This window comes from Bradyrhizobium oropedii (assembly GCF_020889685.1).
Lineage (GTDB): Bacteria > Pseudomonadota > Alphaproteobacteria > Rhizobiales > Xanthobacteraceae > Bradyrhizobium > Bradyrhizobium oropedii.
The window spans coordinates 1-54,765 of record NZ_JACMYO010000026.1; the positions used below are offsets into that span (position 1 = coordinate 1).

60 protein-coding genes, 1 tRNA gene and 2 pseudogenes (1 of these 63 only partly in view) are annotated in these 54,765 nt (G+C 63.2%); 32 read left to right on the plus strand and 31 right to left on the minus strand.

The window, feature by feature from the left end; genetic code table 11:
- The coding region (locus tag H8A95_RS09955; protein WP_229183011.1) for a sigma-70 family RNA polymerase sigma factor at nt 1-441 on the minus strand (441 nt) is incomplete at its 3' end.
- Between the two features lie 110 nt (nt 442-551).
- On the opposite strand from H8A95_RS09955, the gene H8A95_RS09960 reads away from it, so the two are divergent.
- Nucleotides 552-1,007 (plus strand): carboxymuconolactone decarboxylase family protein, encoded by a 456-nt coding sequence (locus tag H8A95_RS09960; RefSeq protein ID WP_229183063.1) that lies wholly within the window; start codon nt 552-554, stop codon nt 1,005-1,007.
- Between the two features lie 191 nt (nt 1,008-1,198).
- Here H8A95_RS09960 and H8A95_RS09965 read toward each other — a convergent pair whose 3' ends face one another.
- Nucleotides 1,199-2,020: an alpha/beta fold hydrolase gene (locus tag H8A95_RS09965; RefSeq protein WP_229183012.1), complete on the minus strand. Its 822-nt coding sequence runs from the start codon at nt 2,018-2,020 to the stop codon at nt 1,199-1,201.
- 146 nt (nt 2,021-2,166) lie between these two features.
- Here H8A95_RS09965 and H8A95_RS09970 point away from each other — a divergent pair, with 146 nt between their 5' ends.
- Nucleotides 2,167-2,709 (plus strand): methylated-DNA--[protein]-cysteine S-methyltransferase, encoded by a 543-nt coding sequence (locus tag H8A95_RS09970; RefSeq protein WP_229183013.1) that lies wholly within the window; start codon nt 2,167-2,169, stop codon nt 2,707-2,709.
- Nucleotides 2,710-2,788: 79 nt separating this feature from the next.
- Here H8A95_RS09970 and H8A95_RS09975 read toward each other — a convergent pair whose 3' ends face one another.
- From H8A95_RS09975 to H8A95_RS10005, 7 genes are all read right to left on the minus strand, one after another.
- The gene (locus tag H8A95_RS09975) at nt 2,789-3,661 is read right to left on the minus strand and encodes an MBL fold metallo-hydrolase (RefSeq protein WP_229183014.1); all 873 of its coding nucleotides are present in this window, start codon (nt 3,659-3,661) and stop codon (nt 2,789-2,791) included.
- 229 nt (nt 3,662-3,890) lie between these two features.
- Nucleotides 3,891-4,505, minus strand: a complete 615-nt coding sequence (locus tag H8A95_RS09980; RefSeq protein ID WP_229183015.1) for a glutathione S-transferase family protein — start codon at nt 4,503-4,505, stop codon at nt 3,891-3,893.
- A 211-nt stretch (nt 4,506-4,716) separates the two neighbouring features.
- Entirely contained in the window at nt 4,717-5,559 is an 843-nt protein-coding gene (locus H8A95_RS09985; RefSeq protein ID WP_229183016.1) for a fumarylacetoacetate hydrolase family protein, read from the minus strand.
- A gap of 140 nt (nt 5,560-5,699) precedes the next feature.
- Nucleotides 5,700-6,548: an MBL fold metallo-hydrolase gene (locus tag H8A95_RS09990; protein WP_229183017.1), complete on the minus strand. Its 849-nt coding sequence runs from the start codon at nt 6,546-6,548 to the stop codon at nt 5,700-5,702.
- A 131-nt stretch (nt 6,549-6,679) separates the two neighbouring features.
- Complete coding sequence (locus H8A95_RS09995; RefSeq protein ID WP_229183018.1) at nt 6,680-7,669, minus strand: NADPH:quinone reductase; 990 nt, start codon at nt 7,667-7,669, stop codon at nt 6,680-6,682.
- Entirely contained in the window at nt 7,666-8,448 is a 783-nt protein-coding gene (locus H8A95_RS10000; protein WP_229183019.1) for an SDR family oxidoreductase, read from the minus strand. Before H8A95_RS10000 ends, H8A95_RS09995 begins: the two co-directional genes overlap by 4 nt.
- 136 nt (nt 8,449-8,584) lie before the next feature.
- On the minus strand, nt 8,585-9,100 hold the full coding sequence (locus tag H8A95_RS10005; protein WP_229183020.1) for a CvpA family protein: 516 nt from the start codon (nt 9,098-9,100) through the stop codon (nt 8,585-8,587).
- 107 nt (nt 9,101-9,207) lie between these two features.
- Between H8A95_RS10005 and H8A95_RS10010 the strand changes: the two genes are divergently transcribed.
- Entirely contained in the window at nt 9,208-9,969 is a 762-nt protein-coding gene (locus tag H8A95_RS10010; protein WP_229183021.1) for an SDR family NAD(P)-dependent oxidoreductase, read from the plus strand.
- On the opposite strand, the pseudogene H8A95_RS10015 reads toward H8A95_RS10010, so the two are convergent.
- Nucleotides 9,966-10,124, minus strand: a pseudogene (locus tag H8A95_RS10015) (transposase); the annotation flags it as partial. The gene H8A95_RS10010 and the pseudogene H8A95_RS10015 overlap by 4 nt on opposite strands.
- Nucleotides 10,125-10,467: 343 nt before the next feature.
- Between H8A95_RS10015 and H8A95_RS10020 the strand changes: the two are divergent.
- The 3 genes from H8A95_RS10020 to acuR all read left to right on the plus strand — a co-directional run bounded on the left by H8A95_RS10020 (nt 10,468) and on the right by acuR (nt 13,491).
- Entirely contained in the window at nt 10,468-10,986 is a 519-nt protein-coding gene (locus tag H8A95_RS10020) for a hypothetical protein (RefSeq protein ID WP_229183022.1), read from the plus strand.
- 49 nt (nt 10,987-11,035) lie between these two features.
- Nucleotides 11,036-12,700 (plus strand): alpha/beta hydrolase domain-containing protein, encoded by a 1,665-nt coding sequence (locus H8A95_RS10025; protein WP_229183023.1) that lies wholly within the window; start codon nt 11,036-11,038, stop codon nt 12,698-12,700.
- 128 nt (nt 12,701-12,828) lie between these two features.
- Complete coding sequence (gene acuR / locus H8A95_RS10030; protein WP_229183024.1) at nt 12,829-13,491, plus strand: acrylate utilization transcriptional regulator AcuR; 663 nt, start codon at nt 12,829-12,831, stop codon at nt 13,489-13,491.
- A 362-nt stretch (nt 13,492-13,853) separates the two neighbouring features.
- On the opposite strand, the gene H8A95_RS10035 is transcribed toward acuR, so the two are convergent.
- Together H8A95_RS10035 and H8A95_RS10040 are read right to left on the minus strand one after the other, a co-directional pair.
- Nucleotides 13,854-15,461 (minus strand): GMC family oxidoreductase, encoded by a 1,608-nt coding sequence (locus tag H8A95_RS10035; protein WP_229183025.1) that lies wholly within the window; start codon nt 15,459-15,461, stop codon nt 13,854-13,856.
- Nucleotides 15,462-15,560: 99 nt separating this feature from the next.
- Nucleotides 15,561-16,994, minus strand: coding sequence for a coniferyl aldehyde dehydrogenase (locus H8A95_RS10040; RefSeq protein ID WP_229183026.1), 1,434 nt, complete (start codon nt 16,992-16,994; stop codon nt 15,561-15,563).
- A gap of 315 nt (nt 16,995-17,309) precedes the next feature.
- On the opposite strand from H8A95_RS10040, the gene H8A95_RS10045 reads away from it, so the two are divergent.
- Both H8A95_RS10045 and H8A95_RS10050 read left to right on the plus strand, forming a co-directional pair.
- Nucleotides 17,310-17,386, plus strand: a tRNA-Met gene (locus H8A95_RS10045).
- A 255-nt stretch (nt 17,387-17,641) separates the two neighbouring features.
- Nucleotides 17,642-17,971 carry a hypothetical protein gene (locus H8A95_RS10050; protein ID WP_229183027.1) on the plus strand — a complete coding sequence of 110 codons (330 nt, stop codon included), beginning with the start codon at nt 17,642-17,644 and terminating at the stop codon, nt 17,969-17,971.
- Nucleotides 17,972-18,292: 321 nt separating this feature from the next.
- Here the strand turns inward: H8A95_RS10050 and H8A95_RS10055 are convergent, their stop codons facing one another.
- Together H8A95_RS10055 and H8A95_RS10060 are read right to left on the minus strand one after the other, a co-directional pair.
- A complete protein-coding gene (locus tag H8A95_RS10055) occupies nt 18,293-18,538 on the minus strand; it encodes a transcriptional regulator (protein WP_229183028.1) in 246 nt (81 codons plus the stop codon).
- Between the two features lie 95 nt (nt 18,539-18,633).
- Nucleotides 18,634-18,843 (minus strand): cold-shock protein, encoded by a 210-nt coding sequence (locus H8A95_RS10060; protein ID WP_229183029.1) that lies wholly within the window; start codon nt 18,841-18,843, stop codon nt 18,634-18,636.
- 419 nt (nt 18,844-19,262) lie between these two features.
- Between H8A95_RS10060 and rpsU the strand changes: the two genes are divergently transcribed.
- The 3 genes from rpsU (at nt 19,263) to H8A95_RS10075 (ending at nt 20,266) form a co-directional block, all read left to right on the plus strand.
- Nucleotides 19,263-19,532 (plus strand): 30S ribosomal protein S21, encoded by a 270-nt coding sequence (rpsU, locus tag H8A95_RS10065; RefSeq protein WP_018269030.1) that lies wholly within the window; start codon nt 19,263-19,265, stop codon nt 19,530-19,532.
- A gap of 174 nt (nt 19,533-19,706) precedes the next feature.
- Complete coding sequence (locus tag H8A95_RS10070; protein WP_229183030.1) at nt 19,707-19,895, plus strand: hypothetical protein; 189 nt, start codon at nt 19,707-19,709, stop codon at nt 19,893-19,895.
- Nucleotides 19,896-20,029: 134 nt separating this feature from the next.
- The gene (locus H8A95_RS10075; RefSeq protein ID WP_229183031.1) at nt 20,030-20,266 is read left to right on the plus strand and encodes a DUF6894 family protein; all 237 of its coding nucleotides are present in this window, start codon (nt 20,030-20,032) and stop codon (nt 20,264-20,266) included.
- 297 nt (nt 20,267-20,563) lie between these two features.
- On the opposite strand, the gene H8A95_RS10080 is transcribed toward H8A95_RS10075, so the two are convergent.
- The 6 genes from H8A95_RS10080 to H8A95_RS44415 all read right to left on the minus strand — a co-directional run bounded on the left by H8A95_RS10080 (nt 20,564) and on the right by H8A95_RS44415 (nt 22,612).
- The gene (locus H8A95_RS10080; RefSeq protein WP_229183032.1) at nt 20,564-20,770 is read right to left on the minus strand and encodes a hypothetical protein; all 207 of its coding nucleotides are present in this window, start codon (nt 20,768-20,770) and stop codon (nt 20,564-20,566) included.
- Nucleotides 20,771-20,951: 181 nt separating this feature from the next.
- Nucleotides 20,952-21,152 carry a hypothetical protein gene (locus H8A95_RS10085; RefSeq protein WP_229183033.1) on the minus strand — a complete coding sequence of 67 codons (201 nt, stop codon included), beginning with the start codon at nt 21,150-21,152 and terminating at the stop codon, nt 20,952-20,954.
- 39 nt (nt 21,153-21,191) lie between these two features.
- Complete coding sequence (locus H8A95_RS10090; protein WP_229183034.1) at nt 21,192-21,473, minus strand: DUF1488 family protein; 282 nt, start codon at nt 21,471-21,473, stop codon at nt 21,192-21,194.
- Nucleotides 21,474-21,512: 39 nt separating this feature from the next.
- Nucleotides 21,513-21,809: a hypothetical protein gene (locus H8A95_RS10095; RefSeq protein ID WP_229183035.1), complete on the minus strand. Its 297-nt coding sequence runs from the start codon at nt 21,807-21,809 to the stop codon at nt 21,513-21,515.
- Nucleotides 21,802-22,068 carry a hypothetical protein gene (locus tag H8A95_RS10100; protein WP_229183064.1) on the minus strand — a complete coding sequence of 89 codons (267 nt, stop codon included), beginning with the start codon at nt 22,066-22,068 and terminating at the stop codon, nt 21,802-21,804. Before H8A95_RS10100 ends, H8A95_RS10095 begins: the two co-directional genes overlap by 8 nt.
- A gap of 382 nt (nt 22,069-22,450) precedes the next feature.
- Entirely contained in the window at nt 22,451-22,612 is a 162-nt protein-coding gene (locus tag H8A95_RS44415) for a hypothetical protein (protein ID WP_420839365.1), read from the minus strand.
- A 267-nt stretch (nt 22,613-22,879) separates the two neighbouring features.
- Between H8A95_RS44415 and H8A95_RS10105 the strand changes: the two genes are divergently transcribed.
- Complete coding sequence (locus H8A95_RS10105; protein WP_229183036.1) at nt 22,880-23,074, plus strand: hypothetical protein; 195 nt, start codon at nt 22,880-22,882, stop codon at nt 23,072-23,074.
- Nucleotides 23,075-23,925: 851 nt separating this feature from the next.
- Here the strand turns inward: H8A95_RS10105 and H8A95_RS10110 are convergent.
- Together H8A95_RS10110 and H8A95_RS10115 are read right to left on the minus strand one after the other, a co-directional pair.
- A complete protein-coding gene (locus H8A95_RS10110) occupies nt 23,926-24,825 on the minus strand; it encodes a complex I NDUFA9 subunit family protein (RefSeq protein ID WP_229183037.1) in 900 nt (299 codons plus the stop codon).
- A gap of 31 nt (nt 24,826-24,856) precedes the next feature.
- Nucleotides 24,857-25,753: a DUF2189 domain-containing protein gene (locus H8A95_RS10115; RefSeq protein WP_229183038.1), complete on the minus strand. Its 897-nt coding sequence runs from the start codon at nt 25,751-25,753 to the stop codon at nt 24,857-24,859.
- A gap of 545 nt (nt 25,754-26,298) precedes the next feature.
- Between H8A95_RS10115 and coxB the strand changes: the two genes are divergently transcribed.
- From coxB to H8A95_RS10145, 6 genes are all read left to right on the plus strand, one after another.
- A complete protein-coding gene (gene coxB / locus H8A95_RS10120; protein WP_229183039.1) occupies nt 26,299-27,132 on the plus strand; it encodes a cytochrome c oxidase subunit II in 834 nt (277 codons plus the stop codon).
- A gap of 74 nt (nt 27,133-27,206) precedes the next feature.
- Nucleotides 27,207-28,982 (plus strand): cytochrome c oxidase subunit I, encoded by a 1,776-nt coding sequence (gene ctaD / locus H8A95_RS10125; protein ID WP_229183040.1) that lies wholly within the window; start codon nt 27,207-27,209, stop codon nt 28,980-28,982.
- Nucleotides 28,979-29,683 (plus strand): cytochrome c oxidase subunit 3, encoded by a 705-nt coding sequence (locus H8A95_RS10130; protein ID WP_229183041.1) that lies wholly within the window; start codon nt 28,979-28,981, stop codon nt 29,681-29,683. The genes ctaD and H8A95_RS10130 overlap by 4 nt, the downstream gene beginning before the upstream one ends.
- Nucleotides 29,684-29,699: 16 nt before the next feature.
- Nucleotides 29,700-30,422 (plus strand): heme-copper oxidase subunit III family protein, encoded by a 723-nt coding sequence (locus H8A95_RS10135; protein WP_229183042.1) that lies wholly within the window; start codon nt 29,700-29,702, stop codon nt 30,420-30,422.
- 9 nt (nt 30,423-30,431) lie between these two features.
- Nucleotides 30,432-30,833, plus strand: coding sequence for a cytochrome C oxidase subunit IV family protein (locus tag H8A95_RS10140; protein WP_229183043.1), 402 nt, complete (start codon nt 30,432-30,434; stop codon nt 30,831-30,833).
- A 24-nt stretch (nt 30,834-30,857) separates the two neighbouring features.
- On the plus strand, nt 30,858-31,052 hold the full coding sequence (locus tag H8A95_RS10145) for a hypothetical protein (protein ID WP_229183044.1): 195 nt from the start codon (nt 30,858-30,860) through the stop codon (nt 31,050-31,052).
- A 186-nt stretch (nt 31,053-31,238) separates the two neighbouring features.
- On the opposite strand, the pseudogene H8A95_RS10150 reads toward H8A95_RS10145, so the two are convergent.
- A pseudogene (locus H8A95_RS10150) lies at nt 31,239-32,752 on the minus strand (helicase HerA domain-containing protein).
- Nucleotides 32,753-32,966: 214 nt separating this feature from the next.
- Between H8A95_RS10150 and H8A95_RS10155 the strand changes: the two are divergent.
- On the plus strand, nt 32,967-34,256 hold the full coding sequence (locus H8A95_RS10155) for an MFS transporter (RefSeq protein WP_229183045.1): 1,290 nt from the start codon (nt 32,967-32,969) through the stop codon (nt 34,254-34,256).
- Between the two features lie 27 nt (nt 34,257-34,283).
- Here H8A95_RS10155 and H8A95_RS10160 read toward each other — a convergent pair whose 3' ends face one another.
- From H8A95_RS10160 to H8A95_RS43765, 4 genes are all read right to left on the minus strand, one after another.
- Entirely contained in the window at nt 34,284-34,994 is a 711-nt protein-coding gene (locus H8A95_RS10160) for an alanyl-tRNA editing protein (protein WP_229183046.1), read from the minus strand.
- 50 nt (nt 34,995-35,044) lie between these two features.
- Nucleotides 35,045-36,217, minus strand: coding sequence for an OpgC domain-containing protein (locus H8A95_RS10165; protein ID WP_229183047.1), 1,173 nt, complete (start codon nt 36,215-36,217; stop codon nt 35,045-35,047).
- A 204-nt stretch (nt 36,218-36,421) separates the two neighbouring features.
- Complete coding sequence (locus H8A95_RS44130; protein WP_229183048.1) at nt 36,422-37,036, minus strand: TetR/AcrR family transcriptional regulator; 615 nt, start codon at nt 37,034-37,036, stop codon at nt 36,422-36,424.
- A gap of 77 nt (nt 37,037-37,113) precedes the next feature.
- The gene (locus H8A95_RS43765) at nt 37,114-37,227 is read right to left on the minus strand and encodes an acyl-CoA dehydrogenase family protein (protein WP_338027818.1); all 114 of its coding nucleotides are present in this window, start codon (nt 37,225-37,227) and stop codon (nt 37,114-37,116) included.
- Nucleotides 37,228-37,419: 192 nt separating this feature from the next.
- On the opposite strand from H8A95_RS43765, the gene H8A95_RS10175 reads away from it, so the two are divergent.
- A complete protein-coding gene (locus H8A95_RS10175) occupies nt 37,420-38,517 on the plus strand; it encodes an asparaginase (protein ID WP_229183049.1) in 1,098 nt (365 codons plus the stop codon).
- Here H8A95_RS10175 and H8A95_RS10180 read toward each other — a convergent pair.
- On the minus strand, nt 38,514-39,068 hold the full coding sequence (locus tag H8A95_RS10180) for a sigma factor-like helix-turn-helix DNA-binding protein (RefSeq protein ID WP_229183050.1): 555 nt from the start codon (nt 39,066-39,068) through the stop codon (nt 38,514-38,516). The genes H8A95_RS10175 and H8A95_RS10180 overlap by 4 nt on opposite strands.
- A gap of 185 nt (nt 39,069-39,253) precedes the next feature.
- On the opposite strand from H8A95_RS10180, the gene H8A95_RS10185 reads away from it, so the two are divergent.
- The 5 genes from H8A95_RS10185 (at nt 39,254) to H8A95_RS10205 (ending at nt 45,858) form a co-directional block, all read left to right on the plus strand.
- Nucleotides 39,254-40,234: an AraC family transcriptional regulator gene (locus H8A95_RS10185; protein WP_229183051.1), complete on the plus strand. Its 981-nt coding sequence runs from the start codon at nt 39,254-39,256 to the stop codon at nt 40,232-40,234.
- Between the two features lie 60 nt (nt 40,235-40,294).
- Nucleotides 40,295-41,101, plus strand: coding sequence for an MBL fold metallo-hydrolase (locus H8A95_RS10190; RefSeq protein WP_229183052.1), 807 nt, complete (start codon nt 40,295-40,297; stop codon nt 41,099-41,101).
- Between the two features lie 85 nt (nt 41,102-41,186).
- The gene (htpG, locus tag H8A95_RS10195; protein WP_229183053.1) at nt 41,187-43,052 is read left to right on the plus strand and encodes a molecular chaperone HtpG; all 1,866 of its coding nucleotides are present in this window, start codon (nt 41,187-41,189) and stop codon (nt 43,050-43,052) included.
- 287 nt (nt 43,053-43,339) lie between these two features.
- Nucleotides 43,340-44,545 carry a zinc metallochaperone GTPase ZigA gene (gene zigA / locus H8A95_RS10200; RefSeq protein ID WP_229183054.1) on the plus strand — a complete coding sequence of 402 codons (1,206 nt, stop codon included), beginning with the start codon at nt 43,340-43,342 and terminating at the stop codon, nt 44,543-44,545.
- 164 nt (nt 44,546-44,709) lie between these two features.
- Entirely contained in the window at nt 44,710-45,858 is a 1,149-nt protein-coding gene (locus H8A95_RS10205; protein ID WP_229183055.1) for a DUF3095 domain-containing protein, read from the plus strand.
- A gap of 35 nt (nt 45,859-45,893) precedes the next feature.
- Here H8A95_RS10205 and H8A95_RS10210 read toward each other — a convergent pair whose 3' ends face one another.
- The 3 genes from H8A95_RS10210 to H8A95_RS10220 all read right to left on the minus strand — a co-directional run bounded on the left by H8A95_RS10210 (nt 45,894) and on the right by H8A95_RS10220 (nt 48,532).
- Entirely contained in the window at nt 45,894-46,337 is a 444-nt protein-coding gene (locus H8A95_RS10210; protein ID WP_229183056.1) for a DUF2147 domain-containing protein, read from the minus strand.
- 142 nt (nt 46,338-46,479) lie between these two features.
- Nucleotides 46,480-47,865, minus strand: a complete 1,386-nt coding sequence (locus H8A95_RS10215) for an MATE family efflux transporter (RefSeq protein ID WP_229183057.1) — start codon at nt 47,863-47,865, stop codon at nt 46,480-46,482.
- Between the two features lie 136 nt (nt 47,866-48,001).
- On the minus strand, nt 48,002-48,532 hold the full coding sequence (locus H8A95_RS10220) for a GNAT family N-acetyltransferase (protein WP_229183058.1): 531 nt from the start codon (nt 48,530-48,532) through the stop codon (nt 48,002-48,004).
- A gap of 138 nt (nt 48,533-48,670) precedes the next feature.
- Here H8A95_RS10220 and H8A95_RS10225 point away from each other — a divergent pair, with 138 nt between their 5' ends.
- From H8A95_RS10225 to H8A95_RS10255, 7 genes are all read left to right on the plus strand, one after another.
- Entirely contained in the window at nt 48,671-49,270 is a 600-nt protein-coding gene (locus tag H8A95_RS10225; RefSeq protein ID WP_163152911.1) for a superoxide dismutase, read from the plus strand.
- Between the two features lie 203 nt (nt 49,271-49,473).
- Entirely contained in the window at nt 49,474-49,860 is a 387-nt protein-coding gene (crcB, locus tag H8A95_RS10230; RefSeq protein ID WP_229183059.1) for a fluoride efflux transporter CrcB, read from the plus strand.
- Between the two features lie 564 nt (nt 49,861-50,424).
- Nucleotides 50,425-51,138 carry a protein TolQ gene (gene tolQ / locus H8A95_RS10235; protein WP_016846954.1) on the plus strand — a complete coding sequence of 238 codons (714 nt, stop codon included), beginning with the start codon at nt 50,425-50,427 and terminating at the stop codon, nt 51,136-51,138.
- 34 nt (nt 51,139-51,172) lie between these two features.
- Nucleotides 51,173-51,640: a biopolymer transporter ExbD gene (locus tag H8A95_RS10240; protein ID WP_028340645.1), complete on the plus strand. Its 468-nt coding sequence runs from the start codon at nt 51,173-51,175 to the stop codon at nt 51,638-51,640.
- Between the two features lie 89 nt (nt 51,641-51,729).
- Nucleotides 51,730-52,650 carry a cell envelope integrity TolA family protein gene (locus H8A95_RS10245; RefSeq protein WP_229183060.1) on the plus strand — a complete coding sequence of 307 codons (921 nt, stop codon included), beginning with the start codon at nt 51,730-51,732 and terminating at the stop codon, nt 52,648-52,650.
- A gap of 72 nt (nt 52,651-52,722) precedes the next feature.
- On the plus strand, nt 52,723-54,066 hold the full coding sequence (tolB, locus tag H8A95_RS10250) for a Tol-Pal system beta propeller repeat protein TolB (protein WP_229183065.1): 1,344 nt from the start codon (nt 52,723-52,725) through the stop codon (nt 54,064-54,066).
- 184 nt (nt 54,067-54,250) lie between these two features.
- Nucleotides 54,251-54,765 carry the start of a putative bifunctional diguanylate cyclase/phosphodiesterase gene (locus H8A95_RS10255; RefSeq protein ID WP_229183061.1) on the plus strand. It continues 1,810 nt past the right edge of the window, so 515 of the gene's 2,325 nt are visible here — the first part of the coding sequence; the start codon lies at nt 54,251-54,253; its stop codon lies off the right edge, out of view.

Here is a 54,765-nt window from a genome sequence, read left to right on the forward strand (position 1 = left end):
CGCGGCGGCCGGCGTGCGCCCGACGATCGGCGCGATCTCCTCGAACGGCACCGCGAACATGTCGTGCAGCACGAATGCCAGCCGCTCGGCCGGCGCCAGCGTCTCCAGCACCACGAGCAGCGCCGCGCCGACCGAATCCGTCATCTCGGTCTCGCGCTCGGAGGGATTGTCCGCGATCGGCTCCGGCACGTGCGGGCCCATCGGCTCCTCGCGGCGCGACTTGCGCGAGCGGAGCATGTCGAGGCAGATCCGCGCGATCACCGTGGTCAGCCATCCTCCGAGATTGTCGACCGCAGCGGCATCGGTGCGGCCAAGCCGCAGCCAGGCCTCCTGCACGGCGTCGTCGACCTCGGCGGTCGAACCCAGCATGCGGTAGGCCACCGCCCGCAAGCGCGGCCGGTTGGCCTCGAACTGTTCGGTGAGAGAATTCTTCTCGTCCATCGGTCACATTCCCTTTGTCCGCTCCGTCATGGCCTTGACGAACGAAAGTCGGCCGATGTGACAGCAGATCGGCACGGCAGCGTCAAAAGGCAAATCAGGAGAGTGACATGATGAAAGCCCGCATGAACCACCCGGTGATGGTTGTTCCCGATGCCATGAAGGCGCTGCAGGCGCTCAGCGAGAGTACCAAGAAGGCGCTGCCGGAAAAGCTGCTCGAGCTGGTCCATCTGCGCGCCAGCCAGATCAATGGCTGCAGCGTCTGTGTCGATATGCACCCAAAGCTCGCCCGGCGCGCCGGCGAGACCGACGAGCGGCTGTTTGCCGTCGGCGCCTGGCGCGACGCGCCGTATTTCACCGAAGCCGAACGCTCCGCGCTGGCGCTGACCGAAGCGGTAACCCGGCTTAGCGACCGCGAGGACCCGGTGACGGATGCGGTGTGGGACGACGCGGCCAAGCATTTCGACGAGCAGCAGCTTGCGTCTCTGGTGCTCGGCATCGCGGCGATCAACGTCTGGAACCGGCTGAACGTGGCCGTGCGCCAGCCGGTCGGTGCGTGGAAGGTGTGATCTCCTCCCTGCTATTTGTGGGGAAAGAGCTTCCACACGCTCACTGCACCTCTCCCCTTGTGGGAGAGGTCGGATCGCATCGACAGATGCGATCCGGGTGAGGGGTCTGTCTCCGCGGAGAGAACCCCTCACCCGGCGCGATGCCGCCGCGCGCCAGCCACCCTCTCCCACAAGGGGAGAGGGTGCACCGCCTATGCCGCCAGAAAATCCAGCACGATCTCGCAGTACCGCTGCGGCGCCTGCTCGAACATCGGATGCGTGGTGCCCGGGATCATCTCGGTGCGCGACCCCTTCACATTGGCGGCGAGCGCGTGCAGCACCTTCGGCAGCGCGCCCTTGGTGTTGGCACCGCCGATGAACAGCGTCGGCGCCTTGATCGCCTCCGCGTCGGCCTTCGAGAATGGCGGGCGCTGGTCGCGGGTCTGGCCGATCAACGTGGTCGCGTTGTCGCGCAAGAGCTGTTTGGAGGTTGCCGGAATCCGCTTCCAGGCGCCGGGGCCTTCGAGCGCGTCCATGAACATCTGCAAGCCGCCGTCGATGTCGCCCTTGGCGATCTCCGCGGCGCATGCCGCGAAGCGTGTTGCCAGCGGCGAGGGGCCCGGCTTGAAGTCGGGATCAAGCGTCTCGTCGAGCTCGCCGCCGGGCTCGGCGAGGATCAGCTTGCGCAGCAGGTCCGGCCGCCGTTGCGCGGCACGGAAGCAGATATGGCCGCCGCGGGAATGCCCCATCAGGTCGACCGGCTTGGTGTCGAAGGCCGCGATGAAGGCGATCACATCGTCGACATGCTGCGCGATCGAATAGGTGTCGCCGACACCGTCCCAATGCGCCGGGAAGAAATGCCGCAGGCTGACCGCAATCACGCGATGCGCCCGCGTCAGCGGGCCGAGCACCGCCGACCAGATCCGGAAGTCGCACAGCGAACCATGCACGCAGACCAGCGGCGGCCCATTGCCGGTATCTTTGCCGATATCGAGATAGGGCATGTCGAAACCGTTGACGTGGAGACTGTGCATTGGGGGCTCGTGAAGGGCGGGGAGATGTTGTTGATTTAACCCAGGTTCCCACGGAATTCGGGTGGATAGCAACATTCTCCAAGCCTAGATTTCAGATCAACACCAGGCTCACGCGTGAGCTATTGAAGGAACATCTGGAGCGAGCCATGACCGGCCAGCATTTTGCAATCTTCGAGACCATCATCGGCGCCTGCGGCGTCGTCTGGGGCGAGCACGGCGTCACCGGCGTGCAGCTGCCGATGGGCACCGAGGAGAAGACCCGCAAGCGGATTGCCCAGCGCAACGGCGACGTCACCGAGGCGGCCCCGCCCGTCGAGGTGCAGCATGCGATCGACGGCATGATCGAGCTGCTCGCCGGCAAGCCGAACGACCTCGCCGACATCGTGCTCGATCTCGACGGCGTCCCGGCGTTCAATCGCGGCGTCTACGACATCGCGCGCAAAATCCCGCCCGGGAAAACCGTGACCTATGGCGACATCGCCAAGCAGCTCGGCGGCGTCGAGCTGTCGCGCGATGTCGGCCAGGCGCTCGGCCGCAACCCGTGCCCGATCGTGGTACCGTGCCACCGTGTGCTGGCGGCCGGCAACAAGCCGGGCGGCTTCTCGGCCAATGGTGGCGTCGTGACCAAGCTGAAGATGCTGCAGATCGAAGGCGCGGTGGTGAACCACACGCCGAGCTTGTTTGATTGAGGACGTGGTCTTCTTATCCTCCCCTGGAGGGGCCCCTCCAGGGGAGGGTGGTAGCAAGGTTGCCGCGAATTCAGTTCGCCTATTTCACCGTCTCGCACACGAACCCGTTGCCCTTCCGTCTGATCTTGCCGACCGTCGGCGAGGGGAAGTGCGCAGGGCAGCACAGCGTGTCGGTGTCGCAATAGCGCTCCAGGAAGCTGCGGCGCGTTTTTGCCGCCAGCGTCGGGTCGACGTCGAACTTCGGCGACAGCTCTGGATAGAGCGTCTGGATCGGCGAGTGCATCAAATCGCCGGCAAACACCGCATCATCCTTGCCGCGGCCGAAGGTGAAGGCGACATGGCCCGGGGTGTGGCCGGGCGTCGGCAGGATACGCATATGGTCGCCGATCGCAAAATCGTTGCCGACCAGTTCGGCCCGCTTGGCTTCCACCACCGGCAGCACGCTGTCCACGAACGGCGGGACCTCGGCCTTGGCGTTGGTCTCGGTCCAGTAGTCGAACTCACTCTTGTCGAACACGTAGCGCGCGTTCGGGAAGGTCGGCACCCAGCGGCCGTTCTCCAACCGCGTGTTCCAGCCGACATGATCGACATGCAGATGCGTGCACATCACATAGTCGATGTCGTCGACCGCGAAGCCGGCTGACGCAAGGCCACGCAGATAATTGTCGTCGGTCTTCATGTTCCAGGTCGGCCGTCCCGGCCGAGGCTTGTGGTTGCCGATACAGCTGTCGATCAGGATGGTGTGGTGCGGCGTCTTCACGATGTAGGACTGGAACGCCAGGATCAATGTGTCGCTGTCGTCGAGCGCGCCGGCCGCTTTCATCCAGGCGCGGTTCTCGGCGAGCACTTCGGGTGTCAATCCGGGCAGCATGTCGTGCGCGGGCAGGAACAGCCCTTCCTCCTCGACGATGCGATGAATGGTGAGATCGCCGGCGGCAAATTTCAGGCTCATGGTGATTCCTTGGATGAGGTCAGTGCGCGTCCCGCACGGCGGGAATGTTGATGTTGGCGAGGATATCCATCGCCGCAAGGTCTTGCTCCGGCGGGGGCTGTACCGGGCTGCCGTCATCATCATCACAAAGTCGAGATCGGAGACGGTCAGCGCGAGCACTGGGCTCGCGCTGAAAATCGAGAGGCGGGGACGCATTCGCGCATCGTCATTCTCCCCGCGCTTTTCTTTGCTACGCCGGCGGCGGCGCCGAGATCTTCACCGACGGCCGCTCCAGCATTTTCTGGTAGAAGGCGTCGAGCTTCGGATAGGCCTTGCGCCACCCGCAATCGGCGAAGCGGAAATCGGCATAGCCGAGCACACAAACGAGGCCGATCTGCGCGATGTCGAACGACGAGCCGTTCAGCACGTCCGGCCGGTTCTCGAACCGTGCCATGCCGGCCCAGGCCCTGTTCCAGTGATCGTCATACCAGGCCTGCCACAGCGAGCCCTGCGGCCGCACCATCTTCTCGTAGCGGCACAGCAGCATCGAATCGAGCATGCCGTTGAGCAGTGAGTGATCGGTCTTCAGCTGCCAGCGCCGCGGGCCATAGCCCGGGATCAGCCGGCCGCCGCCGATCTCGTTGAGATATTCGACGATGACGTAGGAATCCAGGATCACGTCGCCATGGTCGAGGATCAGCACCGGCAGTTTCTTCAGCGGCGAGATCTTGGAATATTCGTCGTTGGCCGTACCGGGCGCAACGGTCGCCGGAACGAACTCGATCTTGTCGATCAGGCCGAGCTCGATTGCCGCGATGCGCACCTTGCGGGCGAACGGGGAGGCGGGAGAGAAGGTGAGTTTCATGGAGATGACCTCTTTCCGAACGTACAGTCGTCATCCTGAGGAGCGCGCCCTTGGGCGCGCGTCTCGAAGGATGGGAAGTGATCGATGCTCGTCCGTCACCATTCCGACGGATGGATGACGGCGTCCTTGGCTCATCCTTCGAGACGCGCGCGTTGCGCGCTCCTCCAGCGACAACGGCGAAGCCGTTGCGCGGGGATGACGATCCCGCAAATTACGCCGCGACGATTTCCTGGCGCTGGTCGCCGAGGCCCTCGATGCCGAGCGTCACGACGTCGCCGACGTTGAGGAAGGTCGGCGGCTTCATGCCGAGACCGACGCCGGGCGGGGTGCCTGTCGTGATGATATCGCCGGGCAGCAGCGTCATGAACTGCGAGACGTAGGAGATGCACTTCGCCATCGTGAAGATCATTGTCTTGGTCGAGCCGGTCTGGCGGCGCTGGCCGTTGACGTCGAGCCACATCGACAGGTTCTGCACGTCGGCGATTTCGTCCTTGGTGACCAGCCACGGGCCGACCGGACCGAACGTGTCGTGCGACTTGCCCTTGGTCCACTGTCCGAGGCGCTCGGTCTGGAAGTTGCGCTCGGAGACGTCGTTACAGACGCAATAACCGGCGACGTGGTTCAGCGCGTCGGCCTCCGAGACGTACTTGGCGCGGGTGCCGATGATCGCGGCGATCTCGACTTCCCAGTCGAGCTTGGTCGAGCCGCGCGGCTTCTCGACCGCATCGTTCGGGCCGGACAGCGAGGTATTCGCCTTCATGAAGATGATCGGTTCAGTCGGGATCGCGGCGCCGGTTTCCTTGGCATGGTCGGAATAGTTCAGGCCGATCGCGACGAACTTCGAGATGGCGGTGACCGGGGCGCCGAAGCGCGGCTTGCCCGAGACGGCGGGCAGGGAGGCGGGATCGAGGGCAGCAAGCTTCTTCAGCTGTTCCGGCGAATAGGCGTCGCCCGTCAGGTCCTTCAGATGCGCCGAGAGGTCGCGGAGCTGGCCGGATTTATCGATCAGGCCGGGCTTTTCCGCACCCTTTTCGCCATAACGAACAAGCTTCATGTTGATCACTCCCTACGATGTCTTGAGGATTGTTACTGGTATACCTCGACACGCTTCATGGAACAGCGCGGGCGGAAATTCAACCGCCATGAGCGCGTTGCATTGCAGCCAAGCCTTTATTCAAGGCCGGTTCGGGCCGATCATGCGAGCGCGACGAACCTGAAGGCGTTGCCGTCGCGCTTGATGTGGCCGGCATTGAAATGCCCGCCGATCACCAGCGTCGGCGTATCGGCAAAGCGCGAGAACAGCTCGCGCCGCGTCGCGGCCGATTGCTTCTGGTCGGAGTCGGCAGTCGACGACCAGTCGAGGTGATACATCTGGCAGGGATGATGCGCGACGTCGCCGGTCAGCAGCCCTTCCTCGCCAGCGGACTTGATGTGGATGCTCATGTGGCCGGGGCTGTGACCCGGCGTCGGGATCAGCGTGATCTCTTCGGTCAGGCGGTAATCGCTCGGCACCAGCTCGGCATTGCCGGCATCCGCGATCGGCTTCACCGAGTCGGCGAACACGGCGGCATGCGCGCTATCGTCGCTGTGGTCGCGCCAGTGCTCGTATTCAGTCCTGCCGAATACGTAACGCGCGTTGGCGAAGGTCGGCACCCATTTGCCGCCGGCGAGTTTCGTGTTCCAGCCGACATGATCGACATGTAGATGCGTGCACAGCACGGTGTCGATGCTGTCAGGGGCAAATCCGGCCGCGGTCAGTTTTTCGAGGAACGGATCGCTGCGGTTGTTCCAGGTCGGCACGTTGCGGCCCTGCTTGTCGTTGCCGAGCCCGGTGTCGACGATGATGCGGTGCTCCGGCGTTTCCACCAGCAGTGAATGGATCGACATTTTCAGCCGGCCGTCTTCATTGGCGAAATGCGGGATCAGCCAAGGCAGGCTCTGGATCTCTTCCCGGCCGGCCAACGGCAGGATGAAGCGTGTGCTGCCGACGGTCTCGAGCTCGACGACTTTTGTGATTTTGACCTTGCCGATCGTCCATTGCATGCGGCGTGCCCTCGGTTTCTTGTTTCTCGCCGGATCATGCGGGCTTCCGCGCGCCGGCGCAATGGATCAAGCAAGCGCCCCACCTCACCTCGCCCCGCCTGCGGGGAGAGGGAGAAGCGAGCGCGTGCCCATCATCGCGCGCAGTCGACGATCACGGTGCCGATCTTGTCGCCCTTCTCGACGGCGAGATGAGCCTCGACGGTCTCCGCCAGCGCGAATTGCCCGGCGATGTTGTGCACGCGGGTGCCCGACTCCAGCCAGTTCGTGATGTCGGCCTGCGCGGCGGCGAGTAGCGGCGGCGGCAGCGCGAACAACACCAGCGAGCGCACCGTGATGCATTTCTCCATCAATTCGCGCACCGGCAGCACAGGCGTGCGGTTGCCGTTGGTGGCATAGACCGCGATCGTCGAGTTCAACGCCATGATCTTCAGCGTGGTCGCGAGGTTGCCGCCGAAATCGACGTCGATCACGCGGTCGACGCCGCGGTTCTCGGTGAAGGCCATCACCTTGGAGACGACGTCCTCGGTCCGGTAATTGACGACCGTATCGGCGCCGGCAAGCCGCGCCTCCACGTCCTTGACCTGCGAGCTCACGGTCGCAATCACGCGCGCGCCGCCCCACTTTGCCAATTGCACCGCGTAGTGACCGACAGCACCGGCGCCGCCGGTGACCAGTACCGTTTGCCCGGAGATCGGGCCGTCGGCAAACAGCGCGCACCACGCCGTCATGCAGGGAATGCCGAGCGTGGCTCCAGCCGCGAACGAGACGTCCTGCGGCAGCGGCGTCACCAGATAATCGGCGAGCGTGATGTACTCGGCCGCGGTGCCGAAGGCGCGCCCGTTGCGCTGGCCATTGAACAGCCAGACGCGATCGCCGACGGCAAAACGCGACACGCCTTCACCGATCTGGTCGATGATCCCCGCGCCGTCGCTGTTCGGGATCACGCGCCGAAACTCCATCGCGCGATAGTTGCCGCTGCGGCGACCGACATCGGCCGGATTGACGCCGGAGGCCTCGAGGCGAACCCGGACTTCGCCGAGCGCAGCCTCGGGCGTCAGCATCTCGCCGACGGTGAGCACCGTCGGCGCCGCGCCGGTTCGTTCGTACCAAACGGCTTTCACAGCGTGCCCGGGAAAGCACCGCCATCGAGCAGGATGTTCTGCCCGGTGATGAAGCCGGCCTTGTCGCCGCACAGGAACGCGCAGGCATAGCCGAACTCGTCGGGACGGCCGAAGCGGCCGGCAGGATTCAGCTTGGCACGCTCGGTCAGGACCTGGTCGGCCGAGATGCCGCGCTTTTCAGCCTCAGGCTTTGCTGTGCCGCGCAGACGGTCGGTGTCGAACGGGCCGGGCAGCAGGCCGTTGATGGTGACGTTGTTGATCACGGTCTTGCGCGACAGGCCGGCGACGAAGCCGGTGAGGCCGGCGCGAGCGCCGTTGGACAGGCCGAGAATTTCGATCGGCGCCTTCACCGCGGCCGAGGTGATGTTGACGATGCGGCCGAACTTGCGCGCCATCATGCCGTCGACGGTCGCCTTGATCAGCTCGATCGGCGTCAGCATGTTGGCGTCGATCGCCTTGATCCAGTCGTCGCGGGTCCAGTTGCGGAAGTCGCCGGGCGGCGGGCCGCCGGCATTGTTGATCAGGATGTCCGGATCGGGGCAGGCCTTGAGCACGGCTTCGCGCCCTGCCGGGGTCGTGATGTCACCGACGATCTCGGTGACGGTGACGCCGGGATGGCCTTTACGGATCTCGTCGGCGGTCTGCTTCAGCGCCTCGGCGCCGCGCGCCGTCAGCGTGACATGCACACCCTCGTTGGCGAGCGCGATCGCGCAGGCGCGGCCCAGTCCCTTGCTCGATGCGCAGACGATGGCGCGGCGGCCTTTGATTCCAAGATCCACGAGTTCGCTCCCTGTGATGTCGGATAGGTTTGTAAAGGTTCGATGGCGGCAGTCTAGCCAAGCTCGGCGGCGCCGGTAAGGGACGTGCAATGCATAAGTGCATGCCGGGTCGGAACAGGCGGGTGAGCCCGATCGGCTAGATTCGCTGCTCGCGCCGCAATCGCTCGATCGCCATGGTGGCTTCGGGCGGCAACGACCGGAATCCGGCTTGTCCAGCCGCGGAGAACAACGGCCGCAATTGCGATCCGTTGAGGAATTGCGGCTGCCTGGCCAGCGGCACCAGCTGATCGAACACCAGCACCAGCGTGGTCACGACGAGGCCGACCCTGATGGCGCCGAGCAGCGCACCGCCGAGGCGGTCGCCGATCCCGATCTCCGAGCCGATGGTGTCATCCAGCATCGTCCGTGCCATTTTTCCGAGGATGACGCCGATCAGAAGGAAGAGGCCGAACAGCAGCACCCCGTTGGGTGGAAACGGCGAGGACGGCAGCGTCGCGATGTGAGGTCCGATCATCGCCAGCACCGCGACCGCGAGCGGCATGGCGACGAGATAGGCCAGGATGGTGACCGCGCTGCGCAACAGGCCGGTCGTGAAGCCGGTCACGACCGCGAACAGCAACCCGATGGTCACGGCAAGGTCGAAGAGGTTCATGGAAGGAGGTCCTGCCCAATCTCCTGCGGTGCCCTGGTTGATCAAACCTGCTTACATCAGGGACAATTGTAGCTATCAATCGTCCGCTTCAATCCGGGAACCTGTCGATGTCCGACCTATTCGATGTCAGTAAAGAAATCATCCTCATCACCGGCGCCTCGCAAGGGCTCGGGCGGCAATTCGCCCGTGTGCTGGCGGCGCATGGCGCTGCGGTGGTGCTGGCAGCGCGCCAGACCGCGAAGCTGAAAAGCCTCGCGGACGAGATCAAGGCCAAGGGCGGCCGCGCCGCCGCGGTGCAGATGGACGTCGCGGATATTTCCGGCATTGCGAAAGCGCTCGACGTGGCGGAAGCCGCGCTCGGTCTGGTCTCGGTCCTGATCAACAATGCCGGCATCGCGATCGAGAAGCTCTCGACCGAGCAGACCGAGGCGGACTGGGACGCCGTCGTCAACGCCAACCTGAAGGGCGCCTACTTCCTCGCCACCGAGCTTTCGCGGCGCATGATCCTGCGCAAGCAGCCGGGCAACATCATCAATGTCGCCTCCGTGCTCGGGCAGGGTGTGCTCAAGGCGGTTTCGCCCTATGCGATCTCCAAGGCCGGCATGATCCAGGGCACCAAGGCGATGGCGCTGGAGCTCGCCGGCAACAACATCCGCGTCAACGCGCTGGCACCGGGCTACATCGACACCGAGATGAACCACGATTTCTGGTCGACGCCAGCGGGCGAGCGCCTCGCAAAGCGGATTCCGCAGCGCCGCGTCGGCGCCGAATCCGATCTCGACGGCGCGATCATGCTGCTGGCGTCGAACGCCTCGCGCTACATGACCGGCACCGTGGTGACGGTCGATGGCGGGTTCCTGTTGAATTAGGACGCGTCCTCATTAAGGCGCAGCCATAGTCGGATTGATGCGAGCTGAACGAAGGCAAGGTAGTTGGCGGCGAGCCTGTCGTAGCGCGTCGCCACCCGACGACATTGTTTGATCCTGTTGAAGAACCGCTCGACCTGGTTGCGAGGGCGGTAGAGACCGTTGAGCCGTCAAACTACAAGGGTACGCCCGCCAATCGATTATGTCCCTTCTTGGCCGGTAGCTGACCTCCGCGTTGGGCACCGCAATGACCGGCTTAGCGGGCAGAAGCCTTGTCCGACAAAGCGCTGTCAAAAAAGATTGATGGGCGAAATCGCTTGCAGCCAAGCCGAATACTAGACGATCGGTCTAATTTATGGCACCTCGGAAAAGCGCGGTGAAATCAGCTTTGGCTAGGGCTCGGTCGCTACCGAGCGCTGACCGGTTGATGAGGGAATCTTCAACAAGCAACGTCCGCCCATACCTTCACGGTTGGATGGATTCGAGCATGAGAGGTCACGCATGTTTCGCAATATCGCGCTTGGAATGCCGATCACTCTCGCAATGGCTCTAACCGCGCCGGTGGCCATTGCGCAGCAAAAGCACCACGTCAGCTATGATACGCCGGCAACTCAGACGGTATACACCCAACAACACGTCATCGACGTTGGCGACATTCCGGGACATCAAGCTCGGCTCTTCGAAATTCGGCGGACCTATGGGGGCGATGCCCCCATGATCAACGGGTCGAAGTTGAAGGAGCAGTGGACGCGCGGCATGTCGGACTACATCGATAACAATGGTCCGGCCCTCATCTACAACGTCTGGATACTGGAGAATGGCGACAAGTTTTTTGTCAGGACATCTCTGGTCGCCCAAAGCAGTGGAGACGGGAAGCTTACAAACATGACATCGGGCGTCATTACTGGAGGCACAGGTAGCCTCGCCAGGATTCATGGCATCATTAGTAGCCATGGGCCGTCCGAGCCGAAGGCCGGCGTCAATGCCAATCAGACCGACATCGACTATTGGATGGAGTGAGAAGGTCTTCGCGACAGGCGATGGACCGGTGAGAAATTGCCGATCCATGATGTCCGCTTCTGATACGGCGTATCGTGATCAAAAAATGCTCGGAACCATCCGCTATCGACTATGGAGAATTCCCATGCCGCACCGTCGAAACGGGCCGATTGGGATGTTCTTGTTTTGCTTGTTCACCCTCATGTCGACGGCACGGCCCGTGAGCGCGGAAGTCACACGGATCGAGTTCACGTCGAAGCAGCCTTACGGCACATTTCGTGCCGGCGATTATGTGATCTGGCAGGGCAAGATCCACGGCGACCTATCGCCGCAAGAGGTCATTCCGGGGATCGACAAGGCGTCGCGCAATGAACGCGGGCGCGTCGACTACGCCGCGAAGATTATTCTCATGATGCCGGCGGCTCCCCGCGGGGGAAACGGCGCATTGCTGGTGGACGTACCCAACCGCGGGCAAGTCTGGGCCGAGGCGATCTACAACTCGCCACGCGATGTGCGATTCCTCCCGGGCACGCTGGAGCAGGGCACCGGCTTTCTCCAGGACCACGGTTTCGCGGTTGCGGAGGTTTTTTGGGAGCTTGGACAGGGTGCGGACCTGCCTTCGTTCGCCGACGCCGACGGCAAGACACGCTTCGTCGAGGGAGTGGGCTTTGCGATCGTCCGCGACGCCGCAGATTTCCTCGCGCATGCAGCCTCCGACAAGGGTGGAACGCCCAACCCGCTCAAGGGAGCGATCAACCGCGTGCTCGCGAGCGGCAGGTCCCAGGATGGACGATTCCTGAAGACGTTTCTCCTGAACGGCTTCAACATGATGGGCAACCGGCGCGTCTTCGACGGCATGCATGTGTTCGTCTCGGCCGCCGGCCTTCTTCCGATCCTGCAGACGGGCCTTGGACCAATGTCGAGCGCCGAGGGGGCTCCCACATTCGACAATCCGGATTTTCCCGGCGTGAATGACGGACCTCTCACGATCGGCGAGATCACGGCCAAGGTCGAGGCGCGGGGCGAGGTGCCTCCGAAGATGATACTCGTGAGCTCCACCACGGACTACTATTCGCTGCGCGCTTCGCTTGGCCGCACGGGCGCGTCCGGAACCGCGGATCAGCCACTGCCTGCCAATGTGCGGATGTACGATATCGCGGGAGGCCCGCATGTACCCGCCCCCAAGGCACCGGCCTGCACACTGACGCCGGGCCGCCTCGATTGGTCGCCGCTGTCGCGGGCCCTCCTGCTGCACCTTGATGCCTGGGTAAGCCGCGGCACCAAGCCGCCCGCCAGCGAACTGATGTCGCTTGAAGCCTCGGGCGGCGAGCCACCTGCGCTGCGCGCCCCGACTCGGCTTTCCGCCGCAGTGATACAAGTGCCGAAGCGCGATCAGGACGGCAACGCGCTCGGCGGCGTGCGGCTGCCGGATGTCGCGGTGCCGACCGGCACCAATGGCGCCCAGAACCAGCCGCAGACCTTCACCTGCATGCTGATCGGGTCCTTCTCGCCATTCGCAGCGACGAAAGCGGAACGAGAGCGTACCGGTGACGCCCGCCCGTCGATCGAAGAGCGCTATCACGGCCGCGACGATTACGTGAACCGGATCCGGATCGCCGCCCAGGATCTGCTGGCGCGTGGGTTTCTGCTGCCGGAAGACGCGGCAGTGATCGTTCAGGAAGCCGCGTCGACTAACCTGTTCGCGCCCGCACCAACGAATGCCGAGCCACGTTGAGTTAGCCAAGCCGGAGCCTAGGCCTGCCACCGAAACTAGTGGATGGAGTGAGAGGGTCTCCGCCACTTGCAGAACGCCGCATCACGGCCAGTTTGCTTCTCCTAGACGATCGGTCTATTACGATCTGCATGAGCAAGACGCTGCCTCGCCGCCGTCGCGGGCGACCTCCTAAGGAAATTGCCGGCACCAGCGCGACCCGTGACGCGCTGGTCCGTGCAGGTGTCGTTATGCTGACGGAGAAGGGCTATTCCGCGACGGGGATCGAGGAAGTCTTGCGGAGCGTCGACGTGCCAAAGGGGTCGTTCTACCACTACTTTCCGAGCAAAGAGGCATTTGGAGCGGAGCTGATCGACAGCTACGCTGACTACTTTTCGCGGAAGCTCGACAGCTTCTTCCTGAACAAGCAGCATCCTCCGCTCGAAAGACTCAGAGGTTTTACCGACGATGCCACGTCCGCCATGAAGCGCTTCCGTTATGCGCGAGGCTGTTTGGTGGGCAATCTTGGGCAGGAGATGAGCGTACTTCCACAATCATTTCGCCAGCAGCTGTTCGATGTGTTCATCGACTGGCAGCAGCGCACTGCCAAGTGCTTGAGAGCTGCCCAGGCTACTGGTGCAATCTCTTCCAACCAAGATTGCGACTGGCTTGCCGAGTTCTTCTGGATCGGTTGGGAGGGCGCGGTTCTTCGCGCCAAACTCGAACGCCGTTCCGAACCGCTTCATTCCTTCTCGAAGGGCTTTTTCAAGCTCCTCGGTGCAAGCTCCTCGGTGAATGAGTCGTTTTTCGTGTAGATGGCCAAAGGCCCAATCCACCACACTATCTCCGCGCCATCGGGTGAAGCGCAGCGAAATCCGGAGGCGCATGCGTCAAGGTCCCGGGCTACGGGCGAGGGGCGTCTGCACGATTTCTGGATAATCGAAGAATGCCGCTGATTTGCCCGACGAGTCAAGTTGCCGTGTCCGCCGGCAGCCGCTGGCTACTTTGCATGGGGTTGTTTTCGATATTTTGGCGGTGCGCCCCTGCGGCGGCAGGCTATCGCGTCGGGCTATCAGCAGTTTCGTAGGGGGCAAAGGCGCTCTTGCGCCGCGCCCACCATCACGAGCCGTGCAGGAAGAGGTGGGCACGCTTTGCTTTGCCCACCCTGCGCATTTGATTACCCCGCCCGCAGCTCCGCTCTGATCATGTCGGCGGCCTTCTCGCCGATCATGATGGTCGGCGCATTGGTGTTGCCGCCGATCAGCGTCGGCATGATCGAGGCATCGACCACGCGCAAGCCCTCGAGCCCGTGCGCGCGCAGCTTCGGATCGACCACCGCGAGCGGATCATCGGTGCCCATCCTGCAGGTGCCGACCGGGTGATAGACGGTGTCGGAGCGCGCCCGCAGGATGTTGCGGATGTCGTCGTCGGTGCGGACATCTGATGTGAACATGTCCTTCTGCTGCAGCGCGCGCAGCGCCGGCGTGTCGAGCAGCCGCTTCGTCATCTTGAAGCCCGCGACCATGGTCTCGACGTCGCTGTCCTCGCCGAAGAAGTTCGGATCGATCGCGGGGGCTGCCATGGGGTCTGCGCTGTTCAGCCACACGCTGCCGCGGCTTGCCGGGCGCAGCAGGCAGACATGGCAGGAGAAGCCGGTGCCCCAGCGCGGCTTGCGGCCGTGGTCTTCCACCATGGCCATACAGAAGTGCAGCTGGATGTCGGGGACGTCGAGCTCAGGCCGCGTCTTCAGGAAGCCGCCGCATTCGGCGACGTTCGAGGTCATCGGGCCGCGCCGCTCGCGCCGGTATTGCCCGATGCCCTTGATGATCCGCCCGATGCCGCTCCACGACAGTCCCGAGAAATAAGGTGCGTCGGAGGCGAAGCCGAACACGAAATCGGGGTGATCCTGCAGGTTCTGTCCGACGCCCGGCAGATGATGCACGCTGGCGATGCCGTGCTTGCCGAGCGCCGCAGCGTCGCCGATACCCGACAGCATCATCAATTGCGGCGACTGGAACGCACCGGCCGAGAGGATGACTTCGCGCCGCGCGCGCAGCACCTTCTTCTCCTTGCCCTGCACGTATTCGACGCCGACGGCGCGCTTTCCCTCGAAGATGATGCGGGTCGCCTGCGCCTGCGTCTCGATGCGCAAATTAGGTCGGCGGCCCATGTGGGGATGGATATAGCCGCGCGCTGCGCTCCAACGCTCGCCGTTCCGCTGGGTCACCTGGTAGATGCCGAGGCCTTCCTGTTCGGCGCCGTTGAAATCGTCGCGGATCCGGAACTGGGCCTCGCGCGCGCCCTGCAAGAACGTCTCCTTGACCGGATTGTCGGACTGCAGGCCCGTAACGTTGAGCGGCCCGCCTTTGCCGTGATATTCGCCGTCGAGCTCGGTGTTGTTCTCCGAACGCTTGAAGTAGGGCAGGACGTCGGCGTAGCTCCAGCCGGTATTGCCGAGCGCAGCCCAGTGGTCGTAATCGGCGCGATGACCGCGGATATAGACCATGGCATTGATGGCGCTGGAGCCGCCGAGGCCCTTGCCGCGCGGCTGATAGCCGATGCGGCCGTTCAAGCCCTTCTGCGGCACCGTGTCGAACGCCCAGTTGTTGAGCTTGCTCGAGAGCATCAGAATGATGGCGCCGGGCGTGGTCACCACCCAATTGTCGTTCTTGCCGCCGGCGTCGAGCATCGCCACCGAGGTCGCCGGATCCTCCGACAACCGCCCCGCCACCGCGCAGCCGCCGGAGCCTGCGCCCACCACCACGAAATCGAATGTGTCAGTCACGTTTCCCCCTTTTTATTGTCATTCCGGGGCGATACGTCAGCATCGAACCCGGAATCTCGAGGTTCCGGGTTCGCTTCGCGCCCCGGAACGACAACCCTTCTACGACAGCAGCCGCATCAGCTTCTCCAGCCGCGCGACCTTCGCGCCGTAGGGCGGATAGAGATCGGCGAGCCGGTTGAAGCGCGAGCGGTAGAAAATCGGCTTCAGCTTGGTCAGTGTCTTGAACCCCCATTCGCCGTGATAGGCGCCGGTGCCCGACGCGCCGACGCCGCCCATCGGCTGGTAGGCCTGCGCGAAATGGAACAGGCAGTCGTTGACGGTGACACCGCCGGACACCGTGCGCGCCAGCACCTCGTCGCGGGCCGCATTGTCGGTGCCGAACCAGTACAGCGCCAGCGGGCGGTCGCGCTTGTTGATGAAGGCGATCGCCTCCGAGGCGTCGCGCGTGCCCATCACCGGCAGCAGCGGCCCGAAGATCTCCTCCTGCATCACGGTCATCTCGGGCGTCGCATCGACGATCACGGTCGGCGGGAATTTGCGTCGGTCCTTCCACTCTGCATCGTTCGGCGCCGCCGGCTGCATGATGGTCGCGCCCTTCGCGGCGGCATCGGCGACCAGGCCCTCGAGCCGTGTGTAGTGCCGGTCCGAGACGATCGAGGTGTAGTCCGGATTCCTGGGATCGGTGCCGAACATCTGCTGCATGTGGCCCTGCAGCCGCATCGCAATCGGCTGCACCGAGCCCTGCGGCACCAGCACGTAATCGGGCGCGATGCAGGTCTGGCCGGCATTGAGCAGCTTGCCGTAGGCGATGCGCTGCGCGGCCTCATCGATGTCGGCGGAGCTGTCGACGATCACGGGAGATTTGCCGCCGAGCTCGAGCGTCACCGGCGTCAAATTGCGGCCACAGGCTTCGGCGACCAGCCGGCCGACGCGAGTCGAGCCGGTGAAGATCAGATGATCGAACGGCAGGGCGGCGAAGGCTCTTGCGATGTCGTCGTCGATATCGGTGACCGCGAGCTCGGTGGTGTCGAACTTCTTCTCGATCACCTCGGCCAGCAGTTCGGAGAACCGCGGCACCAGCTCGCTCGGCTTGATGATGGCGCGGTTGCCGGCCGCGATCGCGGCGACGGCGGGCGCCAGCGTCAACTGCAACGGATAATTCCAGGGCGAGATGATCCCGACCACGCCGAGCGGCTGCGGCATCAGCCGGTTCCTGGCCGGCGCGAACTGCACGGTGGTCGGGATCCTCTCGGGTGCCATCCAGCCTTTGAGGTGCTTGGCGGCGTGCTTGATCTCGCCGAGCACCAGCATGGTCTCGGCGATCGCGGTCTCGACGGTTGAGCGGTGGCCGAAATCGGCCGAGATCGCCGCCTCGAATCGCGGCTCGTTCTCGGTCAGTGCGGCGCGCAGGCGGCGCAGTCGGTCGAGCCGCGCCTGCAATGTCGGCGCCGGCTCGCTGCGCGACAACTCGAACTGGCGCTGAAAGGCCTCCTCAAGCGCATATAGCCCCGGGCTCTTCAATGGCCGGTCCATGGCGTTTCCCCTCGGATGACATTTCCTTGTCGGATTTTGTTGGGCGCCAAGCTCTGCTTTTGCGCACGATCTGGCAAGACCCGGTTCCCGGCGGTAAATTTGCTAAGGAAACCGGTGATTTCGACGTCACAAAATCCTCAAAAACCCACATCCGGGGCTTTCCAAACCGACCACACATTGATACATACGCCCCGCACCCGACGGCTTCGGCCCGGGTCGCCTTCTCAGGAAGCCCTCCGGACGGATCGATCGGCGCCGTGTCAGCGTTGGCCGGCAGGTTCGGGCACTCTTTCTGCAAGGCACGCAACGGTTTAACGCGGGGTGGAGCAGCCCGGTAGCTCGTCAGGCTCATAACCTGAAGGTCATAGGTTCAAATCCTATCCCCGCAACCAAAATCGGCACTAAAAGCCCAGCAATCCCAATGGATTGTTGGGTTTTTGCATTTTTGCGTCGAACCGCTGCCCAAGTAATGTCAATGACGTAGTTTCGTAGGTTCAAATCCCTCGCAACCAATTGCGGTCGGCATGACTAGACCGAGCGAACAACCGGGGCCGACCTTCCCTGGCCATTCTGTGCGGCTTGATTGAAGTCTTGCGCGGCTTTGCGTGCGAGTATCCTGACCAACGCGCAAATCCGGTTTCGATGAGGTGGACAACGTCAGCTCGTTGGGCCCTTCGAATCCCATATCGATTGGTTCGGCTCCTGCTTTTATGGATCTTTTGATCGCGTGCCCGAACGCTGCGCGTATGATTGCTTCCTCCGTGCCTTTAACGCTCGAACTGATGAACCGTAGCAGCTTGCGTCGAGTGACTGGCTTGCCAGTTCGGCGAAATGCAGCCGCTGTCGATATTGGCCAAGCAAGAGCCGCCGGAGCATTGATTGATCGCTCGCGATGGGCTGGTTATTCAAAATACGGACAGCGCCGAAAAATCGCGGCCGCGCCAAAAGCAAAACGTTTGGAGCGCGAGGTTGCTTGAGGATGCTTCAAATAGCGTGGCGTCGCGGTCCGGCCAAAACTAGAGCATCGAGAGCACGACGATCCCGTCTTCGATCTCCCCCGAGGCGAGGCGCGTCCGCGCCATCTGCTCCAGCTCCGTCCGGTACTTATGAAGATAACTAAGGGCTTGCTTGTCCGTCTGAAATGTCGTTGTGAGCCGGCACATCTGTCGAGCTGCGCCGAGCGCAAGAGAGAACGTTATTGTTCCGTCGCCGTGTGACTTGGCTCTCCGCACGATCTGCATTCTCCGGCTTGATGAGGCTTGGTCCTCGGCGCAATCATCGACCGCTGCCGAAGTTGACTATCGCGGCAACTTCCTGGTGCGCTTCTTTGGCGGAGGCGCCGGCAATGGTGCCAGACCCGTTGCAGCAGCGGCGGCTTCCCTGGTCTCGCGGAGCTCTCGAAGTCGCGCCATGTTCTTGCGAGCCTCGACGGCCCGCCTTCCGACATCTGCCATCGCGCGCGCTCCTTCTTCAGCAGCCAATCGCTTTCGGTTGGCACGCGCCATGCTTTCGGGTGATAATTCTGCCGGCCTCTTGACGCTCATGCTCACCACCGCTCAACAGGCAAAACCCGCTCAATCCGGAGATCGAGCGGGCAGCATGGTCGTTTCAGTACATCCGTGAAACGACACAACGAAACTCACGCCAGCGAGAGGCTTTCGGCGCTGACCTTGCCCCGCATCTTGTCGGTCTTGACCTCGTAGTGGACCTTTTGACCCTCCGCGAGACTCGAAAGGCCGGCCCGTTCGACTGCGCTGATGTGCACGAACACATCGCTACTGCCGTCTTCCGGCTGGATAAAACCGAAGCCCTTTTGGCTATTGAACCACTTAACAGTACCTGTCGTCATCTTGATCTCCAAAGCGCACGAGCACGAACCGCGTGACAATCACGCGATGATTTCAACTTCGTCGATGTCTTTGGAAAAGGGGCCCGCGGGCGCGTTCAACAAGGCACACGGCTAATCGAATAGTTTCCACATATACACACTATGTGCAGGACCTACAAGGGAAAGGGCTGATTTGTTCCAGTGCGGGGCCGCTGCTGATCGAGGGCATCGAACGGGCTCGCCGAGGGAGCTAATCAATTGACACGGCCGTGCGGTGGTGATCCCGTCATTCTACCGGCCGTATCGGCATGGCGAGCAGACCGGCTTGTTCGAAGCCGGCGAAGAATTACGCCGTTACTCTCATCCTCACATTCGTGAACCTCCCCTGCGCGAAGGCTGGGTGCAGGACCGTTCCAGTTCGCAGCTACCGAGGAGTTTTGATGCACGTCCTTGTTCGCGACAACAACATCGACCAGGCACTTCGAGTCCTGAAGAAGAAGATGCAGCGCGAAGGCGTCTTCCGGGAGATGAAGCAACGCCGCGCCTATGAGAAGCCTTCGGAAAGAAAGACGCGAGAAAGATCGGAGGCCATTCGCCGGGCCCGCAAGCTCGCTCGCAAGCAGGCGATCCGCGAAGGGTTGCTACCGGCGCCTCCGAAAAAGAAGCTTCCAGAGCGCAAGCCGCCTTTGCCGCAGGTCACTGTCACCTAGCAAGGATATCGGCCGGTTTGATTTGGCTGAGGTCAAACGACGGGTCCGAATGTCGCGTGAGACTTATCGAAGCCGGATGGTCTCATCGAGAGGCAGAGCTCCCAATTCGCTCAGTTGGATTGTGGCAACTGGATATGCCTAGGAATCGGATGGGTTAGGGCGCATATTGAGGAAATGAAAACCTATTTCACGCCCCGTTTGCTGGAGGTCACCGTGACGCCTCAGCAGCCCACGCGCTGGAAATGGCACGTTTCCGAAGCAAATGTTGAGCTGGCCTGCGGGTACGCGACCAGCCGAGAAACGGCGCAGATTGAGGGTGATGACGCTCTATTCGCTATGCTCTCTGTAGGCGCCCTCAAATGACTCCTGGGCGTCCAGGACCGCAACCTCGCCAGGTCGATTGAAAAGGCAGGCATTGCGAGGGAGCAGAAGTCTGACCGCGTCAATACGAGGAACGAAATCCGCATACCATCTGTTGCCGCCGAAAGGAAATGCGGATGACCCGCTACTACTTCGACATCAGAGACGACAACGGGATTTATCCCGATGAGGAAGGGATGGAGCTTGCAACGCAGCGTGAAGCTGAAGTCGAGGCAGCGGAATCGCTGGCGGGCCTAGCGCGTGACCTTGCCACCCTGGACGATCGACCGGACCTCTCGGTTGAGGTGAGAACCGTCGTTGGACGCCTATTCCAAGCCGCTCTCATTTTCGACAGAAACGAGACGAAACGGTGAGGGCGCAGCAATGGCCGTCTCGCTCTTGGTCTCTCAGCCTCGTCGCGATCGCCTTCTCGTGTGAAGTGTACCGCTAGTTTGATATCCGCCGCTCCGCCATGAGCCATCGATGGACAATCTGCCATTTGTCCTCGGCGCCTGACCGAAAGTCTAGCAATGTCGGCTCGCGCCTGGCTTTGATCTCGAGGAAAAATCGCCGCGCGTCGCGTGCGCAGACTCGTCCATCAAACGGCTGCGTCTTGACCCAGTGGTCCCATTCGCGAACGATCGCCTGCCTGGCTTCGCGATGATGCGACGTCATCCAGCGGGCCTTGTTGGCGGTTTGACGGGACTCTGGGATTCTCGCGCCAATCGCTCGGCTTTGAGACGCTCGCGGTTGGCTTGGAACGCCTTGTCGGCTTTGGCTTGCTCGCTCGGAGCGACTTCCACTTTTCGGAACAGCTTGTTGGCCTCTCGCGCCGCGGCGGTTGTATTCTGGCGGCCGAAGGTTCGGTCTTTGATCATCCCTGGCACTCGATCCTCCCTAAGCTATGAGATGGGTCTCGGGAGACGCGACTTCGGCTTAGACCCCGGTGTGTTCGTCCGTCACCGGCGGCGGCCTCACGATTCATATTCTCGCTTCGCCTTCGTTAAACGTTCCGGCGTCGCTCCGGTTCCTGGCGACAACGCTTCCGTGCTGAAGTTGCTAGAACAGGTTCTCCGTCGCCTTGTCGAGCCGTCTTAAGGAGCCGCCGGTTTCGTTGAGGTGACCCACCAGTTCACCGGAGAGCCGATAAATCCTGCTGCCCTTCAGATCGTAAAGCTTCCGACCCTTGAGGTCGAAAATGGCGGAATCGATCACCACGGCGACGTGTACGCCATCACTGTTGACTACGTCGCCTTTCAAGCGTGATCTCCCTTGTTTTCGCGACCGTGGCCGGCTCCCTCACTGCTTCCTGAAGTCGATGCTTCTCAGGATGATCCCGGCGGGCACACCTTCGAACTCGCCCGCCATGTATTTGACGGTGGCGCGGGCTTCAATGCGCGCTCGGAGTCGCATGAACTGTGCTTCGCGCTCGCTCGATGGTGCGCGTCCCGCACCTTCCAGCTCATCCATCGCGGAGGTCGAGATCGCGCAGGGGACGACCTTTTCGCCGTCGCGCATCGAGAACTGGACGATCATGCGGTCGTACTCGAAACTGGTGAAACAGGCTTGTTCAAGTGCCATGCGACTAATCCGTTGCCGTTGGCCGAAGCCGGCACAGCTTCAGCCCTGCCCATCGAGCCGGGCAAAATCCGCCAGAATCGCCGCGACGAGATCGCGATGCCTTGTGTCGTCAGGCAACAGGCTCGCGGCGTAGATGTTCAGCACGTAGCGTGCCTTGGCGGCCGCTTCCGGCCATGAGGTCGCGGCGACCGACAGCAGTTCGCTTTCCAGCACGCTTTGCCGTTCGCGCAGCTCCCGCGCACGGCTCTCGACATCCGTCATTGCGCGGCGGATTTCCGTCGCTTTCTGCGCTGCAATCCCGCGATGTTTATCCAGATCGAGCGGTTCGTCACTCATCTGGCGTGCTCGCGTCGATCCGTTGTGCATCCGCCAGGTCGACCGGACCGATGGAAAACATCTCCATCCTGGCGCCGTGCGAGGCTGCCGGCACGATCATCATGGTCGCAACGCGGCGATAGGACGCGAAGGAAAGCCCTTCGATCATCTCCTCGTCAGTGATGACCTCGTAGCGTCCGGCAGGCAGAGGGTGATCGATGCCTCTGATTTGGAACGAATGCTTGAAGGTGACGACTTCCCGTCGTGAGCGAGTTTTCATGTGCACCCGCCCTTTGCCAATGCTCGGGCGCCGATGCCGGCTCACCCATAAGCCACCATGCGCTCTTTCGGCGGCACTAGCTACCGCTTTCTCGTGGCCCGATGTCGCGGCCGGAACGCCTCAAAACACTCGCTATTCCGCTGGCGGACGCGTAATGTGCGCCATCACCGTCCATTCTCGGCATCCATCGGTGACTGAGAGTTAAGTGCGCTCCCGCCAAAGACGAGGAGCGTCCATTGTCACGGTTTCGCCTGGTCGACTGGATTGTGCCGCCGGTGGTCATCCACTGGCTCTCCTGCTTTTGATCGCTGTGATAGCTCTATTGTAAGTGTATCGTGCGGTGGTCGACCTCTTGCGCCGAGCGAGAGGCGGATATGGGGTCTCACTGGAAACGTCTAATCTCAAAGGTGAACGTTGCCCGTAACACCGGTCCATCTTCGTCGCGAACGTTGATTGCAACACGGCGTGCTGGACCGCCGACAGTACAGCGTCGAACTCCATCCTTGGCCAAGAGTGCCAGCGCCAAGGTTGCTTCGTGCTGCATAGCCTCCAGCGAAACGAGATCTATCCCCTGTTCGTCGGGATCATCTCATCACCTTCGCGCTGATCGAAAAAGTACCTACGCATGCAATTGCTCCCGATTAAGGCGGGAGCGCTGTAGCGTCTCTCTGTCACCGCAAAATGCCCAGACCGGATCGGTGATGGTGCCAAGCTAGCCGACTTCCAAACGCTCCTCAATCTTACACCATGGGTCAGTTCGATTGTGAGGTTTGGGCTGGTATGTTGACCGGCCACGGCGCACACTCGATGGATGAAAAACCGCATCGGTTGGACGACTTGCCTCTCCATTGGCGGCGCATACGCAGTGGCCGAACGCCTTGAGGGTGGCATAGTCGGCAATGGACTCATCACCTTCGCCACCAAGACGGAGGCGCAGGAATTCATTGATTCTGGTCAGGCCGATGAGCTGGGGTCACGTGGTTCTGTCCCGAAAAGCCGAGAATGACCCTGCGCGACAAATGGACCGTAGACCTTGAGTGTCCCCGTTGTGGGAGGCTCGACGTGGCGCGACTCTCACAAGCGGATGGCTACGCCTATGTGAGGGGAGACACCGCTACCCGCGCCGATCATGTGCCGGTCGGCTTTGCCTGCATTGATCCGGAGACCAGCAGCTTTCAGTGTTCGAAATGTCAGGTGCTAATACCGTGATGCTGCTCCCGCGAATGAGCGAAAGTGGGGCATGACTATTCTTCGCGAATTGCACACTGCGGAGGAGGGTTTCGTCGGGATCGCCGTCGCGCTGACCGGCGGTGACGGGGCATGCCAAATCGTGCTTCGCACAGGGCCAATCGTCGAGGACTTTATCCGATAAGCAGTGGAAGTAGCCAACCGTCGCAATCCCTCTCGGGCAGTTCGTCCCAGAATTCCGCAACGTTCGACTAACGCTAGCGCAGTTTCAAGTCACACCGGTCTGCAAACGGAAGCGCCGTGTGAAGACCACCCTCCGGAAACCATGGGCGCGCTGACCCTGCGAAAGGCGACCAGTTGAAGGCGGGTTCGCCAATTGTGTGCCGGAGCGAGGAAAGTGCGCGTCGAACTGCCCAAAGGCTTGCCATGAGCAAGGCAGGCTTCTCGACAAGCTCGGATACCGAGACGGGCGACTACGACGACCAGCCGACTGTGTTCTTTCGAGCGGGTAGACGTTTGGCCTTTGCCTTCGGAGGCAACTCTAAGCGACCGCCTGAAATAGCAATTTGAGATGGTTGCACGTCCCCGCAACCAAAATTGGTAGCAAGCCCCGGCAATCTCGATTGATTGCCGGGGCTTGCTTTTTGCGGCCAGGTCGCCCCAACGGCATCACCCCACCGTCCGACGCGACAACATGTCCTGGAGGATTTCCTCGATCGAACGTGGCGACATGTCCAGCTGGGCAAATCCAGGCATGTCTGGTGACGACACGGTGTCGATCTGCATCAGCTCCACCTGGTTACGAGCAAGTGGTGGGTCGGGGAGCATCTCGGAGACCCATGCCAGCGCGTGCCAGACGACAAACGGTATAGGAATCAGGCGAGGTGTGAGGCCAGCTTGACGCGCAATCGCTCTGAGCAGTTCCTCGTAGGAGTACGGCGTCGGGCCGCCGAACTCAAAGACCGTCGGGTGGGGCTCGGCTCGCTCTACGATCCGGGCAACCGCTTCCGCAACGTCTTCCACATAGACCGGTCGCAATCTGGTCCGGCCGCGGCCGAACATCGGATAGATCGGAAGCCGACGAAGGAGCGTGAGGACGGTGCTGAGAAACGCGTCGTTCGGTCCGAACATCACGGCCGGGCGGACGAGACATGCATCGGCGAATTCAGCGCGGACTGCCCGTTCGCCTTCGCCGCGCTTTCGGACGTAGCGGGATGGCGAGGCGGCATCGGCGCCGATCCCCGAAACATGAACAAGTCGTTTGACTCCGGCCCGGCGGGCCTGAGCCGCGACCCGTCGAGCCGCCTCGACGTGAACGGAATGAAAAGTCTCCGGTCCGCGCTCGCGATAGAGGCTGACGGCGTTGACAACGCCGTAGGCGCCGGCCAGCGCATCCGCGACGGATTGCTCGTCATGAATGTCGGCCCTGACGGATTGAAGATGCGGATCCTCGGGACCTGACGGCCCGTGTGCCCTGTCCGGATGCCTGGATGCGATCCGGACGGGAAATTCGCGATGGCGCAGATGGCGAACGATGCGGTTGCCGAGAAAGCCGGTTCCGCCGAACACCGTGATGGTGCGACCCTTCGTGGCTGCTCCGCTAACGCTCGCGACTCCACGGGAAGAGAGAGGCCGGGAAATCTGCCGCGTAGCGGTGACCGATCGGCGGGCGAGGCTCCTCCTGCGGAGGATTTTGGTCTGGCTCCACCACTTTCCGGTAGAGATGCCAGCTAGCGTGACCGAGCACCGGGAGAACGACGCAGAGACCGATGAAGAACGGCAGTGAGCCGACCGCAAGCAGTACCGCAACGATCAAGCCCCATGAAGCCATCTCAATTGGATTCATCTTCACTGCCCGTATCGAGGTGCGGATCGCATCGATCGCTGTCGCATGCTGGTCCAGCATCAGCGGGAACGAGACAACGCTGATGCACAGGGCTACCACCGCGAACAGGAATCCGACGCCGCATCCGACGATGATGAGGGTCCAGCCCTCGGGCGCCGTCAGCACGCGCTCCGCGAAATCGGGGATGCTCGCAGCCGGCGCATAGCCGAAGGTTGCGGTGTAGATAGCGTCCGCGGCGGCGATCCAGACCCCGAACAGAACGAACAGCAGAACGCCAAGTTCGAGCATGGCGCCGAACGACGGCGCGCGCAGCACCTGGATTGCATCCCAGGCGCCCGGGTCCTCTCCGCGCTCGCGGCGGCGGCTCAGTTCATAGAGGCCGAGCGCAGCGAAGGGACCGATCAGGGTAAAGCCGGCCGCGAGCGGAAAGAGCAGCGGCAGCACCGAGTAGCCAATGACAAGTCTGAACAGGAGAAGTCCAAGGACCGGATACATCACGCACAGGACGATTGCGTGGGTCGGGATGGCCTTGAAGTCTTCCCAGCCGAGGCGCAGCGCGTTGCCCAAGTCGGAAAGGCTGATCTTGCGAACGACAAAGACGGTAGAGACGCCAAACAATTGCAGTTTGGGTCTTGCGAAGACTGTGGTCATGGTTCCGGTCTCCTTGCTCCTGGCCGCGGAGCGGAGCGCCCTCAAAACGCACGCATCCGCCTCATGCGCGAAAATCGCGACTGAGTCCGGCAAATCAGGTTCAACGAGAAGGAGCTTGCCGGACGACATCTGCCGCAACCGGTACGGTCAAGTTAGTCCGATGCGCGGGAGAAGCAAGAGAACGATGCGGTCCGCGAAATTCGTACCCTTGCATCGGCGATTTTGCAACGCACCATCGCAGGGTCGTGCCGAATGGCGTTCGCCGACGCGCCAACGCATGCGCCCCAACACGCGCCGGACAAGGGGTGCAATCTACTCCTCTATTGACGCCGCGCCCGACGGGGACCATGTTTAAACCACTGAACGCCCCCAGCTCCGATGAGACTGCGGTCGTGATGCTGGTTCTATGTCATGTCCCAGCGACGCGACCGGCAGAATGGGCGAGGCAAGAGGCGCGGTGATGGTGAACGTGACGCCATCCCTTTGACGTGAGCTCCGCCCTTTCGTTCGTCTCCGTAGCCTTCAATGGCAAGGAGGGATGAGGGATGGCTGTAGCAATCATACTGCTCCTCGTTGCGATCGCCTCGGTGCTGTTTCACCTCTTCAGCCCGTGGTGGTGGACGCCGCTCGCCTCGAACTGGAGCTACATCGACGACACCATCACTCTGACATTCTGGATCACCGGGGCGGTCTTCGTCGCGGTCGTCGCGTTCATGGCCTATTGCGTCCTCCGCTTTCACCACAAGGAGGGGCGGCGGGCCGCCTACAATCCCGAAAACAAGCGGCTCGAATGGTGGCTCAGCGTCGGGACCGCGATCGGCGTCGCGGCGATGCTGGCACCCGGACTGGTCGTGTGGCACCAGTTCGTTACCGTTCCCGCCGATGCGACCGATGTCGAGGTCATGGGGCAGCAGTGGCAATGGAGCTACCGGCTCCCCGGCAAGGACGGCCGCCTTGGGATCTCCGATGCCCGCCTGGTCAGTCCCGACAATCCGATGGGGTTGAACCCCGACGATCCGAACGGAAAAGACGATATCGTTATTCAGAACGACGACCTGCATCTTCCGGTCGGCAAACCGGTGAAGATCCTGCTCCGCTCGATCGACGTCCTGCATGATTTCTATGTGCCCGAGTTCCGGGCGAAGATGGACATGATCCCGGGCTCGGTCACCTATTACTGGTTCACGCCGACCCGCACCGGAACGTTCGAGGTTCTGTGTGCAGAACTCTGCGGCGCGGCGCACGCGCAAATGCGTAGCAAGGTCATCGTCGAGGAAGACAAGGAATATCACGCCTGGCTGGAGAGGCAGCGGACGTTCGCCGAGCTGTCGAGCCAGCGCGGCGTCGCGAAGGTGAACTACAAGACAGGCAGCGAATGACAATACCGACGAGGAGGTGCCATCCGACGTGAGGCGAACTCCTCGCCGAGCAAAGGACCAAGGAGGGTATTCCGATGGTCGATGTCCCGTTTGACACAGTCGCAGGCGTCCCGCCCGCCGAAGTGGGCGAGGTCGATCTCTATCATCCGAAGAGCTGGTGGACGAGGTACGTCTTTTCGCAGGACGCCAAGGTTATCGCCATCCAGTACTCGATCACGGCGATGTCGATCGGAATGGTCGCGCTGGTGCTGTCTTGGCTGATGCGGCTGCAACTGGGATTTCCCGGCACGTTCTCCTTCATCGATCCCAACCAATATCTCCAGTTCATCACCATGCACGGCATGATCATGGTGATCTACCTGCTTACCGCATTGTTCCTTGGCGGCTTCGGCAACTACCTGATCCCGCTCATGGTCGGCGCGAGGGACATGGTGTTCCCCTATGTGAACATGCTGAGCTACTGGGTCTACCTGCTCGCGGTCGTGGTGCTGGTCTCGACCTTCTTCGTGCCCGGCGGACCGACCGGCGCCGGCTGGACGCTGTACCCGCCGCAAGCGATTCTCTCCGGCACGCCGGGGCAGGATTGGGGCATCATTCTCATGCTGGCCTCCCTGATCCTGTTCATCATCGGCTTCACCATGGGCGGGCTCAACTATGTGGTGACGGTGCTGCAGGCGCGCACGCGCGGCATGACGTTGATGCGGCTGCCCCTGACGGTGTGGGGCATCTTCACGGCGACGGTCATGGCGCTGCTGGCCTTCCCGGCGCTGCTCGTCGCCTCGGTGATGCTGCTGCTCGACCGGCTCCTGGGGACCAGCTTCTTCATGCCCACGTTGGTCGAGATGGGCCAGCTGACGAAGTATGGCGGCGGCAGCCCGATCCTGTTCCAGCATCTGTTCTGGTTCTTCGGCCACCCCGAAGTCTATATCGTCGCCTTGCCGGCCTTCGGCATTATCTCCGATCTGATCAGCGTCCACGCGCGGAAGAACATCTTCGGCTATCGCATGATGGTCTGGGCCATCGTGGCGATCGGCGCTCTCAGCTTCGTCGTTTGGGCGCACCACATGTATGTGAGCGGCATGCACCCGTATTTCGGGTTCTTCTTCGCCACCACCACGCTCATCATTGCGATTCCGACCGCGATCAAGGTTTACAACTGGGTGCTGACCCTGTGGCGCGGCGACATTCATCTTACGATCCCGATGCTGTTCGCGCTTGCGTTCATCGTCACGTTCGTGAACGGCGGACTGACCGGACTATTCCTCGGCAACGTGGTCGTGGACGTTCCGCTGTCCGATACGATGTTCGTGGTCGCCCACTTTCACATGGTGATGGGCATTGCGCCGATCATGGCCGTGTTTGGCGGGATCTATCATTGGTATCCGAAGATCACCGGACGAATGCTCAATGAGGTGCTTGGACGATTCCACTTCTGGGTTTCGTTCCTCGGGGCCTACGCGATCTTCTTTCCCATGCATTATCTGGGGCTCTTGGGCATGCCTCGCCGCTATCACGATATCGGCGAAACGGCCTTCGTCCCGGCATCCGCCCATGACCTCAATGCGTTCATGAGCGTGGCGGCCCTGATTGTCGGCTTCGCTCAACTGGTGTTCCTGTTCAACCTGGTCTGGAGCCTGTTCAAGGGCAAGGAGGCCGGCGGCAATCCGTGGGGCGCCGCGTCGCTGGAATGGCAAACACCAGAAACCCCGCCCGGGCATGGTAACTGGGGCAAGGATCTCCCGATCGTCTATCGCTGGGCCTACGACTACAGCGTACCCGGCGCCGCCAGGGATTTCGTCCCGCAGAATGAGCCGCCGGCCGGGTTGCTGGCGCAGGGGGCCGGTCCATGAGCGCCATTATCCTGTTCATGGCTGGAATAGCAGCAATTGCGGGATGGTGGCTCTCGCAACAGCGGCTGGCGGCCAAGCCGTGGCTGGAGGAGGGCGTGCTCGTCGATCTTCGCGAGCAGAGCGGTTCGTCGCCACCGACGGCGAAGATCGGACTAGGCGTGTTTCTCGCGGTCGTCGGCTCGCTGTTCGCACTCTTCATCAGTGCTTACTCCATGCGCATGACTATGGTCGACTGGCGGGCGCTGCCGGTGCCGGCGCTGCTGTGGTTCAACACAGGCGTGCTGGTGTTGAGCAGCGTTGCGCTGCAATGGGCGTACACGGCCGCGCGGCGCGACGACATCGACGGTGTGATTCTTGGTCTGCTCAGCGGGGGGGCGTCCGCCGTTACGTTCCTGATCGGCCAGCTTCTGGCGTGGCGACAGTTGGCCGGCGCCGGCTATTTCGTGGCGTCCAACCCGGCCAATTCCTTTTTCTACCTGATCACCGCGGTGCACGGGCTGCATCTGATGGGCGGTTTGGTGGCCTTGGGCAGAACGACCTCCAAGGTGTGGCTTAGCGCCGAGGTGATCAGGGTGCGGCTGAGCGTGGAACTCTGCGCCATCTACTGGCATTTCCTGCTGTTGGTCTGGCTGGTTTTGCTTGGTCTTCTGACCGGCTGGACTGACGGCTTCGTCGACATCTGTCGCCAATTGCTCACCTAGGAAGGGGCAGAACAAGATGGCAGAGACGGCGCTGACAAACACGATAGAACCGCCTGCACGCCCCGGAGGCTGGCGCGGCATCGCCGCTGACTGGTCCTCGGATCAGCGCGCCTTCAAGAACGTTTCCTGGGGGAAGGCCATGATGTGGATCTTCCTCCTCAGCGACACCTTCATCTTCAGCTGCTTCCTGCTGTCGTACATGACCGCGCGAATGTCCACGACCGTGCCGTGGCCCAATCCCAGCGAGGTCTTCGCCCTCACGATCGGGGATAAGAGGATCCCGCTTATCCTGATCGCTATCATGACCTTCATCCTGATCAGCAGCAGCGGGACGATGGCGATGGCCGTCAACTTCGGTTATCGCCGCGATCGCGTTAAAACTGCAGCCTTGATGCTGGCCACAGCGGCATTCGGCGCAACGTTCGTCGGAATGCAGGCCTTCGAATGGACCAAGCTGATCCTGGAGGGCGTCCGGCCCTGGGGCAATCCCTGGGGGGCGGCGCAGTTTGGTGCAAGCTTCTTCATGATCACCGGCTTCCATGGCACCCACGTGACGATCGGCGTGATTTTCCTGATCGCCATTGCGCGAAAGGTCTTGCGGGGAGACTTCGATGTCGAACGGCGCGGCTTCTTCACAAGCCGGAAAGGGCATTACGAGATCGTCGAGATCACCGGCCTGTACTGGCACTTCGTCGATCTCGTATGGGTGTTCATCTTTGCGCTTTTTTATCTCTGGTGAGGTCGCAGCATGACAAACGTCGCGGTACATCTGGAAGCGCAGCAACACTCGCTGCAAGCTCACGTGCATGACGCGCTCGCATCAGGAACCGTGCACACAACGGGCCAGCAGCATCCGATCAAGCTTTATCTCGTGGTCTGGGGATGGTTGTTCGTTCTCAGCACCTGCTCCTATCTCGTCGACTACTTTGGCCTCCATGGTCATCTCCGATGGTCGCTGATCCTGCTGTTCATGGTGTTGAAGGCTGGCCTAATCGTCGCTGTCTTCATGCATATGGCCTGGGAGCGGCTGGCTCTGGCCTACGCGATCCTGCTTCCGCCGGTGTTGGTGCTGGTATTCGTGGCGATCATGATGTTCGAATCCGACTACACGCATCTGCTCCGGGTCATATTCTTCGCTCCGGCGACGTAGCTACGTAAGCGTGGAGGTTTTTGGATGCAGTTTGCCGTTGGGTTCAAACTGAACGGGAAGGGAGACCACGTCGTCCTGGACGGACAAGACGCGCTCGCCGCGGCGCTGAAGGTGAAGGCAGAGCTTCCGGAAGCCGTCATTATGTATGTGCGCCCACAAAACCGGCGTGGCGACGCCCGTCATCCGTCACATGGGCTCGCCGACGACGTTGTTCGATGAGAGGCCGAAGAGCGGAGTTCTTTCGCCCGGTTAGCCGCGCCTAATCGCGCCAGATCGGAACAATCAGCGAATGTCGGTATCGGTGGTTGCGCCTCCCCGCAACCAAATCTCTCGACCGGCAGAGATGAAAAAGCCCGCTTTACGGCGGGCTTTTTCATGCTCGGATTCTTGCTGCTCAATCCCGGATCACAGTGACGAGGCGTTGCCGGCTGCTTCCGCCGACACATCGTCGGCATTCGGGTCGGCGGCGGCCGTGGCCCAGGCGAGCTCGACGAGAGTAACGGTTCGGCGGCCGGTGCCGTCGAGCTGGCAGACGATCAGGCCTTGTTCCTCGATGTAGGTCAAAAGATGCCGCGCGCGCGCAGCGAGTGCGTGCCATAGGCGCGGGCGATCGCCGCATCGCTCGGGCAGGGCCAGCCTTCCTTCGCCGCGCGGGCGATCATCATGAAGACGCCTTGCATGTCCTCGGGCAGCAGGGCGGCACGCGGCGAGACATCCTGCCACACGTCGTCCACGGCCATGTCGGTGCCGAGCCCGGCGCGGGCGCGCGTCAGCATGCGGCGGAAATCGGTCAGCTCGGGCACCACGGCGCCGAGACCCTCGATGCGGCAGCGGACCACGAACTCCTGATAGAGCACGCCGATGGCGCGGAAGCCCGCGTCGGGCTCGGCGAGGATGGCGCGCAGGATGCGATCCAGCCGCTCACGCCGCTCGGCCAATTGCTCGGCGCTTGGCGGCGGCTCCGCGGTTTCAGGCTCCGGCTCCGGTGCTGGTGACTTGGCGGCCATCAATTGGCTGAGCAGGTCCGGCGCCGGCGCGCGGCGCGGCGGCCGCACGGTTTCGGGCGGCGGAGCTGCGAGGATGATGGCGCGTGCGTCCTCCAGGGCCGCTTCGGGCAGCGGCATCAGCCGCGGCGCCGCGTTGCGCGGTTGGGTGTCCGTTGGACCGATGCGCAAGCCCAGCGGGCGGCGCGAGAGCGCGGGCCCCAGCGCCATGAATTGCCCGCGCTCGAGGTCGCGGAAGGCTTCCGCCTGGCGCCGCTCCATGCCGAGCAGGTCGGCGGCGCGCGCCATGTCGATATCGAGGAAGGTCCGGCCCATCAGGAAGTTCGACGCTTCGGCCGCGACATTCTTGGCGAGCTTCGCCAGCCGCTGGGTCGCGATGATCCCGGCAAGGCCGCGCTTGCGGCCGCGGCACATCAGATTGGTCATCGCGCCGAGCGAGAGCTTGCGCGCTTCGTCGGTGACCTCGCCTGCAACCGCCGGTGCGAACAGCTGCGCCTCGTCCACCACCACCAGCATCGGGTACCAGTGATCGCGCGGGACCTCGAACATTCCGCCGAGGAAAGCCGCCGCCCGCCGCATCTGGTTCTCGGCGTCGAGCCCTTCGAGATTGAGCACCGTGGAAACGCGGTGGATGCGCACGCGCTCGCCGGCGACCTGCAAACTGCGCTCGGTATGGTCCTCGGCATCGATCACGAGGTGGCCGAATCGCTCGGCCAGGGTGACGAAGTCACCCTCGGGATCGAGGATGGTCTGCTGCACCCACGGGGCGCTCTGTTCCAAGAGCCGGCGCAGCAGATGCGATTTGCCGGAACCCGAATTGCCCTGCACCAGGAGGCGCGTGGCCAATAGCTCCTCGAGGTCGATGGCCGCCGAAGTGCCGGCCGTCGTCTGTCCCATCTCGATCGCTACGGTCATGTCCCGACTCAAATTGTCCTTGCGGAGACGCGGCTTAACAAGCCGATCGCGCCCCGTCGAGCGAACCGCGGCATCATCCCCAGGCAGGCCGCAGTGACAGGGATGTGAATGGCGCCGCCATTCTCATGCCGGATACCTCCATCCCGTTTGCCGGAGATGTCTCCTCGCGCAAACCTCGTCATAGTCCGCGCACAAAAGAAACATGCGAGGAAACATGACTGAGAGCATCGTTGATGCCGTTGCGCCGTCGGTCGCGGCGCCTGGTGCGGTGTCGCCGCGAAAAGTGTTTTGGGCGACCTGGTTCGGCTGGATGCTCGATGGCTTCGATTCCTCGATGTACGCCTACATCCTGGTCAGCGCGCTGAGCGAGCTGTTGCCCGCCAGCGGCATCGAGCCGAGCAAGGCCAATATCGGCATCTATGGCGGCCTGCTGTTCTCGATCTTCATGCTCGGCTGGGCCTGCTCGATGGTCTGGGGCTGGGCCGCGGACCGTTATGGGCGGGTCCGGATCATGTGCTGGACGGTGCTGGTCTACTCGCTGTTCACCGCGTTGTGCGGGCTTGCAACCGGAATCGTGATGTTTGCCTTGTTTCGCTTCATTGCCGGCTTCGGCATTGGTGGCGAATGGGCCGCAGGCACGCCGCTGCTGCAGGAATCCGTGCCCGAGAATACCCGAGTGCGGCTCGCGGGATGGCTGCACACGGCAACGCCGACCGGGCTGTTCCTCGCCGCCGCCGTCACGCTCGCGATCGGCAGCACGCTCGGCTGGCGCGGCATGTTCCTGCTCGGCATTCTGCCGGCGCTCCTGATTGCGTATCTGCGCAGCAACATTCCCGAGCCCGAGAGCAGCGCGCGGCGCGAGCCGCCTTCGGTCTCGGCGCTGTTTGCCGGCGATCAGGCGCGCACCACCTGGGCCGCCGCGCTGATGATGGCCTGCATCATCTTCGGCCTGTGGTCGTCGAACTTCTGGGCGCCCACCGTGATTGCAACCAAATTGGTTGCAGCGGGCGCGACGCCGGCGCATGCGCAGGAGATGGGCGCGGTGGCCGGCCTGATCACCAACGTCGGCACGCTGATCGGCTGCCTCCTTGTACCATCGCTCACCACTTGGCTCGGCAGCCGGCGCCGCACCGCGGTGCTGTTCTTCATCGGCGGGCTGATCTCCGTCGTGGTCTGCTACGAAGTCGCGATCGAATGGCTCGATAATCTGACGCTGTTCATGGTGCTGCTGCCGGTGCTCGGCTTCTTCACCAACGGCGTGTTCGGCCTGTTCACGATCTGGCTGCCGGAGATGTTTCCGTCCACGCTGCGCGGAACTGGCTCCGGCTTCGCTTTCAGCATGGGCCGCGTGCTCGGCGCGGCCGGCCCGTCGCTGATCGGTGCGCTCGCCGCCCGCACCGGGAGCTTTCCGCTGGCGATCTCGATGCTGTCGCTGATCTATGTGATCGGCCTGCCGCTGATCAAGCTGGCGCCGGAGACCGCAGGAAAGCCGCTCGCGAAATAGCGAACGCACACGACTTGCGTGGGCCGGTCAGATCGCGACCTTGATCCTGCGGTTCTGGCGGCCCTTGTTGTCGATCTTGACGATCCGCGCGGGGCGGGACTGCCCGGTCGACGCCAGATGGGTGCCGCCGCAGGCCTGCCGGTCGAGACCGAGGATCTCGACGATCCGGACGAGGCCATCCTCGCCGACCGGCGGAGCGACGGCCTTGCTGCGAAACAAACCGGGAATAGCTTGCGCCTCGGCGTGCGGCATGAAGGCGGCACTCACCGCAAGGTCCTGCCGGATGATGTCGTTCAGCGGCGCCTCGAGCGCCCGCAGTGCCTCATTGTCGGCGCCGGGCAGATCGAAATCGACGCGGAATGTGCCGTCGGCATTGAGTTGCGCGCCGGTCAGCAGCGCGCCGCCGAACTGCGTATAGACCAGCGCGTTGATGACATGGGCGAGCGTGTGCAGTTCGCACATCATCGCACGAAATGTCGGCTCGACTTCGAGCATGACCTTGCCGGAGATCAGGCTCTCGCCCGGGACCATGTGCCAGAGGCCGCGTTCGTCACGCTCAAGCCCGGTCACCGGCAGCTCGCCGCCGGACCATTTCAGAGTGCCACGATCGGCAAGCTGGCCGCCGCCGCCCGGAAAGAACGGCGAGTGTTCGAGCAGAATTGCTCCGGGCCGCGCGTCGATCGCGTCGGTTTCGAGCTGAAGGATGTCGGGATGGTCATGAGTGAAGGCGCGGGACATCCCAACACTCTAGCGCATGCGCATCACCGTTGACCATCTACGCCGGCCGGCTATTCCGCCGGCTTTGCGGCCACCGGCGCATCCGCAGCTACCGGTTTCTTTGCGGGCGCCTTGTCGACCTTCTTCGACCAGGAGCGGTAATAGGCGAGCAGGGTCATCAGCACGATGCCGACGAAACTGACCACGATCTGCATCCAGAGACTGCCGGAGACCTCGACCAGCACCACATGGGCGACCACGGCGAGGAAGACGCCCGAGCAGAACACCTCGAGCGACTGCTGGCCGCATTTGATGATCGGCTGGAACACCGGCCATTCATATCCGGGCCATTCGCGCGGCAGGAAGCGTGTGACGAAGAAGGCGAGGACCACGAAGTGCAGCACGCGATAGGGCGCGAGGTTGGTCTTGTCGTTCGGATTGAAGGCGTCATAGAGCCAGGGCGGCATCGCCTGACCCAGCTCCGGGAAGCGACCCGCCAGCGTCATCACCAGCGCGAACAACAGATAGGCGCCGCCGAGCCAAAGGAAGGTGCGCGAGCGGATGAAGTTGATCGACTCGCCTGCACCGCCGAGCGCGAACCAGCCGCCGAACACGAACAGGAACTGCCAGCAGAACGGATTGAAGTACCATGTGCCGGACGGATAGGCCGGCAGGTTCCAGCCGAAATGGCGTGCTGCCAGATACAGCAGGAACGAGGCCAGCAGCGTCAGATTGAGCTTCCGCAGCATCGCCCACAGCACCAGCGGATAGACCAGCATCAGCGCGATGTAGAGCGGGAGCACGTCCATGTTGACCGGCTTGAACGCCAGGATCAGGCCCTGATAGAGCGTCTCCGCCGGGTTCTGCATGAAGCCCGCGACGTTGAACTCGTTCTGCAGGTTTGGGTCGTGATAGCGCTGGGAGAGGTAGCCGATCTCGGCGATGTAGATCACGAACAGCAGGACATGCGCGACATAGATCTGCCAGGCCCGCTTGATCAGGCGGGTGGCGCCGATCACGGTGCCGCGCTCGAGCATCATGCGCGCATAGACGAAGGATGCGGTGTAGCCGGAGATGAACACGAACAGATCGGCCGCGTCGCTGAAGCCGAAATTCTTCTGCGTGATCCAGTTCACCGCGTTGTTCGGGATGTGGTCGAGATAGATCGCCCAGTTGGCGAAGCCGCGCAGCAGGTCGAGCCGATAGTCGCGGCCACGCGGCGGCAGAACAGCCTTGACGTCCATCGGTTCGCTCCCATCCCCAGTGCCCGCGACTTCGGCCGCGGGGCGCCCACCACGTCATACTAGAACATGATTTCGACGGCTGTGTATCGGTTTCTGGGAAAGGATCACCTGAACCGCAGGGCACGCAACGACGATTTGGATCAAATCGTTCCGGCCGCGGACCATGCTCATTGTGGTCGGCCATAACGCATACGTGGAGGCGGGTTAACGCTGAACGAACCCGTTGTGCAGCGTGGTGAACAGCGTCTTGCCCTTCTTCACCAGATCGTATTTGCGGCCGTAGAGCAACCAGACCGCGGTCAAGTGGCACATCCCGCCCATCATCAGCGACATCGCGGTGTAGGGATCGAGATTGCGGCGATAGGTGCCGGCGCGGCTTGCCTGCCTGATCAGTTGCACATAGCGCAGCGCGTATTTGTCGACGGCCTTCTTGATCCGCGGCTCGGCGGCAAGCACGCTCGGCCATATCTCCAGGAAGAACACACGGCCCCAGCTCGGGTTTTCCTTGATGTATTGGAAGTTGGTCAGGAAGATGATGCGCAGCTGTGCGACGGGGTCGCCGCCCCTGACGAGCAGCGGCTCGGTCTTCTGATACAGCGCTTCGAAATTGCCTTCGGGCACGTCGAGCACCAGCGCGCGCTTGTCCTCGAAATAATCATAGATGCTGGAGAGCGGTATCTTCGCCGCAGCGGCGACCTCGGTGAGCGAGGTGCCGTCGATGCCTCTCTCGCCAAACAGCTTGGTGGCCGCCGTGAGGATCTGCTCGCGCCGGTCGCGGCTGCGTTGTTGCTTGAGCTTGAGCGTCGTCCCCGAAGCCACTTGCTACTCCCATCCCGCAAAAACAGTAAGGCAGCGCGATCGGAACACAAGCGCTATTGCAGCGAGATACAGCGCCGTCAGGCCGGCGCGTTCCGCCGTTCATGGTTGCGGAACGCGTTGCGAGCGATGATCTGGCGCATGATCTCGGATGTGCCATCCAGAATGCGGACCACCCGCGTTTCGCGCCAGATGCGGCGCCCTCATCCGGGAGATGTCAAGAATTCGGGCCCGCGCCGAAAAACCAGGCGGCGCCGGCCGTATGACGCAACGCGCGCGAGATCGGCAGGGAGACCTTGCCAGCGGCGTTTCCGCCGCAAGTTTGTCCATTTCCTGCGCGATAAAACCACCAGTTGTGAGTAGATGGTTTGTCACTGGGGGAAGAAATGGCGCTGCACTCGCTTCGATCCACCCGTTCCGCACGCACGATCGTCGGGCTCGCCGCAGCCCTCACGATCGGGCTGGCCTCACCGGTATCGGCACAACAGGCCTCCGGAACCGCGCTGGCCAAGGTGCTCCTGCTCGGCACCGGCGGCACCATCGCCGGTCAGGCTAACGCGCGCGCGGGCAATGCCTATGATTCAGGCAAGGTCAGCGCGGCGAACCTGATCGCGGCCATTCCGGGCATCGACAAGCTCGCCCAGATCTCGGCCGAGCAGATTTCGTCGATCGGCTCGCAGGACATGAACGACAAGGTCTGGTTCGACCTCGTCAAGCGCATCCGCGCGGCTATCGACAACAAGGAGGTCGACGGCGTCGTCATCACGCACGGCACCGACACGATGGAGGAGACCGCGTTCTTCCTGCAGAACGTGCTGGATACCGACATGCCGGTCGTGCTGGTCGGATCGATGCGGCCCTCGACCGCGATCGGCGCCGATGGTCCGGCCAATCTTTACGATGCGATGCGGGTCGCCTCGGCGCCGGAATCCCGCGGCCGCGGTGTGCTTGTGGTGCTCAACGACACCATCCATGCGGCGCGCTGGGTGCAGAAGACCAATACCACCAGCGTCCAGACGTTCCGCTCGCCCGATGCCGGGCCGATCGGTTACGTCGACACCGGTTCGCTGCGCTTCCTGCAGCCGGCGGCACCGGTGAAAGCCGCCAAGCTGAAGCTGCCGGATGCGCCGCCCTTGCCGCGGGTCGACATCATCTATTCGCACGCCAACATGGACGCCGCCGAGGTCGAGGATGCGGTCAAGCGCGGCGCCAAGGGCATCGTGCTGGCCGGCGTCGGCGACGGCAATTCATCTAAGGGCGCGATCGATGCGCTGGCGGCCGCGGCGAAACAGGGCGTCGTGGTGCTGCGCTCGACCCGCGTCGGCTCGGGTTATGTGAACCGCAACGTCGAGGTCGAGGACGACAAGCTCGGCTTTGCGGTCTCGCTCGATCTCAATCCGCAGAAGGCCCGCGTGCTGCTCGAGCTCCTGATCGCCAACGGCGTGACCGAGTCCTCGGCGGTTCAACAGGCGTTCGCGCGTTAGACCGTGAGTTCCGACGGGCCGCCCGCGGGTCTCGCCGCCGCTGGTTCCGCGGACGCTTGCGTTGTTCGCCGCGCCGCGAGCAGCAGGCCGCGGGCTTCCGCGATGCGCGACATCACGGTGGTGACGGGAACGCCGGTGACCTCGGCGATCTCCTTGTAGGACAGATCGATCATTTCGCGCAGCGCGATGACCTCACCGAGCGGCGCGGGCAGGTCGTCGACGAGTTGCCGGATTGTAGGCAGAGCGCGCCGGCCGGACTTTTCCTTGGTCCCGGCCTCGTCCGTCGGCGGGCCGCGGCGGCCGAGCATATCGCCAAGTTTTTCTTGGCAGACGGTTTTGAGGATCGCGAGCAGCCAAGGCCTGACGGCCGGACCGCGAACGCCGTCGAATTGGCGCAGCGCGCGCAAATAGCAGTCCTGCACGGCCTGTTCGGCGTCCACCTCGGTTCGCATCAGGATTTGGGCGAACGCATAGGCATCGTCGAGCCACGGTAGGGCCGCGTCACGAAACTGCTGCGCCGCTTTATTCCCGGCTTTCGCGCTTCGCATCATAGGGTTGCATCTCGTGAATAGCTTTACCGTCAATCGGCGGAGTGGTATCAGGCTCCCCGCCGGAGTCGTGGACCGTCGCGCCAAGCGTAGGGACAGGAACGACACGCGCACGACACATGCGCATATCGGGCAGCAGGTGATCGATCGTGCCAGCGTTGTGGTCGATCGGGCGTTCGGAGCGGATCATGTCCGAGACACAGGTGCCCAACCGTTTCTCGATCTTCCATCGCGGGCTGGCGAAAGGGCCGGCCTATGAGGCGTGGCGCGAAGGCATTTGCCGCGGCTTCTGCCGGCTCGACGTCGGACCGACCGACGACAACCGCATCGATTGCCACAACGAATTCACGCTGCTGCACACGGTCGCGATCGCGACGCCGCGTGGCGGCTCTGCCCGCTTCGCCCGCACCCGCCCCCTTCTGAACGACGGCTGCGACGATCTGGTCCTGGTCTTCGCGACCCGCGGCACAGTGCAGGTCACGCAAGGCAGCAAGGCGATCGAGATTACGCGCGGCCAGATGTGTCTCACCGAGATGAACATCGTCGGCACTGCCGACCTCACCCAGTCCGGCAGCTTTACGACCACGCGGTTTCCGCGACGCCTCCTGCTTCAGGTCGCACCATCAGCGGAGACGCAACTGGCGCGCACGCTCGGCCGCGACCTTGCCTTGAGTGCGATGATCGAGCGCTATTCGGCGCTCTGCACCGATCTCGCCGGTGACCTGGACCTGCCGGGCCAGCAGGCGGCGGCGCATCACCTCGCCGATCTGGTCGGTCTCGTGCTCGGCAGCAGTGCCGAGCAGAAGGAGTTGGTTGCATGGGATGGCATCGCGAAGGCGCGGCTCGAGCTGATGAAGGCCGATGTCCTGAAGAATCTCGACAACGGCAAGCTGACGATCGAGGCCATCGCAAAGGCCAATGCGCTGAGCACGCGCCAGGCGCAACGCCTGTTCGCGTCCGAAGGCACCACGTTCTCGGAGTTCGTGCTGGAGCAGCGCCTGCTGATGGCGCGCCGGCTGCTGCTGCACGAGCAGGGCAGCGGCCGCAAGGTCAGCGACATCGCCTATACGGTAGGCTTCAACGACCTGTCCTATTTTCACCGCTCGTTCCGCCGGAGGTTCGGTATCGCGCCGGCGGAGATGCAGATGGAACTACGCCGCCGGCATTGAACGCGTCCTGCTGCTGACGTAGAGCAGGGGTCTGGCTCCATCTTAAACACGTGTGTCTCCATGCCTCTCTGGACCTGCGAACAATGCGGCGCGCAATTTCCTGAAACTGCGGCGCCGCCGCCGGCTTGCCCGATCTGCGAGGACGAGCGGCAATATGTGAACTGGAAGGGGCAGGCCTGGCTGACGCGCGAGGAGCTCGCGCAACGTCACCAACTGGTCTGGCGCGACGATCTCGGCCTGGTCGGGATCGCGCTCGAGCCGCCATTCGCGATCGGGCAACGCGCGCTGCTGGTGCCGGATCGCGGCGGCTGCGTGATGTGGGACTGCGTGCCGCTCGCAACAGTGGAGGCGATCGCGCATGTCAGATCGCTCGGCGGGCTGAAGGCGATCGCGATCTCGCATCCGCATTACTATGGCGCGGTCGCAGACTGGAGCGCGGCGTTCGACGACGCGCCGGTCTATCTGCACGGCGACGACGCGCAATGGGTGACGCGGCCCTGTCCGTCGATCGTGCCGTGGCAGGGTGACAGCCACCGCATCTCCGACGACGTCCTGCTGGTGCGCGGCGGCGGACATTTCGCCGGCGCTACCATGCTGCATTGGCGCAGGGGCGCCGACGGGCGCGGTGCGCTCTTGACCGGGGACATCGCGATGGTGGCGATGGATCGCCGCTCGGTCAGCTTCATGTACTCCTATCCGAACTATATCCCGCTCAATGCTGCTGCGGTCCGTCGCGTCGCGCGGGCGGTCGCGCCGTTGGCTTTCGAGCGGATCTATGGCGCCTGGTGGGGCAAGAACATCGCCTCCGATGCCAAGGCGGCGTTCGATCGTTCGGTGCAGCGCTACATCACGGCGATCTCGGACTGACGGTTCCCCCGCTTGTCTTGCCACATGGCGCGATCGCGCTATATCAGGGTTTTCCTGCCCCTTACCGTTTGTCCCGAGTTTCCGCATGACCACAATCACCGCCGCCGAATCCCAGCCGTTCCAGGCCGAGGTTGCCGAATTGCTGCACCTGATGGTGCATTCGGTCTATTCCGAGACCGATATCTTCCTGCGCGAGCTGATCTCGAACGCGTCGGATGCCTGCGACAAGTTGCGTTATGAGGCGATCGCCAACCCCGGCCTGATCACCGACGGCACGCCGCCGGAAATCACGATCGTGCCGAACAAGGCGGCCAACACGCTTGCCGTGGTCGACACCGGCATCGGCATGGAGCGTGCCGAGCTGATCGACAATCTCGGCACCATCGCGCGCTCCGGCACCAAATCGTTCCTGTCGAAGCTGACGGAAGCCAAGGACGGCGCCAATCTGATCGGCCAGTTCGGTGTCGGCTTCTATGCCGCGTTCATGGTCGCCGAGAAGATCGTCGTCACCAGCCGCCGTGCCGGCTCGGACGAGGTGTGGGTGTGGACGTCTGAAGGCGGCAGCGGTTTCGAGATCGCGCCGGCCAGCGAGGAGGCAGCGAGTCGCGTCGCGCGCGGCACCGAGATCGTGCTGCACCTGAAGAAGGACGCCGCCAAATATCTCGAGGCTTACGAGATCGAGCGCATCGTCCGCGAATATTCCGACAACATCCAGTTTCCGATTCTGTTGGTGCCGGAGGAAGGCGAGCCGCGCCAGATCAATTCGGCCAGCGCGCTGTGGCAGCGTTCGAAATCCGAGCTCAAGCCGGAAGACTATGCCCAGGCCTACAAGCAGATCGCGGGCGCGTTCGACGAGCCGGCGATGACGCTGCACTACCGCGCCGAGGGCCGGCAGTCCTACGCCGTGCTGCTGTTCGCGCCGTCGCAAAAGCCGTTCGACCTGTTCCAGGTCGAGCGCAAGGGCAAGGTCAAGCTCTATGTCCGCCGCGTCTTCATCGCTGACGACGCCGAGCTGCTGCCGGCCTACTTGCGCTTCATCCGCGGCGTGATCGACAGCGAGGACCTGCCGCTCAACATCTCGCGCGAGATGCTGCAGAACAATCCGCAACTCGCCCAGATCCGCAAGGCCGTCACCAGCCGCGTCGTCAGCGAGTTGGAAACGCTCGGGGAGAAGGAGCCGGAGACCTTTGCAAAGATCTGGGACGCGTTCGGCCCGGTCATCAAGGAGGGCTTGTGGGAAGACTTCGAGCGCCGCGAGAAGCTCTTGGCGTTGGCGCGTTTCACCACGACGTCGGGCGAGAACCGCTCGCTGAAGCAATATGTCGACGACTTCAAGCCGAACCAGACCGAGATCTATTATCTGGTCGGTGACAGCGTCGAGCGGCTGAAGTCGAACCCCAAGCTGGAATCGGCGCGCGCCCGCGGCATCGAGGTGCTGCTCTTGACCGATCCCGTCGATGCGTTCTGGACCTCGGCGCCAATTGATTTCGGCGGCAAGCCGCTGAAGTCGCTGAGCCAGGGCGATATCGATTTCGGCCTGATCCCGCTCGTCGACGACAAGGCCGAGGACAAGGCGGACAAGCCCGAGGCCGATGCCGCGACCACGATCGCCGTGATCAAGGATGCGCTCGGCGAGCGCGTTTCCGATGTCCGCGCCTCGCAGCGGCTGACGTCGAGTGCGTCCTGCCTGGTTGCCGGCGGCGACGCGCGCGACCGCGCGCTGGAGCGGCTGCTCGCCCAGCAGAACCGCGGCGAGATCACCAGGCCGATCCTCGAGATCAATCTGCGCCACCCGCTGGTCGCCGCACTCGCGACCGACACCGCGCAGGGCAAGGACCTCTCGCTGCTGCTGTTTGAGCAGGCGCAGATCCTCGACGGCGAGATGCCCGACGACCCCGCCGCATTCGCGAGCCGCTTGAACCAGCTCGTGCTGCGCGGATTGGGGAAGTAGGCGAGGCACACTGGTCGCCGTCCATCCCCGTCATCCTGGGAGCGAGCTCTCGCGAGCCTCGAAGGATGCACGGCCGAGCTGTGGCAGCAGGGCCGTCGTGCTTCGAGACGGCCGCTGCGCGGGCTCCTCAGCATGACGGGACTAAGAGCCAGACCGTAGACGAGCAGTTCATCTCGCATTCTCGCGCTTGACATGCTGCGGCTCATTGACGTTATGTTATAACATAACAGCAAACGAATGCCGCATGTCCCGCCGCCGCCCATCCCTCCAGCAACTGTTTGATCTCGATGCAAAAACTCCCCGTCACCATCTTGTCCGGCTTCCTAGGGGCTGGAAAGACCACTTTGCTGAACCACGTCCTGAACAACCGCCACGGCCTGAAGGTTGCGGTGATTGTGAACGACATGAGCGAGGTGAACATCGACGCCGACCTCGTTCGCGATGGCGGTGCGAACCTGTCCCGGACTAACGAAAAACTGGTCGAGATGAGCAATGGCTGCATCTGCTGCACCTTGCGCGACGATCTCCTGAAGGAGGTGCGCGCGCTCGCCGAGAGCGGTCGCTTCGATTATCTCCTGATCGAATCCACCGGGATTTCCGAGCCGCTTCCGGTCGCCGCGACCTTCGAGTTTCGCGATGAAGATGGCGAAAGCCTTTCCGATGTCGCGCGCCTCGACACCATGGTCACGGTGGTCGATGCCGCCAATCTGCTGAAGGATTACGCCTCGACCGATTTCCTCAGCCAGCGCGGCGAGGCGCTCGACGGCGACAAGCGCACGCTGGTCGATCTCCTGGTCGAGCAGATCGAGTTCGCCGATGTCGTCGTGCTGAACAAGGTCGATGCGGCGACACCGGCCGAGCGCGAAGCCGCGGCGACCATCGTGCGCGCGCTCAATCCCGATGCCGACCTCGTCGAGGCGAATTTCGCGAAAGTGCCATTCGACCGCGTGCTCGACACCGGCCGCTTCGCCTATGAGCGGGCGCAGCAGCATCCGCTGTGGCACAAGGAGCTCTACGGTTTTGCCGAGCATGTGCCGGAGACCGAGGAATACGGCATCAAGAGCTTCGTCTATCGCGCGCGGCGCCCGTTCGATCCGGTGCGCTTCCACGCCTTCCTGCGCGAGAGTTGGAGCGGTGTGATCCGCGCCAAGGGCCACTTCTGGATCGCGACGCGCCCGGATTGGTGCGGCGAGATGAGCCAGGCCGGCGCAATCGTTCGCACCGAAGGCCTCGGCTCGTGGTGGGCGGCAATCCCGCGCGAGCGCTGGCCGGATCATCCCGATTGGCGGCTGATGATGCAGCGGAGCTGGAACGATCTCTATGGCGATCGCCGGCAGGAGCTGGTCTTCATCGGCTCCGGGATGAACGAGGACGACATTCGCCGTCGTCTCGATGCCTGCCTGATCGCGGGCAGGCCGGGCATGGACCCGCAAGCCTGGGCAGGGTTGCACGATCCGTTTCCGCCGTGGCGAAGGGCAGGCGAGGCGGCGTGAGGCGGTCGCCGTAGTTTTCCATCTCCGTCATCCCCGCGCAAAGGCGAAGCCTTTGCGCGGGGGGTAACGGTGAACAGAGGCCACATGCTCCGGGGAAAACCCGTCCCAACCCGAGCCGTATCTGCTAGATAGATTCACAGCAGGGCGGAAACGGCGGCGTTGCGATGGCTGGCGGCAGCGAGATCTTCTACGGCGGCATTCCGGTGTTTCGCGGCTTCGCGCGGCTGATGGATCCCGCGCTGTATGCGCCGTTGCCCGATGACTGGACCGTCGGCGTCGCCGATATCGTGGAATCGACCAAGGCGATTGCGGCGCAGCGCTACAAGGCGGTCAACATGGCCGGCGCCGCGGTGGTCGCCTCGGTCACCAACGCGCTGGATGGCCGTGAATTCCCCTTCGTGTTCGGCGGCGATGGCGCGAGCTTCGCTGTCTCCCCCGCCGATCTCGACAAAGCGCGCGAGGCGCTGGCTGCGACCGCGCGCTGGGTGCGCGACGATCTCGATCTCGTGCTGCGCGTAGCCTTGATGCCGGTGTCGGCGATCCGCGCGGCGGGCGCCGACGTTCGCGTCGCGCGGTTCGGGCCGTCGGCCAATCTCTCTTACGCGATGTTCTCCGGTGGTGGTCTCGCTTACGCCGATGCCGCGATGAAGCGCGGCGAATTCGCGGTCGATCCGGCGCCGCCGGGCACCCAGCCCGATCTGTCCGGCCTCTCCTGCCGCTTCGAGGTGATGCCGTCCGCGCGTGGCGTCATCCTCTCGGTGCTGGTGCTGCCGGCAAAGGACGCCGATCCCGCTTCCTTCCGCAAGGTGATCGAGGACATTGTCGTCCGCATCGAGAAAAGCCCCGATGCCGGACGGCCGGTGCCTGCAGACGGCCCGCCGCTGCGTTGGCCGCCGCAGGGGATGGAGTACGAGGCGCGGGCGCGACGCGGCGGCTCGCTCGCGCTGCGCCGTGCTACGGTGCTCGCGTTCACGCTATGGGCCTACACGTTGATGCGGTTCAATATCCCGGTCGGCAAGTTCGTGCCGAAAAATTATGTGCGGCAGCTGGTCGAGAACTCCGACTTCCGCAAGTTCGACGACGGCCTGCGCATGATCCTGGACTGCACGCTGGAGCTCGCAGCCGAGCTCGAGCAGCGCCTGGTCGCTGCAGCCGCGCAAGGCGTCGTGCGCTACGGCCTGCATGAACAGGACGCTGCGATGATGACCTGCTTCACCCCGTCGGTGATGCGCGCCGACCACGTCCACTTCATCGACGGCGCCAGCGGCGGTTACGCCTCGGCCGCCACCGTGCTGAAGACGCGCGCGGCGTAGATTCGGGGCGAGGGAGCACGCAGTCCCCCTGCGGCTTACCTTCCGACGCGCGTCCAGGTTTCGCCGCCGCACAGGGCGCCGACGCAGCCTTCGACGCGCAGCGTGCTCTCGCCGGTCACCGAGATGCTGCTCGCATAGGTGCCGCCGTCGTCGGCATTGTAGATCTGGCCCGACCATTTGCCAGCGGCGACCGGCTGCATGCCGGAGAACAGCGGCAGCCCGATGATCGGCCGGTTGGCCAGCGACGGATTGGAATTCTTGTTGTCGACCTGCGGTTTGCCGGTCATCGGATCGATCGGGTCGCGCAGGCTCACCACCACGCCGCAGATGCCGCCACCGCATTTGCTGATCTTGACGCGGGCATCGCCTGCCTGGGTCTGCCAGACGCCGAAAGGCTCAGGCGCGCCCTCCGCATGCGCGGCAGGCGCGGCGAGCGCCGTCGCGATGATTGCGATCACGAATCCGAATTTGCAGGCCATGGCTGTTCCCCAAAAGGTCGGCCTGCATAACAAGTCGAAAGATTTCTGCAATGTCATATTCGCCCGGCCAGGCGCGTGTGGCCCGGAAAATTTTGTTGTGTATTCCGGCGATGGTCATACTCAGGCAAGGCTTGCGGCGATGCTATCCCCAGCGGGTCAGCCCAATCGATATGATGGTGGCGAGGCCGAATGCGACCATCGCAGCCCCGACCAGTGCAAACAGCGTCCAGGCCGGGGCGCTCACGGTAGCGAGCCACCAGCCGCCGATGCCGACCAGCAGCAGGCGGATGGTGCCGGCCAGCACCGGTCCACCGACCTTGGCCGCGCCTTGCGAAGAGAAATAAAGGCAGACGCCGACGCCGAAGAAGCCGAAGGCCGGACCCGCCAGCGCGAAATAGGACGAGGCGGCCGCGGTCACGCCGGGATCGCTGGTGAACAGTGCAATCCACAGCGTCGGCTTCAGTGCGACCACAAGTCCGACCAGCCCGACGACAAGTCCGGCGACTGTGCCGGCCGTCCACGCCACCTTGCGGGCCCGCGTGACAAGTCCGGCGCCGATGGCCATGCCGACCATCGGCACCGAGGCGACGCCGACCGCGAACGCGATCGGGATCAGCAGGAATTCCAGCCGCGAGCCCATGCCGTATCCGGCCAGCGTCTCGGTGCCGAAGCCTGCCAGGATCTTGGTGAAGATCAGGATGGTCAGCACGCTCTGCAACGGCGACAGGCAGGAGATCGCGCCGACCTTGAGGATGTCCAAAAACATCGCGCGCTGGAAGCTGAAGGCTTTGAAGTCGAGCTTCAACCGGCTGCGGCCAGAGGCGAGATACCAGGCGAGGAAGATCGCACCACACGTGAAGGCCGTGAGCTGGCCCGCGGCGACGCCGCGCATGCCAAGGCTTGGCACGCCGAACAGCCCGAGACCCAGCACGCCGCCGACCGCGATCTGGATCATTGAAACGGTGATCAGCGTCATCGAGGGGATTCGCATATCGCCGGTGCCACGCACGACGGAGGCAAGCGTGTTGACCAGCCAGATGGAGATCGCGCCGGAGAACAGCACCTGTGAATAATGCATCGATTGCTCCAGCACACCGCCGCGGCCGCCGAGCAGCGCATAGAAGTTGCGGCCGAAGCCGAGCATCATCACGGTGAAGAACAATCCGGCGCAGGCCCCGATGATCGCCGCATGCAGCGCGAGATCCGCGGCGCGGTCGCGGTCGCCGGCGCCGATCGCGCGGCTGATCGCCGACGAGACGCCGCCGCCCATCGCGCCTGCCGACATCATCTGCGTCAGCATCGCGAACGGAAACACCAGCGCGATGCCCGCCAGCGGCTCGGTGCCGAGCCGGCCGATATAGGAGGTCTCGGCGACCGCAACCAACGTCGAGCCGAACATGGCGATGGTGTTGGGGACTGCGAGCTTGAGCAGCGTCGGCAGGATCGGTGCCGTCAACAGATGATCGACAGGTACCGCGGGTGCGACCGTAGCGGGGCTAATGTCGTCGATCGAGGCCTCAACAGTCATGCGTCACGGCTCACTTCGCAAGCGGGAGAGGGGCGCACTGCAATTCGACGCCAGTGGACCGGGCTCGCAATCAATAAATGATAAGCGACATGTTACGGTGCGCGGCTTGTTCAGGCCACCGCCGCCGATGCAGGGGTCACCACGGCAGGCCGCATAGGTCGATCTTGCCCTGGCGCGGCGCGCGGACGATGTCGTTGACGAATGGCGCCATCGCCTCGAAGCGGATCTGCCCCGAGGGCTGTTCGCAAACGACTTCGCCGGTGAAGGGATGCCAGCCGCGCGCCTGGTAGAACGCGAAATTATGCGGCTCGCAGAATAAGATTGCAAATTTCACCGCATCGTTGGCACGAATGGTGTGCACGGCGGCGTCGAGCGCGAGCGACGCATAGCCGCGCCCCCGGCAGTCCTCGCGGGTCGAGACCCCGCCGATGCCGCCGACATGTACCTTGTGGCCATTCCAGGTGATGGTCCGGAAATAGATACCGACATGGCAGGCCAGCCCGCTGTCGTCGGGCGCGTCGAGCAGCACGCGCAAATCCGCGTGAGCCCATTTGATATCGGCCCAGCTCTTGTTCTGCATGACATCCGGGCTCCAGACCGCCCGAAGCATCGGCTCGGCGCGCTGCCATGACGCGTCTCCGTTGAGAATGTCGATTTCGATGCTCATCGTCGCCGTCCTGGGTCTGCTTTGGGCTGTGCCGATCCGTCATGCACGATCTGAAAATGCGGTGTTTCTCCGCCGTGGAACCTTCTATAAGGGGGACCCGTTAAGTGTAGTCTCCCACCCTCTGTTGGACATTACCCCATGACCTTCACGCTACCTGATCTGCCCTACGCCCACGACGCCCTTGCGCCCTACATGTCCAAGGAAACGCTGGAGTTTCACCACGACAAGCATCACCAGGCCTACGTCACCAACGGCAACAACGCGATCAAGGGGACCGAATTCGAAGGCAAGTCCCTCGAAGAGATCGTGAAGGGTTCGTTCGGCAAGAACGCGGCCGTCTTCAACAATGCCGGTCAGCACTACAACCACATCCACTTCTGGAAGTGGATGAAGCCGAATGGCGGTGGCAGCAAGCTGCCCGGTCGCCTGGAGAAGAAGATCAACGAGGACCTCGGCGGCTTCGAGAAGTTCAAGGCAGACTTCGCCGCCGCCGGCGTTGGCCAGTTCGGCTCCGGCTGGGCCTGGCTTCAGGTCAAGGGCGGCAAGCTCGAGATCGCCAAGACCCCGAACGGCGAGAACCCGCTGGTCCACGGCGCGGTGCCGATCCTCGGCGTCGACGTCTGGGAGCACTCCTACTACATCGACTACCGCAACCGCCGTCCGGACTATCTGAAGGCGTTCGTCGACAGCCTCGTCAACTGGGACTATGTCGACGAACTGTTCGGCAAGGCCGGCTAAGCGCACGCGATGTCATTCCGGGGCGATGCGAAGCATCGAACCCGGAATCCATCGGGCCGCACGCTTGATGGATGAATGGATTCCGGGTTCGGTCCTGCGGACCGCCCCGGAATGACGACGAGAGTTTTTTGGAAGGGCGGCAGCATCGATTGCCGCCCTTTTTGTTTCTTGCGACATCGTCCGCCATGCGGCACAAAGCCCCCATGGGGCAACTGCCAAGCTATCTCCTCGTCTTCTTCGGCGGCGGTCTCGGTGCGACGCTGCGTCACCTGATCAATGTCACCTGCGCACGCTGCATCGGCATCGCGTTTCCCTGGGGCACCTTCATCATCAACATCACGGGCTCGACCGTGATGGGCCTGATCGCCGGCTATCTCGCCTTCAAGGGCGAGGCCTCGCAGCCTTGGCGACTGTTCCTGATGACCGGCATCCTCGGCGGCTACACCACCTTCTCCGCGTTCTCGCTCGACACTGCGCTGCTCTATGAGCGCGGCGAGCTCGGGCTCGCGGTGCTGTATGTCGCGGGTTCTGTGGCGTTGTCGATCATGGGGCTGTTTGCCGGATTGGCGATCGTGCGGCATTTGACGTGAGTCGACGTTAGCGAGGCGATCACTCTCCGTCGTCATTCCGGGGCTCGCGAAGCGAGAGCCCGAATCCATCAGGCCGCGCATCGGAAGGATGAATGGATTCCGGGCTCAGCCCTGCGGGCTGCCCCGAAATGACGACGCGCAAGCGTGCGGGGGTGATGACACCGCGTGTTCGACGCCTTGGATCGCGAACCATCTCCACCGACGTCCCGGCTTTCGCCAGGACGTCGGTGGAGAGGACGCCCGTCACCCCGCCAACCGGCCGCAGTCCGTTCATCCCGGGAACCCGCCAACCGGCTCCGCCCGCGGCATTTCCCGCCCCCAAATTTCCCTTTGGTAACCTCGCCTTAACCATGATTAGCGTTTGGTTAGGGTCGGAATGCCGCGTGAAAAGCCCTCGTTTTGACATGTTGGCAGGGGAATCAGGGCCCGGCTTTGGACGGGCCCCCATGCGACAGATGTAAGAGGCTCTCGCGCAGTTTTTGCCGCGCCGGGCGCGCGGCCGTCGAACCGCTGCCGATTGGCGGCCCGCCTAATTGGGACACTTGCGTTGAGAGGATATTGCCGATGAATCCCGCCGATGTGGCTCAGTCAACTCTGCCACTGGCATCGAGCGATGTGTCGCTGATCGCATTGTTTTGGCAGGCCCATTGGGTCGTCAAATGCGTGATGTTGGGACTTCTGTCCTGCTCGGTGTGGGTCTGGGCGATCGCGATCGACAAGATCCTGCTCTACGCCCGCACCAAGCGGGCGATGGACAAGTTCGAGCAGGCATTCTGGTCCGGCCAGTCGATCGAGGAACTCTACCGGGCGCTCTCGGCCAAGCCGACCCAGTCGATGGCGGCCTGCTTCGTGGCGGCGATGCGGGAGTGGAAGCGCTCGTTCGAGAGCCAGTCGCGGTCCTTTGCCGGCCTCCAGGCCCGGATCGAGAAGGTTATGAACGTCTCGATCGCCCGGGAGGTGGAGCGGCTGGAACGGCGGCTCCTGGTGCTGGCCACCGTGGGCTCGGCCGGCCCCTTTGTCGGCCTGTTCGGCACCGTCTGGGGCATCATGTCGAGCTTCCAGTCGATCGCGGCCTCGAAAAACACCTCTCTGGCGGTGGTGGCGCCCGGCATCGCGGAAGCGCTATTTGCCACCGCAATCGGCCTGATTGCCGCAATTCCGGCGACTATTTTCTACAATAAGTTCACTTCGGAGGTGAACCGGCAGGCCGCGCGCCTGGAGGGGTTCGCCGACGAGTTCTCCGCCATCCTGTCGCGTCAGATCGACGAGCGGGGCTGAGTTTAATGATGGTCACTTTTGCGGGTGTGCGATCATGGCGATGAGCATGGCAGGGTCCGGCGGTGGTGGCAGACGCCGCCGCGGGCGCAAGCCGGTCATGGCCGAGATCAACGTCACGCCGATGGTCGACGTGATGCTGGTGCTGCTCATCATCTTCATGGTGGCGGCACCGCTGATGACGTCGAACATCGACATCGACCTGCCGGTCGCGAGCGGCGGCAAGTCGATCTCGTCGAACCAGCCGCCGCTGACATTGTCGGTCAAGCGCACCGGCGGCGGCTGCAACTCGAATGTCGAGCTCTATCTGGGCGACGCACCGGTCACGGCGGCCGATTTTCCGGCCAAGATCAAGGCGATCGGCGACGCCCGGTCGGATGCCGAAAAAGTGGTCTATCTGCGCGGCGACAAGGACGTCTGTTACACGGATATGATGAAACTGCTCGGGGAGGTCCGGGCCGCGGGATTCAAGGCGAATATCGTCATCATCCCGGAAGGTGGATAGAGCATGATCCGGAAAAGTGGAATCCGGTTTTCCGGCGAGATCATGCTCCAGCATAAGACCATGTGCGACAAGGCACGGGGAAGCCTGATTTGAAGGTCAAGGTCGACAAGACTCTGGCGGCATCGATTGTCCTGCACGTCCTCGTGATCGGGTGGGGCCTCGTGTCGTTTTCGACCAGGGCATACGTGATGCCGGAAGAGGAGTCCGTCGCGGTCGACGTGGTCTCCGCCGATCAGCTCTCTCACGTCATGACCGGCCAGAAGGACGGCAAGAAGGAAAATCCCAAGCCGCTGGTCGATAAGGTCGCCGAGGCCAAGCCGGTCGACGACATGGTCGGCAAGGTCGAGGACAAGAAACCGCCGGTGGTGACCGAAACCGCGCCGCAGGTGGAGGAGCCGGAAGACAAGAAGCCGGATCCGCCGAAGAAGGTTGAGAACAAGCCGAAGGAAGAGCCGAAGGCGGTCGAGAAGAAGCCTGACCCGAAGCCCGATCCGATCGCGGAAGCGATCAAGAAGGAAGAGAAGAAGCCGCCGCCGAAGCCGGTTCAGCAGGCCGCCAAGCCGCCGCCGGAGCAGAAGCCGAAGGAGCGCGTGTACGACCAGAGCAAGATCGCAGCGCTGCTCGACAAGCGCGACCCGACGCGCGCCGCGGCGACCGGCGATGCGCTCAATGCCAACGCTGCGCTCGGCACGGCAAAGGGCAAGGCCGCCGACAACTCCGCCAGCTGGGGCGCGATGTTCAGGCAGCAGGTCGAACGTTGCTGGAAAAACAAGCCCTATGGCAGCCTTGAGGAGCAGCGGACCCAGGTGGTGATCGATGTCGATCTGAAGCGCGACGGCACGCTCGCGCGCATGCCGGTCGCGGAAGGCACTCCGGCTACGCCCTATATGCGCGTCTATCAGGAGAGCGCCCTGCGCGCGATTATCGCGTGTCAGCCCTACAATCTTCCTGCGGGCTGGTTCGACGAATGGAAAGCATTCGCACCAGTGTTCAAAGAGAATAATACGTGAGATCGGCGGCGACGCTTGGCCAATAGCAAACAAAGTCTACCAACAATGACCGACAACAATAATTTGCGTGCAATGACGTTTCGCCTCGACCGCCGACAGATAATTACCGGAATGGCTGCGCTTGGCGCGCTCGCGGGTGCACCCTTACGTCAAGCTATCGGACAGGAAAGCGGGCGCAAACAGATTCCCGTCCCAGGGGGCGAGTTCGCGCCGGTGCCGATCGCAATCCCGAACTTCGCCGCCGGCACGCCCGGCGACGCCGAAGTCGGCGTCGGCGTCACGCAGGTGATCACCAACAACCTGAAGCGCAGCGGCTTGTTCGCGCCGATCGATCAGGCCGCCTATCTCGAGAAGCAGATCAACATCGACGCGGCGCCGAACTTCAACAACTGGAAGAGCATCAACGCGCAGGCGCTGGTGACCGGCCGGATGACGCGCCAGGGCAACGGGCGCGTGAAGGCGGAATTCCGGCTCTGGGACGTCAACACCGGCCAGCAGCTCGCGGGCCAGCAGTACGACACCTCGGCGGAATTTTGGCGGCGCATCGCGCACATCATCTCCGATCAGATCTACGAGCGCATGACCGGCGAGAAGGGCTATTTCGATACCCGCGTCGTGTTCGTCGACGAGAGCGGCGCGGCGGATCGCCGCGTCAAGCGGCTGGCGCTGATGGATCAGGACGGCGCCAATGTGCGCTACCTGACCCGCGGCTCGGATCTCGTGCTGACGCCGCGCTTCTCGCCGTCGACCCAGGAAATCACCTACATGGAGTTCGGGCAGGGCGATCCGCGCGTCTACCTGCTCAACATCGAGACCGGTCAGCGCGAGATCGTCGGCAACTTCCCGGGCATGTCGTTCTCACCGCGCTTCTCGCCCGACGGCCAGCGCGTCATCATGAGCTTGCAGCAGGGCGGCAACTCCAATCTGTTCGTGATGGATCTGCGCTCGAAGTCGATGACGCGGCTGACCGACACGCCGGCGATCGACACCTCGCCATCCTACGCGCCCGACGGCACCCGGCTCTGCTTCGAATCCGATCGCGGCGGCAAACCGCAGATCTATGTGATGCCGGCAACCGGCGGCGGCGCCCAGCGCATCTCGTTCGGCGACGGCACCTATTCGACGCCGGTGTGGTCGCCGCGCGGCGACTACATCGCGTTTACCAAGCAGGGCGGCGGACAGTTCGCGATCGGTATCATGAAGCCCGACGGTTCGGGCGAGCGTATCCTGACCTCGGGATTCCACAATGAAGGTCCGACCTTCGCGCCGAATGGGCGCGTCGTGATGTTCTTCCGCGACCCCGGCGGCAACAGTGGTCCGTCGCTGTTCACCATCGACGTCTCCGGGCGCAATGAGTTGCGGGTCCCGACCCCCGGATTTGCCTCCGATCCGGCCTGGTCGCCGCTGTTGTCGTAAGCTCGCGCAGACCTGCCCCGGGGAACCCCGGTGCCGGTCGGCAGTTCTTACCTAGCGCACTGAATTTCATGGTGAATTTCCGTCGCCAGCGGGCCGTCGCAAGGACTCGCTAACGATGTTCCCTCAGAAAGACTTCACCTGCGATCAGTAAGAGTGCGAGCTGAAAAGGACGCGCGCTCTCACAATGCAGTTTGCAAGTCAGACGGGAGAACAGGACCAGTCGATGTCGCCGACGATCTCCGCGGCGCTGGTCGATTCCCTGTTCATGAACCCCGCGCCCATGATCTTCGGCGCCTTCGGCCCCGCCATTGCGGGCGCCGTGATTGCGTTCGTCACCGGCAATCTCCTGTCCTGGCTGTGCGTGCCGCTGTTCATCGTGGTGGGTCTGGCGCGCGCGCTGCAGATGTACCGCTACCAGCAGCGCAATTCCCGCCTCACCGTCGAAGAGTCCGTGGCCTGGGAGAAGCGCTACCGGATCGGCAGCCTCGCCTACGGCATTGCGCTCGGCCTGTGGGGCGCCGCCGTCCTGCTCACGACCAGCGACGCCGCCGCGCATATGCTCTGCGTCACCACGGTGGTCGCCTACACCTCGGCAGGGGTCGGACGGACCTTCGGCCGGCCGCAGATCTTCCACCTGCATCTGTTGATGTCGATCGGTCCCCTGATCGCCGCACTGATGTATGTCGGCGGTCCCTATCA

Excerpts from the sequence above, each read along its gene's own strand:
- H8A95_RS09960 (WP_229183063.1), top strand. The coding sequence starts at position 552 with ATGAAAGCCCGCATGAACCACCCGGTGATGGTTGTTCCCGATGCCATG.
- H8A95_RS09965 (WP_229183012.1), bottom strand. The coding sequence starts at position 2,020 with ATGCACAGTCTCCACGTCAACGGTTTCGACATGCCCTATCTCGATATC.
- H8A95_RS09970 (WP_229183013.1), top strand. The coding sequence starts at position 2,167 with ATGACCGGCCAGCATTTTGCAATCTTCGAGACCATCATCGGCGCCTGC.
- H8A95_RS09975 (WP_229183014.1), bottom strand. The coding sequence starts at position 3,661 with ATGAGCCTGAAATTTGCCGCCGGCGATCTCACCATTCATCGCATCGTC.
- H8A95_RS09980 (WP_229183015.1), bottom strand. The coding sequence starts at position 4,505 with ATGAAACTCACCTTCTCTCCCGCCTCCCCGTTCGCCCGCAAGGTGCGC.
- H8A95_RS09985 (WP_229183016.1), bottom strand. The coding sequence starts at position 5,559 with ATGAAGCTTGTTCGTTATGGCGAAAAGGGTGCGGAAAAGCCCGGCCTG.
- H8A95_RS09990 (WP_229183017.1), bottom strand. The coding sequence starts at position 6,548 with ATGCAATGGACGATCGGCAAGGTCAAAATCACAAAAGTCGTCGAGCTC.
- H8A95_RS10005 (WP_229183020.1), bottom strand. The coding sequence starts at position 9,100 with ATGAACCTCTTCGACCTTGCCGTGACCATCGGGTTGCTGTTCGCGGTC.
- H8A95_RS10010 (WP_229183021.1), top strand. The coding sequence starts at position 9,208 with ATGTCCGACCTATTCGATGTCAGTAAAGAAATCATCCTCATCACCGGC.
- H8A95_RS10020 (WP_229183022.1), top strand. The coding sequence starts at position 10,468 with ATGTTTCGCAATATCGCGCTTGGAATGCCGATCACTCTCGCAATGGCT.
- H8A95_RS10025 (WP_229183023.1), top strand. The coding sequence starts at position 11,036 with ATGTCCGCTTCTGATACGGCGTATCGTGATCAAAAAATGCTCGGAACC.
- acuR (WP_229183024.1), top strand. The coding sequence starts at position 12,829 with ATGAGCAAGACGCTGCCTCGCCGCCGTCGCGGGCGACCTCCTAAGGAA.
- H8A95_RS10040 (WP_229183026.1), bottom strand. The coding sequence starts at position 16,994 with ATGGACCGGCCATTGAAGAGCCCGGGGCTATATGCGCTTGAGGAGGCC.
- H8A95_RS10055 (WP_229183028.1), bottom strand. The coding sequence starts at position 18,538 with ATGAGCGTCAAGAGGCCGGCAGAATTATCACCCGAAAGCATGGCGCGT.
- H8A95_RS10060 (WP_229183029.1), bottom strand. The coding sequence starts at position 18,843 with ATGACGACAGGTACTGTTAAGTGGTTCAATAGCCAAAAGGGCTTCGGT.
- rpsU (WP_018269030.1), top strand. The coding sequence starts at position 19,263 with ATGCACGTCCTTGTTCGCGACAACAACATCGACCAGGCACTTCGAGTC.
- H8A95_RS10070 (WP_229183030.1), top strand. The coding sequence starts at position 19,707 with ATGAAAACCTATTTCACGCCCCGTTTGCTGGAGGTCACCGTGACGCCT.
- H8A95_RS10075 (WP_229183031.1), top strand. The coding sequence starts at position 20,030 with ATGACCCGCTACTACTTCGACATCAGAGACGACAACGGGATTTATCCC.
- H8A95_RS10080 (WP_229183032.1), bottom strand. The coding sequence starts at position 20,770 with ATGATCAAAGACCGAACCTTCGGCCGCCAGAATACAACCGCCGCGGCG.
- H8A95_RS10090 (WP_229183034.1), bottom strand. The coding sequence starts at position 21,473 with ATGGCACTTGAACAAGCCTGTTTCACCAGTTTCGAGTACGACCGCATG.
- H8A95_RS10095 (WP_229183035.1), bottom strand. The coding sequence starts at position 21,809 with ATGAGTGACGAACCGCTCGATCTGGATAAACATCGCGGGATTGCAGCG.
- H8A95_RS10100 (WP_229183064.1), bottom strand. The coding sequence starts at position 22,068 with ATGAAAACTCGCTCACGACGGGAAGTCGTCACCTTCAAGCATTCGTTC.
- H8A95_RS44415 (WP_420839365.1), bottom strand. The coding sequence starts at position 22,612 with ATGCAGCACGAAGCAACCTTGGCGCTGGCACTCTTGGCCAAGGATGGA.
- H8A95_RS10105 (WP_229183036.1), top strand. The coding sequence starts at position 22,880 with ATGAAAAACCGCATCGGTTGGACGACTTGCCTCTCCATTGGCGGCGCA.
- H8A95_RS10115 (WP_229183038.1), bottom strand. The coding sequence starts at position 25,753 with ATGACCACAGTCTTCGCAAGACCCAAACTGCAATTGTTTGGCGTCTCT.
- coxB (WP_229183039.1), top strand. The coding sequence starts at position 26,299 with ATGGCTGTAGCAATCATACTGCTCCTCGTTGCGATCGCCTCGGTGCTG.
- ctaD (WP_229183040.1), top strand. The coding sequence starts at position 27,207 with ATGGTCGATGTCCCGTTTGACACAGTCGCAGGCGTCCCGCCCGCCGAA.
- H8A95_RS10130 (WP_229183041.1), top strand. The coding sequence starts at position 28,979 with ATGAGCGCCATTATCCTGTTCATGGCTGGAATAGCAGCAATTGCGGGA.
- H8A95_RS10135 (WP_229183042.1), top strand. The coding sequence starts at position 29,700 with ATGGCAGAGACGGCGCTGACAAACACGATAGAACCGCCTGCACGCCCC.
- H8A95_RS10140 (WP_229183043.1), top strand. The coding sequence starts at position 30,432 with ATGACAAACGTCGCGGTACATCTGGAAGCGCAGCAACACTCGCTGCAA.
- H8A95_RS10145 (WP_229183044.1), top strand. The coding sequence starts at position 30,858 with ATGCAGTTTGCCGTTGGGTTCAAACTGAACGGGAAGGGAGACCACGTC.
- H8A95_RS10155 (WP_229183045.1), top strand. The coding sequence starts at position 32,967 with ATGACTGAGAGCATCGTTGATGCCGTTGCGCCGTCGGTCGCGGCGCCT.
- H8A95_RS10160 (WP_229183046.1), bottom strand. The coding sequence starts at position 34,994 with ATGTCCCGCGCCTTCACTCATGACCATCCCGACATCCTTCAGCTCGAA.
- H8A95_RS10165 (WP_229183047.1), bottom strand. The coding sequence starts at position 36,217 with ATGGACGTCAAGGCTGTTCTGCCGCCGCGTGGCCGCGACTATCGGCTC.
- H8A95_RS10175 (WP_229183049.1), top strand. The coding sequence starts at position 37,420 with ATGGCGCTGCACTCGCTTCGATCCACCCGTTCCGCACGCACGATCGTC.
- H8A95_RS10180 (WP_229183050.1), bottom strand. The coding sequence starts at position 39,068 with ATGATGCGAAGCGCGAAAGCCGGGAATAAAGCGGCGCAGCAGTTTCGT.
- H8A95_RS10185 (WP_229183051.1), top strand. The coding sequence starts at position 39,254 with ATGTCCGAGACACAGGTGCCCAACCGTTTCTCGATCTTCCATCGCGGG.
- H8A95_RS10190 (WP_229183052.1), top strand. The coding sequence starts at position 40,295 with ATGCCTCTCTGGACCTGCGAACAATGCGGCGCGCAATTTCCTGAAACT.
- htpG (WP_229183053.1), top strand. The coding sequence starts at position 41,187 with ATGACCACAATCACCGCCGCCGAATCCCAGCCGTTCCAGGCCGAGGTT.
- zigA (WP_229183054.1), top strand. The coding sequence starts at position 43,340 with ATGCAAAAACTCCCCGTCACCATCTTGTCCGGCTTCCTAGGGGCTGGA.
- H8A95_RS10205 (WP_229183055.1), top strand. The coding sequence starts at position 44,710 with ATGGCTGGCGGCAGCGAGATCTTCTACGGCGGCATTCCGGTGTTTCGC.
- H8A95_RS10210 (WP_229183056.1), bottom strand. The coding sequence starts at position 46,337 with ATGGCCTGCAAATTCGGATTCGTGATCGCAATCATCGCGACGGCGCTC.
- H8A95_RS10215 (WP_229183057.1), bottom strand. The coding sequence starts at position 47,865 with ATGACTGTTGAGGCCTCGATCGACGACATTAGCCCCGCTACGGTCGCA.
- H8A95_RS10220 (WP_229183058.1), bottom strand. The coding sequence starts at position 48,532 with ATGAGCATCGAAATCGACATTCTCAACGGAGACGCGTCATGGCAGCGC.
- H8A95_RS10225 (WP_163152911.1), top strand. The coding sequence starts at position 48,671 with ATGACCTTCACGCTACCTGATCTGCCCTACGCCCACGACGCCCTTGCG.
- crcB (WP_229183059.1), top strand. The coding sequence starts at position 49,474 with ATGGGGCAACTGCCAAGCTATCTCCTCGTCTTCTTCGGCGGCGGTCTC.
- tolQ (WP_016846954.1), top strand. The coding sequence starts at position 50,425 with ATGAATCCCGCCGATGTGGCTCAGTCAACTCTGCCACTGGCATCGAGC.
- H8A95_RS10240 (WP_028340645.1), top strand. The coding sequence starts at position 51,173 with ATGGCGATGAGCATGGCAGGGTCCGGCGGTGGTGGCAGACGCCGCCGC.
- tolB (WP_229183065.1), top strand. The coding sequence starts at position 52,723 with ATGACGTTTCGCCTCGACCGCCGACAGATAATTACCGGAATGGCTGCG.